Here is a 57,671-nt window from a genome sequence, read left to right as displayed (position 1 = left end):
CGGAGCGCAGAGACATTACCCGATTGATGGACATGGGTGCAGACGGCTTATTGCTGCCGATGACGAATGGCAAGAGCGATATCGCTGCCGTGGTCGAACATGCGAAATATGCTCCGATCGGCAGACGCGGCATCTCGACAACGAGAGGACATACCTCGTATAATCCTCCGGGCTTGCAGGAATATATGCGGCATGCTAACGAACATACGATGGTTTTTGCACAGATCGAAACGAAGGCAGGTCTGGACGGCATCGAAGACATTCTGCGGGTCGAAGGAGTGACAGGGGCCATCCTGGGACCGAACGATCTGTCCTGCGATCTGTCCTGCATTGGAGATCTCTATCCCATCCTGGAGGCTGTCTCCCACATTGCGCAGGCAGCCAAACGGCATAATAAAGTAAGCGGTGTCATAACGTCCGACCACACCATCCTAAGCCATGCCAAGACCCATGACATGGGGATATTCTGTTATGGAAGCGAGCTTCATATGCTGAAGTCTTCATGTAAAGATATACTCGAAAAAATAGAGGCGCTGTAAAAATGGACAAAATCCGATTAATCCACAGAGATCATTTGAGTTGCGAGCCGATCCTTCGCCGCTGCCCCAATGGCGAATTGATCTGCATCGGTCAGATCGGAGACCTCATGCTTCTTCGCGTCCATGAAAGCGGGCGGTTATGGCGTGCTGAGTCCGTAGACGACGGGCTCACGTGGAGCGAAGCGAACCGATATTCCGAATCCCTCCAATAAGCCTAAGCCTCTCGCCATGCCGGGCGGGAGAATTGCACTCATTCATACGCCGAACGAGAAGCAAGAGATGCCGAACTGAAATCCGCTCGAAATCTGGATTTCGGATGATGATATGAAAACTTGGGAATTCAGCCGATTCAATACTCTGTATATTGAGCATCAAGTGGATGGGTAAGTAAATGCGTCGATCTGGCCATCCAGATTGTTCAGCAAAGGGAGGTATATCATGTTCGCATCATTGTATAAAGCAAATCTATCTGCTCCAACAGCAAATAGTAATAAAAAGAACAAACTAGGAAAAAGTATTGTAAAGTATTGGCAGCTTTATGTATTGATATTGCCTGCAGTAACTACTGTTTTTATATTTCACTACATACCGATATATGGGGTTCAAATTGCCTTCAGAAATTATAGTCCTGTACAAGGTTTTTTTGGCAGCGAATGGGTTGGTCTCAACCACTTCATCAGGTTTTTTACATATACGGACTTCTGGAAAATAATGAGAAACACTCTTGTTATCAGTCTTTATTCACTTGCAACATTTCCACTTCCTGTAATACTGGCACTTATGATAAATGAGGTTTCTAATAAGAGCTACAAACGTTATGTGCAGATGATCTCGTATGCGCCCCACTTTGTGTCAACAGTTGTTATATGCTCTATGATCATACTTTTTACTCAATATGACGGAGGATTATTTAATAATATACGACTGGCGTTAGGCATGGAGAAAATAGATATTATAACCAATCCGAAGTACCTTCCCAGTATTTATGTATGGAGTGGGGTTTGGCAAAACATTGGTTGGGAAACTATCATCTATTTGGCAGCGCTTTCAAATTTGTCTCCTGAGTTAATCGAAGCTGCAAAAATCGACGGGGCAGGTAGAATGAGAACAATCATAAATATATCCTATCCCTCAATAAGGCCGATTATTCTCGTCATGCTAATACTTAGCACAGGGCGAGTGCTATCTGTAGGTTTCGAGAAAATATTTCTTCTTCAGAATTCTCTTAATCTCGATACGTCCAGAGTAATCTCGACATATGTGTACGAAGTAGGTATTCTCGGGGGGCAATTCAGTTATTCATCGGCTATTGGACTTTTTGATAATATTATCAACATTATCATCATTATTTTTGTGAATAAAATCTCTAAAAAATTAACCTCCACTAGTTTGTGGTAAGGGGATGGATGTTATGAAAATTAGCAGGTCTGATAGAACGTTTAATCTGATAAACGGGTCCATATTACTCATATTCACTTTACTCATGCTATATCCGTTGTACTTTATCATAATTGCCTCTATCTCAGAACCAATGGCTATAGTGAAAGGGGACGTAATTATAGCGCCGGTGGACTTTCAGTTAACGGCGTATAAAAACATATTACAAGAACCATCGATTTGGATCGGTTATCGAAATTCAATTTTTTATACATCCTTAGGTACTTTTTATAATCTTGCTTTAACGATACCGGCAGCATATGTAATTACGAAAACGGAATTGCCTGGACGCAATTTGCTGACATGGTTCTTTTTAATCACCATGTTTTTCAGTGGAGGAATGATACCAACCTATTTGAATATGAAGAATCTAGGTTTGTTGAATACACCTTGGGCTTTGATCATAGGAGCCGGTGTAAGTGGTTGGAATTTGATCATTACCAGAGAATTTTTTAAAAATACGATTCCTACAGAGATATATGAATCGGCCCATATGGATGGAGCAAGTGAATTCAGGGCCTTTTTTAATATAGCCCTTCCCCTATCAAAGCCAATAATAGCTGTCATGGCACTGTATTATGGAGTGGCACATTGGAACAGTTATTATTCGGCATTGCTATATGTACGGAAACCGGATTTGTTTCCATTGCAGCTTGTATTACGCAATATTCTCATTTCCAATGAAATGTCGTTAGCTCAAGCGCTGACTGAAGGTGATACGAGCGCAATAGCAGTCATGGTGAAAAAATCATATATGGTAGAGGCAATGAAATATTCCCTTATATTTATTGCAAGTTTCCCATTGCTTTGCGCCTATCCGTTTGTTCAAAAGTATTTTGTGAAAGGGATGATGATTGGCTCTGTAAAGGGATAGGAGTAATAACACACTTTTTATTTTATAATATCAGAATTTATAAGTTTTGAGCGAAGCTCAAGGATTCTGATATTTCAAGAATAAACTTCCGCTAAACCGCGGTCGCTCATCCTTGAAGGGGCTGCGATAGAAGTTTTTCTTATAAAGGGGGGGATGATTGATTCTGTTCCTGTTAAGACGAGCAGAATGCCATTAAGCGATTTGATGAAATAAAATTCAAGAGAAGAGAGGGATAAGAAGCATGAAAAACCGTGTATTAAAAACTTTCGTTTCGATGGTAAGTATCACACTTCTGGCTACATCATGCACGTCGCCATCAAATCCAGAGACTAAAAATGACTCTAATGTTCCTAATTACCTTAACCTTGAAACTAATGGCATCAGTGCTCCGATTGTAAAGGGGGATAAAATTAAAATTAATGTTGCTGTTTCTAAACAACCTACCCAGGGTGATGCTAGTCAGATTTGGATATGGGAATACTTCCGTAAATTTCATAATATTGACGCCAAAGTCGATCAGATCTCTAACCCTGCGGAATACCGCAATATTACCTTTGCATCGGGGGACCTGCCAGATTTAATTCTTAACATGGGAGTTACAAATGTTGATATTATGAATTATGGCGCAAAAAACGGGTTAATTCTTCAAGTGGACAAATACATTGATAAGTACATGCCCAATCTTTCTGCTATCTTTGCCAAGAATCCGGAGTATAGGAAGCAAATTACAGCGCCAGATGGGCATATTTATGGGTTTGGGCAAATTTCAGACCCTAACGACGAAACCCGAAATGCAGGTTATTTTATTAACAGCAAATGGCTGAAAGAGCTTGGGATGGAGAAGCCTAAGACTTTAGAAGAGTTTACTGATATGCTGCGCGCCTTTAAAAAGAAGTATCCTAATTCTATTCCTTTTAATGGTGGATACAACGCTTACAACCCCACCTTGCCAATACTGGGGGCATACGGCTGGATCACCTTGGATCCGAAGGGGCTTTCTCCATCACTTAGAAATGGTCAGGTAGTATTTCCTTATGGAGATCGTGAGGTTTATGGAGAATATCTCAAGACATTAAATACATTTTATAAAGAAGACTTAATGTCTCACGATTTCTTTACTCTGGATTCAAAAAAAGTGAGTGCTAATGTTGCAGGTGGAATTGCGGGAACATTTACAACAGCCGCTTGGCAAGCAAACCCGGCTGTCTTTATGGACTGGGATACACCAGAACCTTTAACTTCAAAATATAATAGCAAGAAATTATGGCCCGGACGTCAAGGATATGTAAATAACTCATTTTGGATTATTTCTGCCAAGACAAAGTATCCCGAGCTTTTATGTAAATGGGCAGATTTTTGGTTCAGTGAAAAAGGGATGGCGCTTGCCCATTATGGTCCACCGGCCGGCAGCAAGGAATTTGACACCTATGGGCTAACACAAGGTTGGGTGTGGAATAAGGAAAAGAACTGGTTAGAGTATCCTGAAGTTAATAACGATCCGGGTAATAAATATAATGGTCAGGAGAATGGGTATCGCCAGCAAAAAATAATGATGGGTACAGGTGTTAATTTCGGGGATATTCGTGACTTTTTTGGTGCAACGGCCTCACTTGCCGGAATCAATTACAAACGCGAATGGACTCCGAACAGTCTTGATTTCCGCCACTACTACACAATGGCCCAAAGCCAAAAGCCATATTACACTGAACCGTATCCCGGGAATGTATTTTTCTCAGTTGATGACAATCAAAAAATCGTTGATCTCCAGTCCGTCATTAATGCATATGTGGAATCAGAGAGCGCTAAATTTATAACGGGTGCAAGACCACTTAACGATGGAGAACTTAATAAATACTTTGACCAACTAGATAAATTAGGCTATCAAAAATATTTATCATTTTATGTTGATTATTACAAAAAGTTCAAATCAAGCTAAGCTTGAAACAGTCATCTATATATAGTTTAAAAAATAATTGAATTGGAAGGTGCATCCGATGAGTAATGCAACGCCCGAACAAACTCCCTTTCCCATTACGCGCGAACTTTTGGACCGTACCCTTGAAGTGCCGCAGTTAAATACATCTCCGCTGCCCGAATACAGCTACGAAAGGCTTGATTATGGAATGACCATCGGAATTGAGCGTACACCCGGCGGACGGTTGTGGGCTTGCTGGGTAGGGGGAGGCGATAACGACAAAGCTTTTTTTGTACTTGCCTGCAGCAACGATGATGGCGAAACCTGGTCTGACCCCAAGCTGGTCATCGACCCGCACGATTCCAGCCTACCTTACGAACGGCGAACTATCGTTGGGACTTTGTGGACGGATCCTCAAGGCCGTCTGTGGCTCTTCTTCGATCAGGCACTGGCGCACTATGACGGACGAGCGGGAGACTGGTATACGCGCTGCGACAATCCTGACGATGTGAATCCGGTTTGGACGACTCCACAAAGGATCTGGCACGGCATGACACTGAATAAGCCCGTGATTTTGAGTACTGGAGAATGGCTGTTGCCTATTTCACTATGGTCCCGTGACAAGATTAAATCGCCGTTCACAGATTGCTACCCGGAACTTGACGAGCTGCGGATGGCTAATGTCTTTTCTTCGACGGATCAAGGGCAGACATGGTCTCGCAAATCCGGTGTTGTATTTCCAAAAAGCGATTTTGACGAGCATATGATTGTTGAACGCAAGAACGGAACGCTTTGGATGATGGCTCGTACATGGGATAGCATTTGGGAGAGTTTTTCCAACGATTACGGCCTCACCTGGAGCGCTCCCCGGCCATCATCCATCCAACATATCAACTCCCGATTCCATATCCGCCGATTACTTTCCGGACGATTACTGCTTGTGAAGCACGGAGATCAGGTGGGAATCCGGACCGAGCAGAGGTCGCACTTAACCGCTTTTATTTCCAACGATGACGGAGATACGTGGTCGGACGGTTTATTGTTGGATGAACGATTTCAGGTCTCTTATCCGGACAGCACCCAAGCACCGGACGGAACCATCTATGTGTCATACGACCGAAATCGATCTATAGACGGAGAGATTTTGCTTGCGCGCATTACGGAAGAAGACTTATGGGCGGGTAAATGCATTTCTCCTCAATCCGCGCTTCGTAAATTGATCAGCCGGCCTCTGGGGAGAAAAAACGACAGGTGAGTTCAATGAAATATATCAAGATGTAGGCTTTCAGTTTCATTAATGTTACTATATTGGATTGCTGCTTAACGTAAAACGTCCAACTGCTAACGAAATTGCCTGTCCAGAAACTGCCGGATATAATGATCGTATCCCAGAAAAAGAAGGGGATGCCTCCCTTGTGCGTTCGACGCACTAACAGTCGGACTGGAAGCATCCACTCACCAACATGGTCATTGTATCAGAAGAAAACGAGTTAGTTGAGTGGCTGGCATCGTCACAAGTGACTCTGGTTTGGTGCAGTTGGCCCAGTGTTACTGGGAAACGAGAACGCAAAACAACCACGAGGCTGCCGAGGAAAAGTCGGCAGTCTCGTTAAGCTTATAGCCGGTAATCAAGGGGCAAGCCAGGTTTTGCCGCCGTCGGAAGTACGTAACTCATGCCCGCTCATCAATACGTGGCCCGAGCCATCACCGCGAAAATAGATGCCGCTTGCACGCTGCAGCTCCCGGCTAGGCCGGATAACTTGCTAGCCTTTATTAATGTCATTAATTGTGTACAGCGTGGATCCGTCTGTGGAAAGAGCCCAACCGTTCATTTCCAGAAAATTGATGCCGGCAATCGGCGGGCTTTTTACTTCTTCAGGCAGCGGAGATTTGGGGTATCCATGTTTCCCAGGGGAGCGGTTGCTCCGACCATGTGCGTCCTCCGTCCTTGGTACGGTAAAACTGGATTCGTTCTTCCCCGCGTACGGAACACGATATCCATCCAACGTCGCTGCTCCGGAATGAGATGCCTGTCGGATACCCTCTGATCATAGAGGTCAGGTTCCCCACCCGTTTCCAATCCACGCCATGATCATCGGAGATGTAAAGGGTCGGAACGAAGCAGCGTGCCATCGAAAATCACCCAATCGTTGACTCCATCTAAATAGAGCGGCTGCTCCAAATTTCCGGTGGAAGGCGCGTCGGATGAGGAATGATCGATTGCTGCGGAATTATTAATAGTATCCTTGGCCTGATCGTCTTTTGATCGATCCTGCAACTTATCCGGGGACATGGCACTTAGAGTTTGCGACAATGTAGTTTCCGAAGCCTCTTTCCCGCCTCCTTCCTGACAGCCTGCAAGCGAGATTGCCCCCATGCTAACTAAAAGAACATATACGACGACTTTTTTCACAGCCTGTTCACTCCGCTCCCGTTTTTTAATCTAACTTGTTAGACGTTTTTTTTCTTTAATAAGTTTCGCTTCAGCGCTTTCAGCAATTTTCAGCTCGTCCAATGCTTTCTTCAAGCTCTCTATAGCTCCTGGCATCGTCGGTTCGTACCGGTTGATTTCGCGTCGGACTTCGTTCCACTATGGCGCATAGGAGTTGAAGAAGAGCGTGAGCAATATACACCGGATTTTATGGTTCGACGAGCGGATCCGGGCAATACCCGAACGCCAAAGATTTGGCGGCCATTGCCAGCAGCGTCCGACTACAGCTGTAATGCGGATGGGGAAACTTGGAGAGCAGACTTATAATTTTGATTTCTGAAATGCTCATATATAATGTATGACACTGTATAAAATGTCTAATGACACAAACGTGCCAACAAATGTACTAACTATCTCAATCAGACTCAGGCTGCAATTTCTTCCGCTCAGGCCGTTCCCTTCCGGCATAGGAAGTTGCTTTCCTGCGTGCAGCCGCCAGCAGGATAACGGCCGCCGTCGCTGCGACGAAGAAGCAGCCTACCGCAGCGACGAGGAATGCTTCGTGCATTCCGGCGGTGAACCCGACCGCGGTATCGCCGCTCCTCAGCGATTGGATCGCCTCGGACGAAGCGTCGGGAAGGTGGGCGGAGACGAGTGTCCCGGAGAGAGCGACGCCCAACACGGCGCTGAGCTGCCGGAACGTATTGGTGACACCCGATGCAGTCCCGGCCATCTGCAAGGGAACGGACGACATCAGCGCGACGGTTGCAGAAGCGCCGGCGAACGAGATGCCGATCCCGATGCCGATCAGCGCCCAGGCGTAATTCGCGTATGGACTGCCGGGCTCGACGGCGGTCAGGGCCATAAGACTGCCTCCCATCGCTAGCATGCCAGCCGGAATTAGAAAGGCCGACGGAACGCGGCTTCCGAGCGAGCTTCCCGCATAGGCAGCGATCATGATACTCACGTTCAGGGACAGGAAGCGGGCGCCCGCCTCGGTCGGAGACCATCCGTTCACGTTCTGGAAGTAAAGGGTCATCAGAAAGACGACGGCGAACAGACCGAAAAAGCCAAAGAAGTTGACGCAGCAAGCGACATTGAACACGGAGTTTCTAAACAAGCTAAGCGGGAGCAGCGGCTCCTTGGCTCGCGCTTCCCGTAGCAAGAAGGCGGCCAGCAGAAGGACGAAAGCACCAAAGCAACCCAGGATGCTCGCGGAATGCCATCCGAGCGTCTGTCCCTCGATCAAAGCGTACGTTAGCGCGCCGATTGCCATAATAAACAGCAGTTGCCCCGGGAGGTCCAAGCTTCTGCTCAGGTTGCGGGCTGTCTCCCTCTTGAACGCGAATAGGATCGCAGAGACAATGACACCAATGGGCACGTTGATCCAGAAAATGCTTTGCCAGCCCGACGTCTCCGTCAGCCAGCCTCCGATCAGCGGCCCCGCCGCCAGAGCTAATCCACCCAGCCCTGCCCAAATGCCGATCGCTTTCGCTCGGGCGACCGGTTCTTCATAAAGGTTGCGAATGATGGCAAGGGAAGCGGGAATCAGAAAAGCCCCGAAGGTGCCTTGCAAGAAGCGGAACGCGACCAGTTCCCCGATCGATCCGGCCAGACCGCAGCAAGCCGAGAAGGCTGTAAATCCGAACATGCCGATCGTGAACAATCGCTTGTGTCCGAGAACGTCTCCAACGGTTCCGGCCATAAGCAGCAAGCAGGCGAACGTGAGGGTGTACCCATCGATGACCCACTGCAGGCTGTTCATGCCAACCTCCAGCTTTTTTTGCATTTCCGATAATGCCACGTTCACGATCGTTGAATCCAAATACACCACAAACACGCCTAAACAAATGAATACCATGAACCATCCGCGGCTGCGGGCGGTTCCGGTAGCTGTGCGCTCCATCCTCATCCAACCTTCCTGATCTTTTTCCGCCAATATTTCGGTTCGGTTACTATATTGTAAAATTTGACATTGCATGGCGTCTAATTTATTATTTTCATAAAAATCATTAATTTCGTGCATGTTAAAACCAAGGAGGAGAAAAGAGTGGAGTGGAACCAGCTAGAATATTTTCTGACCGTGGCCCGGATGCAGCACGTGACGCGGGCCGCGGAGGCACTGTCGATCACGCAGCCGGCACTGAGCCATTCGCTTGCCAAGCTGGAGGAAGAACTGGGTGTGCAGTTGTTCGAACGCAGCGGCCGGAACGTAAAGTTGAACCGCTACGGGCAGACCTTCGCCGCGCGAGTATCGAACGCCCTTCAGGAAATTATTCGAGGGAAGGAAGAAATCGCGGAATTGACCGATCCGGAATCAGGCGTTGTGTCGCTCGCATTCGGCAACATTCTGGGGACGCACTTTATACCTGAGCTCGTTCATCGATTCCAGGAGAAGTACCCGAATATCCGTTTCGAGCTTTTCCAAGGTTCATGTACACAAACGCAGCAACTTCTTGAAGAAGGCCAATGCGATCTGAACATTACGTCACCGAGAGGCGGCGCGGACGGCATCGTATGGGAGACGCTGTTCACAGCTGATCTATACGCGGTCGTACCCGCGTCCCATCGGTTGGCCGCGAAGGAGGCGATTGGTCTCAAGGAGTTGGCCGACGAACCGTTTATCGGCATACACCGGGATTGCGGCCTGAGAGGTACGGTCGATGCCATCAACCGTACGCACCAATTCTTGCGGCATGTGAAGTATTCGGCGGAGGATTTGGTGACGGTGGCAGGCTTTGTCGCGGCCGGGTTAGGCGTGTCTCTGCTGCCCAAATCGCGGGCGCTGATACTTGAGGGGATGCACTGGATCAAAATCGCCACGCCAGGATGCGTCTGTGAGGTAGGCGTCGAATGGAAGGAGAAGCGCTATTTGTCTCCGGCGGCGCGTCTCTTCCGGGATTTCGCCCTTAAGATCAGCCGTTTGCGGGAAGCAATCTGAGATGAGTCATAATCCGGATTTGGCATTTGGAAACAGTTTCTTCCTTCATTTTTGCTCGTAGTGCGTCAAATGAATTTCCATGCCCTCAACGATTGACGACACGTATCAGACTATTCAGAGATTCAATATACTCATTTGTGATGCGGTGGTCGAAGTAAGCGAATTCCAGTTCGCCGTTACCTTTGAAAGAGGCTCACGAATTTCCGATGGATGAATTGTATAATTGTACCAGACATCTTTAACCCAATTACAAATATGTTTAACTGTAAGTGAAAGTGCATATGTCACAGGCTGCCGCAGAGAATGAATAGCGGCAGCCTGTTTATTGGGCAGGAATGCTCAAAAATATTAGGAAACCGGTACAATTTTTGCTGTTTTTGCTGTGCTATAAGGAGATCTACGAAAAAAAGAACAACCGATTGCATAACCGCAATTTCCATTCTAACCACTACGGTATTACGGTTGCCGCATATGTCTTTACCCGAATTATTTCTGTCCAGGTTGGCCGAAAAATAGCATTCGGTCAAGGTTTATCTCGCAAGACGGATTATTTCGGGGTATCCCCTTATAAAGTATTTTTCATTTGGACGATTGACTTTCAAAAAAACTGGGTGCTATAATATCATCAAGCGGTTAATGCAAACGTTTGCCCTTATTTGCAAAGAAAATCCGCTAAATAAAACCCGCGGTAATCAACGCGAACAGATCAATGGAATATTAATAAGCGGCTGGAAGGTAGATGTTAATGTCAACAATAGAGGAAATTGCTAAAATAGCCGGTGTAAGCGCATCCACAGTGTCTCGTGCTTTGGCCAATAACAAAAAAATCAGCGAAAAGACAATCAAAAGAATTGAGAAAATTGCCAATGAATTAAATTACACGCCTAATTTATCGGCAAGGGCTCTTACAGGCAAAGGAACTAAGTTGATTGGCTTGATTGTTCCGGAAATCACGAGTAATTACTACGCGCAAATCATAAATCGTGTGGAGAGCGAGCTTTATGCCAAAGGATACGCCCTGATTATAGGCACAACAGGCTTTAATGCGGACAAAGGGATACGAAACCTGGAGGTTTTCATCGGGAGAGCAGTGGACGGAATCATATATGCTGATGAGATTAACTTTGATGAAGTGAATGTCGCAGAGGTCAAAGAAAAAATAAAAAGCCTGGTTGAGAAAAATAATGAAAAGAACAACTTACCTATCGTATTTCTTGGCTTCGCGGGCGAAAATACGGGACATGAATGTATAACGGTTGACGATGAGTATGGAATTTCTTTGCTGGTCAGCCATTTAGTTGGGCTTGGACATAAGTCCATCGGTTTCATCGGCGAGAAGTTATCCAAGAAGGCCAGGCTGCCGCCGTTCAAAAAGGCGCTTGCCGAATGGGGTCTTGAATACAATGAGAAATTTATTAAAACAGATGGGAACGAAAGGTTCGAGGCAGGCGGGTACATGAGGATGAAGGAGCTTTTGGCGGAGGGGGACCTTCCCACTGCTGTATTTGCTACCTATGACAATATCGCGATCGGTGCGATGAAAGCACTGCATGAAGCGGGATTGAAGGTTCCTGAAGACATCTCGATTATCGGATTCGATAATATTAAGGAGTCGGAATATTTGATTCCCGCTCTTACTACGGTGTTCCCTCCCATTATGGAAATGACCCAAAGGGCAGTGGATATACTAATAGAAAAAATTGAGAAGATCGACAAAAATGAGACGGTTAGGAAATATACTGCAGCCAAGACAACCCTATATCCGGAATTGGTGCTCAGGCAATCCACAAGTGCTCCAAGGCAATAAACTATAGATGGATGATCAAAAACAAAGGAGAGATGGACATGAGTAAAAAGTTGAAAATCGGCATTCTAGGCGGCGGAGGAATACTAGCCGCACATGCACCGGGATTTATGCGTCTTAAGGACATTTGTGAGGTGGTTGTTGCGGAGACGAACCCGGATCGTCATGCTCATATTCGCAGGCTGCTGGGCGATGATGTTGAAATTGCCGGCGATTACACGGAAATATTGGAGCGGGAAGACGTTGATGCCGTAGATATCATTCTTCCCCACCATCTGCATGCGCCAGCGACAATCGCTGCCGCCAAAGCAGGCAAGCCCGTACTGACAGAAAAGGTAATGGCAAGGAATGTGTATGAATGCGACCAGATGATAGAGGCTTGCTCCCGGGCAGGTGTATCGCTTACAGTCTGCCATGACAGGCGCTACAATAAAGATTGGCAGGCGCTTAAGAAAGTGGTTGATTCAGGCGAGCTTGGAGAGATCCTATTTTGGAAGCTGGAGCATAACCAGAATGTTGTATTTCCTGAGAAAAGTTGGGTTCGCTATAGGGAGTTCATCGGAGGCGGCGCCATTATGAGTTGTCTGACTCATCAGATCGATTCGCTACGATGGTATGGCGGAGAAATTGAAAGCGTTACCTCAATGTCCAAAGTTGAGAAAAGCCGCATGGAAGGAGAAAGCATAGGTGCCATTATTGCACGTATGCAATCAGGTGCGCTTGCTCTTCTTTCAATTAACTGGTATACGCAGTCCCATCAAGCTCCCGACGGATTATGGTATGAATTCAACCATGTCACAGGCACTAAGGGAGAAGCTTACTTTATGAGCGGAAAAGGCACGTATGTAAAAATTCATGACAATCAATCGAAGTTATTTGAATATGACATGAAGGGCGAAGGCAGTTTCGTGAAGTTGGAAACCGACAGTACTATTACAGGTCATCAACAATGTATCGAGGAGTGGGTCAAAAGTTTAAGAGGAGAAGATGCCGCCATTGTAACCGATGGTACGGACAGTCGGAAAACGGTTGAAGTGGCTGAGGCTGCCTATCGTTCCGAAGCAACAGGAATGGTTGTAAAAATACCTATCGAACCCCAACCCTGGACATAACGGCTCCGAATGACAGGTGGAAAGTGAGGAATCTTAATGGGCGATTATGCGGCAGAAACCGGAGCTCACAAGCAGAAGGTTAAAAAGTCCGGCATAAAATATACGCTTTACAAGCAACGCCAACTACTGCTCATGTTATTGCCGACACTTGCTGTACTCACAATATTTACATATAAACCGGTTCTAGGCTGGATTATTGCTTTTAAAGATTATCGTGTAGGCCAAAATCTTGCGGATGCCGAGTGGATAGGACTGGATACATTTAAAGAGTTTTTTATCGATTCCTCGGACGCTATGGATGTATTAAGAAATACGCTGGTGATGAATATCAGCGCTCTCATAATTAATTTGTTTTGTGCTCTGGTGTTTTCCATCCTGTTGAATGAAATCAGGCATAAGTTTTCAAAGTCGGTTGTGCAAACGCTTTCCCTATTTCCCTTTTTTATATCCTGGGTTATCGGATATTCGCTGTTAGTTATCTTTTTTTCTGTGAATTCCGGTCTTTTGAATATGTTGTTAGTCGAATACAAATTTCTAGAAAACGGCATTAATATACTGGGGGATGCAAAATATTCCTGGGTGTTGACGATGTTTGTGAACTTGTGGAAATCACTGGGGTACAATTCAATTATTTTTCTTGCCGCGATTGCCGGTATCGACACCCAGCAGTATGAAGCTGCAGAAATCGACGGAGCGGGGAGATTTGCTAAAATACGCCACATTACCGTACCGAGCATTATGCCGACATTGGTCGTACTGATCATTCTTAACAGCGGAATGCTGCTTAATTCCAATTTCGAACAATTTTATTTATTAACCAATCCAACAAACATTACTACCATGGAAGTCTTCGATATGTACATTTATAAATTCGGTTTGAAATTAGCTAAATTTCCTTATGCAACTGCGGTGAGTATTGTCAAAACTATTGTAAGCATTATTATGCTGATCATCGTAAATATGCTTTGCAAGAAGCTCGCCAATCGCTCATTGTTTTGAATCCTATGGATACGTGAGCAGGCGCGCGGAAAGGCGGGAATACATGTTTGTAAAAGGTAGAAGCTTACAAAAATCCGGCATGAGTGACGCGGTATTTAACCTCGTTAACTTCTTGATCATGTTAACAGTAGTTATTGCAACATTTTACCCGTTTGTGTATATGATTTTGCTTTCATTAAGCTCAGGGAATACGTACGCCAAAATTCTTCTGGTACCGCTGGGTTTTTCCTTCAAGGCTTACGAGAGTATATTCACGCAAGTCAATTATTTGGACGGGTTAAAAATATCCGTAGCACGCAGTATCATTGGGCCGGTCTGTACGATAGTTGTTATTTACATGGGCGCTTATGCCTTGTCGAGAACAGAACTTATTTTCAGAAAGTTTTTTTCCAGGTATGTCATTTTCGCAATGTATTTTTCAGCGGGAATTTTGCCTGTATATTTAAACATTTCGAGTCTTTATCTGACAGGCACTTTCTGGGTGTATATTTTGCCGAACCTTGTTAGCGTATTTGGATTAATTCTGATTCGCACTTTTATACAGGAGCTGCCGAGAAGCTTGGAGGAGTCTGCTTTTATTGACGGGGCCAGTGATTTCCAGGTAGCTTTCAGGATTGTATTTCCGCTCTGCTTCCCGGTTCTTGCGGCTGTCACGCTTTTCGAGTTTATCCATCAATGGAATTCCTTTGGTGACACACTTTTGTACAATTCGTCCAATAGTAAACTTTTTACGCTGCAGTATATTTTGTCGAATTACTTGAAGAATGGAACAGCCTCCAGCGCAACAGACATGATGAAGCTGAATGAGGGCGGCATGAATAACTTCACTCTGGAGTCGGTGAAAATGGCAATGACCGTGATCGTGTGCATTCCTATAGTCATCGTGTACCCGTTTTTGCAGAAATACTTTATCAAAGGGCTTTTGGTAGGCGCCATTAAAGAGTAAGCATTACATGATTTTGCGAAATTAGGGAGGGTTGATGAAATGAAAACAAAGTTAAACAGAATAGTTGCAATAACGTCTGTTATGCTGATAGCGCAAACGACTCTGGCCGGATGTTCGATCACGGGCAGTGGCGGTCCGCCTGCGGCTCCGGCTCCAGCAACAACTGCACCGGCGACTGGAACTGACGGCAAATCTCAAGACAAAGCCCTTGTAACATACAAGGTATTGGCAAGAGGCATTGATAAGCCGAGAAGCAGTACCGAGGACGAAGTCGGAAAGATGATTAAAGAGAAATTCAACGTAGTTTTTGATTACATTCCATTTAATGAAACGCCTTCTGATAAAGCGCTCTTGATGCTTGCGGCAAATGACTGGGGCGATTTGGATTTTGTGAATACAGGTATTGATTCTGTAACCAAGAAATACATTGAGGCCGGTGCTTTTCTTAAGTTAGACGACTACAAAAATATAATCCCTAATTTTTTTCAGTATGAGAAGGATCTTATTCCATATTGGAGAAATTTGGATGTGAAAAACGGCGACCTTTATGTGTGGCAAGCAGGACCTGATGAAATCCAGATGACCTCCGAACCATTGGATATGAACGTAAGAGTGGATGTGCTGGAGGCGTTAGGTTGGCCGAAGCTTGATACAACAGACGATTACATTAACTTTTTAAGGGAAGCTGTGAAGAAGTTTCCTACAAGCTTGGATCAGAAATCAATCGGCATGATTAATTTCTGGGGTGAAGCCTATGGTCCACTTCTTTCGACTTACCTCCCAAGGCATAGCGGATACCAGCATTTCTATAAAACGACGGGTTTTGTGGATGTTGATGCGGGTAAAATTATCCCTCTAGTAAGCCATCCTTATTTGAAAGAGACGCTTAAGTTCTGGAATATCTTGTCCCGTGAAGGCATTATGGATAAGGAAGCTTGGACGGATAAACAAGCGGAGTTCAGCAAGAAATGGGAGTCAGGTGTCGCGTTATCGGCGAATTTTGCCAAGTGGATGGTCCCTTCGGTAAATGCCAAGCTGGCTAAAAGCGGACATCCGGAAATGCAATACATTGTAACCCCGATTCGACTTTCCATCGCCAAGAATGAAGGCAAGAACGTCCGTTATGAGTTGTTTAACAGCGTAAGACCTGATGAAACGACGGGTATTCTTAAGAAGGCAAAAAATCCGGAAAGATTTTTGGAAGTGCTTAACTATATGTCCACGGAAGCAATGACCATCCGTTTAGGCTGGGGGGTCGAAGGCAGAGATTATACAATGAAAGACGGCCAGCGAATTCCGACACCGGAACTGTTGAAAATTATTAGCGACGGCGATCCGAACAAAGATATGCTGACACGGTTTGGTCTATATGGAAGTATATTCCCGACCCGCAATGTAGCAACAGGGCCTAACGGACAGGCGAATAATTTTAAGAATGATACTCAGTTCCTTATGTCCGTTGCTACTGAAACACAGAAAAAGGCGTACAAAGCATACGGTTGGAATACAATGCTGGATGCGTGGCAGAAAAATCCCAACTTCAAATTTGAAAAGTTTGACATCACTCCTTACGTATCTTCAACAAACCTTGATCCGAATACGGAAGAAGCAAAAATTGAGGAAAAAATAATGCAGTATATGGATAAGCAAATTCCGTTGATTGTCTCCGCGAAGGACAATGCCCAGTTCGAAAGTCTTTACAATGCAGCGGTAAGCAAGGTCGACGAACTTGGACAGAAAAAGGTAATTGATAAGTATAATGAACAGTTGGCCAACTTTAAGGGTCGTATTGCAGAACTGGCCAAAAAATAGGAACAATTCGCACTTGCATGTAAAAGAAATTTCAAGGAGGAATAAGGTATGAGAGTGGGAATTGACAGTTTTACCGTTAGAGAATTGAAGCTGGATGCATATCAGACCCTTGATTATGTAAAAAAGCTGGGATTAGAAGGAGTTCAATTCGGCGATATGAGGGAGCTCAGTATTGAAGCGGATGCGGGCAAGCTCAAGGATATAAACGATTACGCGGTTTCACAGGGGTTGTACGTTTATTCCGGCGTCGGAACTTGCAACCCGGTACTTGTTAAAGGATCGTTGGATGAACATAGGGAAACCGTTATTTCTCATATTAAAGCGTATGCGCAGGCCGGTTGGCATGAACTCCGGAGTGTCATCTGCTTTTCAGATGAAAACTATAACCATCCCGTTCCTTGGAAGAGCCACGTGAGCCAGAGTATCGATTTCATCAAAACCTTGAGGCCTGTATTGGAGACCTATGGGAGCAGGATAAACTTGGAGAACCATGGTGATAACACATTTGATCTCTTGAGAGTAATCGAAGCTGTCGGAGCTGATATTTGCGGGATTTGTCTGGATACAGCCAACACGCTTGTTAATGCAGAAGACCCTGTTCTTGCAGCCAGGAGGGTCGCGCCCTATACCAATTTGACTCATACGAAGGATGGAATCATTTATTTTAATGAAAACGGCGTACAAAGACAAGGTAAAGCTCCGGGGCAGGGCTCCGTGGATTTCGCGCAAATCATCCCTATTCTTGCTGAATACAATCCTAATTTACCTTTATCGATTGAAGACCACAAATGGTTATTTGAAATTAAAATATTTAATAAAGACTGGATAGATAAAAATCCGGACTTGACTCCATTTGAACTTGGGCAATTTGTTAAACTGGCGTGGAATACGGAAAAGAAGCTTGCCAACGGAGAGATTCCTCCGGTAGACGAATATGAAGCAATTCCTTATCTTGATCAGATGGAAGAAAGGCTGCTCTTCGGTCTTCAGCATCTAAAGGGAATCATTAACAGACAATAAAGAGCAAGTATAGCAAAGGAGTTGAATCAGCTTGAGACTTAAAGGGAAGGTAGCAATCGTTACCGGAGCGTCCCGTTCTATCGGGGCGGCGATAGCCAAACATTACGCGAGGGAAGGCGCAAGAGTAGTTGTCAATTACCGGTCTAATCCCGAACTGGCGCAATTGGTCGTAAATGATATTCAGGAGAAGGGCGGCGAGGCTTTCGCTTTCTATGCGGATGTGTCACAAGAAAAGGACGTACGGTCGATGGTGGAAGAAACCGTTAGCCGGTACGGGACCGTTGATATTCTGGTTAACAATGCCGCCATGGATCCGCGCAGGACATGGTATGAAATTACGGCAGAGGATTGGGATTATATTATGGGCGTTAACGTCCGTTCGCAATTTCTCTGTGCAAAGGCCGTATTTCCTTATATGCAAGCACAAAAATACGGAAAAATTATTAACGTCTCTTCCGTTACCTTCTTTACCGGACAAAAGGGTTTTCTCCATTATGTTGCTTCCAAAGGGGCGATTGTTGGATTTACCCGTGCGTTGGCGCGAGAGGTAGGCGAAAACAACATTACGGTAAACTGTATCACACCCGGGGCGGTTTTGACGGAGACGGAAGCGGAAAAAGTGGGTGCTGCAGGATCGGAGGAGGCAACTGTCGTGTTGGCGGAGTTGCAGTGTTTCTCGCGCCGTGAAGTGGCAGCTGATCTTGAAGGAGCTTTCCTGTTCTTTGCTTCGGAGGAAAGTGATTTTATTACCGGGCAAACAATGAACGTAGACGGCGGTTGGATCATGCACTAAGGGTACTTTGGTCACTGACTGATGCTCAAGTAAACTTTGGGAGGTATACGATGATTCGTACAGAACAATCACATGCCAAATATGAACTTGCGAGAAAATATCTTGCCGGCGGGGTGGCGAGTTCTTTACGGGCTTCTATGAAACCGGTGCCTATATATGTTCAATCAGCAGAAGGCGCTCGAATCCGGGATGTTGACGGCAATGAATATATCGATTACATGTTAGCCTATGGGCCGCTGATCTTAGGTCATGCTCATGACGAATTGACTACTGCTATCCACCAAGCGATGCGTAAAGGATATACATATGGTTTACAGCATGAAGGAGAAATCGGGCTGGCCCGTTTACTGACCGAGCTTCTTCCATGCGCCGAGAAGGTTGCCTTGAGCGGATCCGGAACGGAGGCCGTTATGCTTGCTCTCCGACTTGCACGCGCTTATACAGGAAAACGTAAAATCGTTCGGTTTCACGGTCATTATCATGGCTGGTCCGACTCCATCTTCACTTCGTTTCCCGGCGCGGGTCTTCAAGGTAATGACGAGAGAGCCGCAACCAGCGTCCTACCGGGTACATCCGGGCAAAGCGCAGGTAGCTTAGAAGATGTTATTCTGCTGCCTTGGAATGATCCAATAGCGTTGGAGTCCGCTCTCAGAGCCTATTCCGGCGAAATTGCGGCGCTCATATCGGAACCTGTTATGTGCAATTCCGGTTGTATTCTGCCTAAACCGGGTTACATGGAGCTGATGCAGAGGTTAACCAAAGAACTGGGTATTGTATGGATTCTAGATGAAGTTATTACCGGTTTCCGTCTGTCTATAGGAGGGGCGCACCAACGTTTCGGCCTGGATCCGGATTTGGTCACCATAGGGAAGGCAATGGGGGGAGGTATCGCGATTAGCGCCGTAGCGGGCAAAGCGACAATTATGAATCTCATCGATGAAGGAACGGTCAGTCACTTGGGAACCTTGAACGGCAATTGCGTGTCTACCGCAGCGGCAATAGCGACCATTGGCGAACTGGTCAAAGACCACGGTTCGGCCTATACACGGATGGAGCGACTATTTACAGTGTTGGCTTCGGGGATACGCGAGCTATTGAATAAGCATGGTCTGCCAGGTCTTATCAATCAAACCGGTCCTGTTTTTCATATGATGTTTACTGATGAACAAGAAGTAACTGATTTTGCTGCGTTTAATAATAGAGACGGTGCTAAATATACACGGTTTGCTGAAGTTATGCTTAGTGAAGGTGTACTTATTCGTCCCAACGGCCTATGGTACATATCGACGGTCCACGATGACAAGGATGTCCAGGAAACATTGCATGCCGTCGATAGATCATTGGCCAAGTTGGTCGATTAACCTGAATCCGGAAATCCTTCACTTAATGGCGACGTGTTATTTACAACCCTGAAGTTTATTACTTAATCTCATTAATAATTCTCAAGGGGGAGTTTTACGGTGGATACGCTGCAAAGCCAAAAGGTGAGAAAAATGAGTTTTGAAGGTGACGCTTTGCGGATGTCGATGGATTGGACGGTTACCGATCTTGATAAAGTTCAGGTACTTGTAGGCAGTACACAAGGATCAAGTCATCCGAGCTCTTACCATTTAGGAGAATTGGTTGCGGAAATGGAGAAAGGGGTGCTGCAGCAAGGCGGCAAGCCAGCAATCTATACAACTACCGACATTTGCGATGGCATTGCACAGGCTCACGGCGGCATGCATTATTCGCTGGCATCCCGCGATTTTATTGCTTCCATGGTGGAAATTCAAGCATTGGCGACACCATTCGATGCGATGGTGCTCAGTTCTGCAGGTGATAAAGCGGTGCCGGCTCACTTAATGTCCATTGCCCGGCTCGACATCCCCGCGATTCATGTCCCCGGCGGGGCGATGGGGGCGGGGCCGTGCCTCAAGTCGAATGAAGAACTGTGGCACATGAGTGTGGAAGTGAAGGAACAAAAGATGTCCAAAGAAGAGTTTCTGGCATTTCAACGCGCTTGTTGTCCGACATGCGGAGCCTGCCAATATATGGGCACAGCGGCAACGATGCAGGTGATGGCCGAAGCTCTTGGGCTTGCGCTGCCTTGGTCGGCACTGATTCCCGCGACCAATGCGGAAATACGCCGGATGGCCAGAGCTGCGGGACAACAGGTCATGAGCTTGCGGCAGCAGGATCTGATTCCGTCGCGCATATTAACGAAGGAAGCTTTTGAGAACGCAATTAAGATTCATTCGGCCATAGGCGGCTCACTTAATGCGGTAATGCATCTGATTGCGATTGCGAGGGAAGTCGGCATTTCACTCCAACCCGAGCTGTTTGACGCGATTCACCGGGAAATACCGGTGCTTGTCGATACGAAAACAGCCGGTAAATATCCGACAGAGCTATTCTGGTACGCGGGTGGTGTTCCGATGGTAATGAAGGAACTGAAGGAGCATCTTCATCTTGATTGCGTAACCGTTACTGGCCATACAGTGAGAGAAAATTTGGAGCATTTGGAGCAAAGTGAAATGCCTCGGTTTGCCGAGATGTTTTTGGCCAATTACAAGCTGAACAAACGCGATGTTATTTATCCGATATCCAAGCCGCTGAAGCCGGAAGGCTCAACGGCGCTGCTGAAAGGAAATTTGGCGCCTCAAGGAGCGACTGTGAAAAAATCGGCAGTTGTTGAGGAAATGTTGATTCATCAAGGTCCGGCAAAAGTATTTGATGATGAGAAGTCCGCTGTGGACGCACTGCTTAATCGTATACTGCAGCCCGGCGATGTTATCGTAATTCGTTATCAGGGTCCGAAAGCCGTCGGTATGCCGGAAATGTTTTATATGTCTGAACTGATCGCATCGGACCCTATTCTGTCGAAAACAACGGCGCTCGTCACGGACGGTCGTTTCTCTGGAGCAACCCGCGGGCCGTGTATCGGCTATTTATGTCCGGAGGCGGTTGATGGCGGGCCGATTGCGCTTGTGGAGAATGATGATATTGTGCTCATCGATATTCCGTCGCGAAATTTAGCTGTCATTGGTTCGGAGGGGACTGTTCGCACGGAAGAGGAAATGAGGCGGATTCTCGATGAGCGGGGAAAACAATGGACTGCGCCGGTTATCCGCCACAGGGGCGCGCTCGGTCAGTACACACGGTTGGCAAGACCGGCCTTGGAAGGCGGTTCGATTCAGATATAGGACATATCCAAATAACAGGAAAGCAGGTGCGTTATGAATATTATCGTAGGGGGTTTGATTCAAGAAAGCAATACGTTCAGCACAAGAATTAGTACAATAGAAGACTTCAAACGCTATTATTATATGACAGGGGAAGAGATGAGCCGTCCGCAGAAATCGGAAAGTGAACTGAGCGGCTTTTACAAGGCGGCTGCCGAAGAAGGAGTTGCCTTAATTCCTACGCTGTATGCCGGAGCGGTATCCGCCGGAGTCATTGAGCGGCGTTCATTGAATCAATTAAAACTAGAGTTGCTGGAAAAGATCGGCGCTAACCCGGCATGCGACGGGGTGCTGTTGGCGCTGCACGGCGCATGGGTGGCTGAAGATAGCGACGATGCGGATGGGGAGATCTTGGAGGCGGTTCAGGAGTTGATCGGAAAGCATATTCCAATCGTAGTTACACTGGATTCCCACTCCAATATTACCCGCAAAATGATTGACAATTGTGCCGCTCTGATCGGTTATCGTACATTCCCGCACGCGGATTTTGCGGAGACAGGTTATCGGGCGGCCAAGCTGCTGTTTTCGATTATTCGCGGGGAGGTTAAGTTATATACCGGGGTGAAGAAACTTCCGATGATCGTACCCGCGGAAAATCAACAAACATACCGCGGTCCTATGGCGGAGCTGTGGCAGGAAGCGCTGGAGGGTGAACGCAAAGGAGCTTCCGTTGCAACTTCATTGTTCGCCGTACAGCCTTGGCTTGATGTGGAGGAAATGGGATTCGCCGCTGTCGTCATTGGAACAGATGGGGCTCAAGCTTCGGCTGAAGCGGAGAGACTTGCTTCAATCGCTTGGGACAAACGTAAGGAATTTGACGTCACCCTATACACCGTACGCCAAATCATAGCCCATATAACCGCTGAATCATCTGCAGGGGTGCCTTTTATTATATCCGATTCAGCGGACAGTCCAGGCGCCGGTTCACCGGGGGATAGCAATTTTGTGCTTTGCCGTCTGCTTGAGGAGGGGGCGGATAAGCATTTACATTGCTTGTTGTCGATTGTGGATGGACCGGCTGCCCGAAAGGCAGCGGAAGCAGGGGCAGGTGCGGTGGTTAAGCTGCAGGTTGGGCATACCGTTAGTCCGTCGGTCGGCTCACCTATTCAAATTGAAGGTGTAGTGGAAAGGGTTGGAGACGGCAAATTTTATTTCGGCGGCGGCACCATCGCCAAGATGGAAGCTAATATGGGCTACTGCGCGGTAGTTAAGATTGGCACGATCTCGCTCCTGATAATGGAACATCCGACATTTACCGGAGACCCGGCAATGTACCGCAGTGTCGGTTTGGAGCCGGCGGATGCGGATTTGGTGTTGGTTAAATCCGCCAACCAATTCCGCGCCGAATACGAGCAAATATCCGACCGGATTTTTATTCTGGATACACCAGGCGCAAGCACGGCCAATCTGGTTAGCCTGCCGTTCCGGAAAGTGCAAAGACCGATGTATCCGTTTGATGACAACTTTATGTAAAGAACAAGCGGCCTCATGGCAGACTTGATTTGCTGCATTATATGTCCAATGACACAAACAGCTTTTCTACCATTTCTCGATTTCTTCTTGCAAGATCCAGCCCCCTTTTCGAAGACATTCTTCGCGAACTTCGTGAAGTATCCTTTATTGGGAATAACTCAAGAAGCATATTCCATCTTCATTTTTTCTCCTATTGATGCTTTAACATTGGAGACAAATGCTGCTTCAGTTCTCCGTATTCTTGCCGTTGATCGTAAAGTATGGCTATTCAAATGAATAGTATGGCGCATAGGGAAATCGTTTGAATCTGACATTTGCATTCACTTTGGATTTGTTGACAAAGCCTTTTAGACTCCTGCTTAGCGGAAACCCTTAATTCACCGCCAACAGGTGTATATGTTTTACTATTTTCGGCCAGATTTTTACTGAAGAAGGACTCAAGTTTGTTGAACGGATATACTCCATTTGTCATACAGATCCACATGTCCTGCATCTGGAACTATATAGAGTTCCTTTAGAGTAGTCATTCAGTCCGGATTGACACGGAGCAAATGAGACAGATACTGGAAAATCTCGTGGGGAATGCATTGAGATATGCAATAACAGAGTTAAAACTGTCTCTGAAAATTTTGCAGGAAAACGAAAATGAAGCGCTTTACTTTGCGGATAACGGAAACGGCGTTTCGCTGGAGAAAATCCCGCACCTTTTCAAACAGGTTGACCCTAGCTCAGTACATAAAACAGAAACAAAAAAACATGCACCATGTTCATAACCTTGTCAATTAGACACTATCGAAAACCATCTTTATGCTGCGACCGATTCTCGGAATTCTACCGGGGAACGGTCGTTTAGTTTTCTCTAGTCGTTGTGAAAAGAACCTTTGGATACAAGTATAGTCAAGTAGTTTCAATATGTAACAACAAGTGCAATTTCGTTACAACGAATAGGATATCGGTTTCTTTTTCATTCGTTGCATAATTCGTTGTTTAGAGTTTGTTTAGATTTTTTCATCTAGCAGTTTATAATCAGCTGTTATGATCAATTTAGATCAAACAGGATGACATTGCGTTATGGCTTGGTAAGCTGAATGCGTCATGGACCGTATACGCGATTTTACCGGCTGTCTGCGAGAAAAGGGGGTGATTCACGGCGATGGCGTCTCCCAAAAAGGTGAGGTAAAAACCAAAATGATGGAAATGGCCTATGAAGCTGGAAAACAAATTTAGACAGAAGGACTTTCCGTGGAATATTTAATTTTACACATTGGAGGAAACAAAATGAAAAAATTACTAGCATTACTTTTAACAATTGGAATGGCGACTTCTTCTGGAGCGGTGGCTTCAGCAGCGGCTTGCAGCGACCCGGATACATCTAAAGTTGATGCAGCTAATGCGCAATCAGGCAAAAACGCCATACTTACAATCGAAAAACAAGGAAGCTTCTCGGTTGGAGGCACTGTAATCGAAGTTCCTGGTACCTATGAAAGTCAGAATTTTGATAACTGGAAGCCGTATCCCGAAGGTCAGACCTATCATGGGGACCATGCATCGGTTTTTTATCAGATTCCCCAAAACGCTCGTGATTTATCGATGGTTTTTCTGCATGGTGCTGGTCAGTCGGCACGTACTTGGCAAACCACACCTGATGGTAGAGATGGATTCCAGAACATTTTTCTGAAACGTGGATTTGGTACATATCTAATCGATCAGCCAAGACGAGGACAAGCAGGGCGAAGCACTGTTGAAGCACAAATTACACCTGTTGCAGATGAGCAGATGTGGTTTGAAGTCTGGCGTATGGGACATTGGCCGAAATACTCCGAAAATGTGCAATTTCCTCAAGATGAAGCAAGTTTGGAGCAATTTTTTCAATGGATGACACCAAACACGGGAAATTTTGACGCCAACCTTGTAGCGGGTGCAACAGCAAAGGTTTTTGATAAATCAGGGGCAGGAATACTGGTAACTCACTCACAAGGCGGTCTGCCCGGATGGATGGCGGCAACACAAACCGATAAAATAGCCGCGGTTGCTGCTTATGAGCCGGGCAATTATCTTTTTCCCGAAAATGAGGTTCCTGAAGCATTGCCGAGCAGGACAGGAGCTTTACAGGGAATCGGTGTGCCGATGGATGAGTTCAAGAAGTTAACTGGAATTCCGATTGTAATCTATTTTGGCGATTACATTCCGGAAGTAAATGAAGTATCGGACGATTTAGGTGCCGAGAACTGGCGTGTCAGACAAGAGCTTGGGCGTAAATTCGTTGAAACTGTGAATAAATATGGTGGCGATGCAACCTTAGTGGAGCTTCCGAAAATCGGAGTTCATGGCAATACGCATTTTCTGTTTGCTGAACTGAATAATGTTGAGTTGGCTAACCTTTTATCCGATTGGATGAAGGAAAAAGGGCTTGATAAGAGTAAGTAACGTTCTAGTAATGTATATCGTCGATTGATGAACAATAAAATCCGTAGTGGCGGGCAGAGCCCGCCCGTTTTCATTGACATGAACCATTTCGTAGGGGAGGCAGCACTCCCTTCACTCTCCATTTCCCGTTCGTGCACAAAACTATCATCCTCTCTGCACTCATAACAGCACGGTGTGCATGGCAACGTCAAGCGGATGTGAAGGTGCAGCCAAATCCTCTTCGGTATGCTGATTGTGCACCAAATGCTCATGATCCGCAACTGCTAGGATACTCGAGGCGGGGACGGCATACGTTGAGTTTGGGGCTTTTTCCGATAAATTGATTTCAACACGGTCAACAGGACCGAATGAATGTTTCAAATGAATCAAAAAATAGGAGTGACTTAGAGTGATGGACAAACATAATCCTGTAAAGGAATTTTATACACCATGACTAGACGCAACTTTATCAAATGGCTGATCGCTGCTGTTTGGGCAAGTATTTTAGCTATGTCTGCGCTTTTTATGTTCCGCCGCTTTCTGGGGGCTGCGGGCCACGAAGCTGTAGCCGAGCCTGTGACGGCAACGCCACAGGTCGAAGCGGCAGAAGTAAAACAGCTAACGGAAGATGCTGGACCGTTGCTTTCTTTTTTCATTATCAGCGACCTGCATATAAACTCGGGAATCTCCGCTCAATCAAGCCACCTGCGAAAAGCCCTTGAAGATATTAAGACTTTTGGAGATCAAACACAAGCAATCATGATTACCGGAGATATTACCGATTCGGGAGCGCCTGCCGATTACAGAGAATTCAAAACTATTATGTCCCAATACGAGCTTCCGCCGGTATATGCCAATATGGGGAACCACGACTATTACAATGTCTGGATCGGAAGAAATGGAGCATGGAGTCAAGATACGTTTCCGAACGGCAAAACCGATGCAATGGCTCGGCAGGCGTTTACCTCCATGTTTAATCTGGAGAAGCCCTACCATGACGTTTGGCTGAACGGGTTCCATGTTATTCTCCTGTCGCAGGAAACGTATGTACAGGAAAGACCGCAAGTGGGCGAAGGGGCATGGTACTCGGACGAGCAAATGAACTGGCTGCGGAGCAAGCTGGCCGAAAACAAAGGCGGCAAGCCGGTGTTTGTTATGATCCATCAAGAACTGCCCCCGATCGGTCAGGACGGAGGTAATCATATGTTGATCAAAGCCAAGGAGTTCCGGGAAATTTTGCAACCTTACCGGAACGTATTTGTTTTTTCCGTGCATACACACCAGGATTTTACCGTGGCCACGGAGCACTATATCAAGGAAACGTTCCATTGGTTTAAAAACTCGTCAATCGGTCTTGTGATGAACACCAGATACGAGAATGTAAGGAAAGATGCTGCGCAAGGTTTGTTCGTAGAGGTATATACCAACAAGGTTGTGTTGCGCGGCCGCGAATTCAGCGACCGGACATGGATCAAAGAAGCGGATTGGACTGTGCCGCTTTCAAGTTGAATCAAGTGTCTGTAAGGAGACACAGGTGGACTTTCCGTGCTGTCTGATTTGTATTTTTGTAGGCATGGAGTCCTCATGAATAGCTTATTTTTCTTTTCATTTATAAAGAAATACGCTAGGGATCGAGAGGATTAGGCAAATATTTAAGATGAATGTGATATCGGTTTTTTATTCAATTAATACATAATAAGAGTATATCATAAGTCAAAACGGGATTGTTGTACAACAACCTTGCCCGCGCTAAGTTTAGGTACGAAAGCAAAAGAGGACAGATAACCCCTAAAATACTCCAGGCGTTTCGGATATCCTCACAAAGATAGAGAAAGGGAGAAAGAGCGTGAAAAATGTTAAACAGATGGTATCCATTTTATTGAGTCTCCATGTTGCTGTTGCGATGTGCTCTGCGGCATTTGCTGCCGAAACAAAAGCGGAATTTTCAGATGTGAGTCCTGACGCATGGTATGCGGACGCGATAACGTATTCTACAAGCAATAACCTGATGAGCGGCACGTCTGAAACAACGTTCTCCCCGAATCTTTCTATGAGCAGGGCGATGCTGGCCACTGTTCTTTGGCGTGTGGATGGCAGCCGACCGGTCAGCAATACAATCTCATTTGAAGACGTTGCCCCCGGTGCGTGGTATACGGAAGCCATTCGATGGGCTAATTCCACCGGGATCATGGAAGGATATCATTCCCGAACCTTCGGTTCGAATGACCCTGTGACGCGTGAACAAATCGCAACTCTGATGTTCCGCTATGAGAAGTATAAAAACGGCGACATTGAAGTAGATAAGAAGCTTGATTTTGCCGATTCCGATCAGGTGGGGGATTGGGCGACAGAGGCAGTTGTATGGGCGAAGCAAAACCAAGTTATGAATGGTAAACCGGGAAATCTGTTTGATCCGAAAGGTGCGGCATCGAGAGCCGAAGTTGCGACGATACTGATGGGGTATCGTTCAAGATGGGCTATGAGCAACGACGCCATCTACGCCGATGGCGAATACACAGCGACAGGCCAATATGGGGGTCTCCCCTCTTCCATCACGGTAAGCGTCACTTTGGTCAACGATGTCATCACTGCCACAAAAGTCACGCCACATGCAACGAACCCGACCTCCCTCGACTTGCAGCAGCGCTTCGCCGAAGCGGTCCCGGCGGTTGTTGTCGGGAAGCGCATCGATGAGGTGAAAGTGGACCGCCTGGCAGGGTCCAGCGATACCCCTGACGGGTTCAACGCTGCGATCGAACAAATTAAGGAACAGTCCCGGAAATGATGCGTTCCAATCATCGGAAACCGCTCAGCCATCAATTGCAGCAGCGCATTCTTGATAGGATCGAACAATTGACATCACGTACTCACGATTTCGTCTGGACTCATTCTTATCTCGGATTGTTGCTTCCCTTGGTGATACTAATAACGGGTTGTTCAGGGAATGATCCAGAAAGTCAAGCTGCACTTGGTAGTTCAGCACGATTGTCAAGCGAAGTTGAACGATGCAAGGATGATAATATGGACGATACTAGAAATGGAAATAACGGAAGCTACCGTTATGTGTCGGAAGAAAGCCCTGCGCTTTCCGTTATCAACCATCCGGCTTTTGAAGGCTTTGGACAGTTTATGCTTCCCAATAGAAATTTCCAGTCTTATGATGATATGCGCTTGGATCGCATCAATTCGCTCTTGCCGTATCATAGCTATATAGACACCAATACTACTGTGGACGTTATCAATCATATGATTGATGAGGTAAGTGAGGGCAAAAAAATATTTTACGATTTCTATACAGAAGACCAAAAGAGGCATGATCCTTCCAAGGTATTAACAGGTCTGTTCTTCTTCAGGGGTGAACCGGGAGCTCCATTTGCCGTAATCAGTCCGGGCGGCGGCTTTTCCTATGTCGGTTCCATTCATGAAGGCTTTCCCTATGCCAGTGAGATAGCCAAGAAAGGATACAATGCTTTCGTGATTCAGTACCGTGTGGGCGGTGAGCAGCGGGCAACCGAAGATTTAGCAGCGGCTATCTCTTATATTTTTAACCATGCGCAAATGTTGGAGGTTGGAACAGAAGATTATTCGCTGTGGGGGAGTTCCGCAGGCGCCAGAATGGCAGCCAATATCGGCTCCAATGGAAGTGCCGGCTATAACGCCGACGATCTTCCGTTACCAAGCGCTGTTGTGATGGCGTATACCGCTCACCAGGGCTATTCGGAGCATGATCCTCCAACTTTTGTTATTGTAAGCGCAGATGACCCAATTGTGAATGCGGCAACGGTTGAAAGACGCAATGAGGCCATGAGAAGCGTCGGGGTTGAAGTGGAATACCATAAGTATCAAAATGCCAGGCACGGGTTTGGGCTAGGAATGGGCACTGATGCAGAAGGGTGGATCGAGTTAGCCATTCAATTTTGGAAGGATCATATGGCAAAAAAATGATTCGGGAGAAACGAAAGGACGCAAGCCTATTGTTTGTTCAGAAAAAGAAAAAGAAGAAGTTTACCGCAATTTACAGAGCTAACGGAGTAGGATTCGAAGATTAGCCGCTAAAACTGGGGAGGGAAACAATATGAAACCATCTTATTTATTATATTGCGCATTTGTAGTGATCTTCCTGTTAACTGGATGTGGAAAAAAAGACAACACCAGTGAAATGAACGATAAAATGAGTGCCACTGGTCAGCCGACGCAAGAAACGGTTGAGAAGGAAGGAAGGGGGCTCGTTAAACTGCCTGATAACTATAGGAACGGGGTTATTTATACGACTGTGGACCGCGGAAATGCTCATGAGAAGCTCTACGCAAGTTCGGAAACGCTTAGAGCCGTACAGAAAGGCGGGCCGATCCCCAATGGCGCTGTATTCACTTTGGAAATTTATAGGGATAGTGTGTTAGATGATATTTTTGTAATGGAAAAGCGCTCAGACTGGAATGACCAGCCTAAAGAGAAGCAAAATGGAGATTGGCGGTTCGAAGCCTACAAGGCAGACCAATCATTAAATATGAAAAGAGATATTGGCAGTTGCATCTCTTGTCATGCCTCACAGCAACGGGATGACTTTGTCTACACGCTCGACAGGATGAAGAGTTTCCGGCTGGAGGATGTTGTAGGAGTTGTTGAGGACCATATCACTCCTGTTCTGAAGGATTGGGAAGTTGCTGCGATGGCGGATTATCTTGCTGGAATATCTAATGTTAAAGAAAATAGTTAGGTTTTGCATCCCTTTCTGAAATTATTGCTACCAATGAATATGGTAGAGGTGTGAAATCAGATGGGCAAGATACCAATAAAGTTGAAAAACCATCGAGAATTTTAACAGAGAGTGCCGATGCGATTATCATCGAAAATTACGAGGAATCCGTCGAGCGTGCCAATCGAGAAAGAGAAGCTGGAGACTTTCCGGCAATCACGACAGAGTTCCCTTACTCGCTGCCAAAACGATTTATCCTTTGTCGTCAAATGCAGGATATGGTGAAGGAAATTCAATTGAACGAATTCAAGAATTATTACCAACCAGCACCTTTGAGAAAAGTTTTTCTGTTGAAGATGTGGATGTCATTTCTTCTCAAGAGAAGTTAAAAAACTGGTTAGCGAATTAAATTTATATACGAGGAGATTAGGCAAAGAAGTTTTTGATTTGGGAAATGAAAATACAACATCGGTCCGATATTTTAGTGGCAAAAGCTATGTTCATTCGTTAACAACTGAACCAGTCAGAGTGACAAATGTAACTTTTGAACCGAGCTGTCGAAATAACTGGCATATTCACCATAAGGGGGGACAGATCCTGCTTGTTACGGGCGGTCGCGGCTGGTATCAAATGTGGGGTGAACCGGCTCAGATGCTAAAAACAGGAGATGTCGTCAATATTCCGGTTGAAGTAAAGCATTGGCATGGCGCAGCCGCCGATAGTTGGTTTGCTCATGTTGCCATTTCAGTACCTGCGGAAGATGCTTCAACTGAATGGTTGGAAGAAGTGACAAAAGAATACTATGCTAAACTATCAACTGAATAGATTGAAAGGAGCCTAGTATGAATAACGAAACTAAGAAACCATTGATCATAATTGATCAAGGCAGTTTTGCCGCAGGAGGAAGCGTTTTACAAACACCAGGAACCTACTATGGAGGAGATCATGATGTCAAAGATGCGATATGAAGATGTGCCTGTTGAAAGTTTGCCAAGCGTTAATGATAATCCGTGGGGCTTGGTATACCAAGGTGCTATTACACAGAATGAACCAGGTAAGGTTAACATTTACTCCATAAATTATGTACTAAATGGTTTAAAAATCGCTTCTAATGTGTATACACCGGCTGATTATGATCCGTCCAAGAAGCACCCTGCAGTTGCGGTTGCACACCCGAATGGTGGGGTTAAAGAGCAGGTCGGAGGGTTATATGGTCAGCATTTAGCAGAAAATGGCTATGGCGCTATCGTTTCCGATGCTTCTTACCAAGGCGGAAGTGAAGGGCTGCCGCGTAACGTAGATAAGCCTCGGTTTCGTATCGAAGATATTCATGGTATGGCAGATATGCTTTCCATCTATCCTGGCGTTGACTCGGAACGTATTGGAATATTGGGTATTTGTGGCGGAGGCGGCTATACGTTAAGAGCTGCTCAAACGGACAAGCGCTTCAAAGTAGTGGTTACTTTGAGTGCGTTTAACAGTGGGCTTGTCCGCCGCAATGGATTCATGGATTCTCAAACAAATACGATCCAAGAACGCTTGCAACAAGCTACAAAAGCTCGTGCACTGGAAGTTGCCGGCGGCGAAGTTTTATACTCATCTGACCTATTGGAACTCACGGATAAAGAAGCAGAAGCGTTGCCTTATGATCTTTATCGTGACGGTTACGAATATTATGGCAAAACGCATAGACATCCCAAATCTACATTCAAATACACGTTAAGCAGCCTTCTTGATTTGTTTACCTTCGATGCTTCAGAGAATATGGATCTTATTAACCAACCCTTGCTGATGATGGCTGGAAGCGTGGCCGATACGTTCTATTTAACTGAAAAAGCATTTGCTGCTGCGACAGGTACGAACGATAAGGAGTTGTTCTTGATCAAGGGAGCTACTCATATCCAAACCTACTGGAAACCGGAATATGTGGCTCAAGCAGTAGAGAAAGCAGTAGATTTCTTCGATAAACGTCTTTAAGTAGCGGGTTGTAGTTGTATAAAAGTATTTGCAATGTCGAGAAAACAGCGTATGATCCAATCGCGTTTAATGCCGATCCGCGCACGAGGGGAGAGCAATTACCGCGCAGCAAAAACCCGCTCCTTGGCTGCATAGGAGCGGGCACTTTTTCTTTTGCCGGTATTTCAATAAGGCCAGTTGTTTGCCAAGAGGAACGGATACTTCGCTTTTCAGGGTAGGAATGACCTTTGCGATGGCGAAAATGCCAAACAGGATGAAGATTCCTATAACCCAGAAGATCACTTTCCAATCATACACGGCGGTGACAATACGGCCAATGGGAACTCCGAAAACAAGGAAGGCGCTAAAGCCCAGTAAGATATTGGCCATTGCTCCAGCCCTGTCGTCTAGCAGGTGCCATTTTCGCAGCGATCGCATAAGAGGTGACAACGAAAACGCCTGATCCGATCCTAAGTACAATACTAGAAAGCAGACCAAGTCATGGAGTTTACAGGGCTTCCTTGTATATGGTGGTGCAAGGCTCAATGAGAACTTGATCCCGTATTCCCTCTAGTGCTCATACGTTTCCTTCAGTTGCTTGATGTCGGCCTTAGGAGGAAAACCAAACATACGAGAATATTCACGACTAAACTGGGAAGCACTTTCATATCCGACCCTATATGCAACCTCAGTAGCGTCTGCCGACTCCATTAACAATAGGCTCCGAGCTTCTTGTAACCGAAGCTGTTTTTGAAATTGCAGCGGGCTCATGGCAGTGATTTCTTTAAAGTGTCTATGAAACGTAGAAATGCTCATACTAGCGGTACCGGCAAGTTCTTCGATACTTAATGGCTGATCGTAGTGTTGGAAAATTTGGTCGATTGCGGCTCTGATGCGATAGGTGTTGCTTCCTTCTATTGCAATTTGTGCAAGCGTTGCGCCAAATTGCCCTTGAAGGAGTCTGTAGATGATCTCTTTCTTATGAATAGGAGCAAGGAATGGAATGTCTTTAGGAGAGTCGAGCAGTTGAACCAATCGGAACACAGCATCCAATAAAGATAACTCAATCTGGCCGACAAACATGCCTCGCGAAGTATTATCCTTTGAATTGGCATGAATTTTGACGTCTTTCAAAACCTCTAAAATCTCATTTTGGCTAAGTTCAAGTTTTAAGCTCAAATATGGAGCTTCGGGTGAAGCTTTGACTACATGCCCGATGACCGGAAGGTTCACAGATGTGATCAGGTAATTGGAAGGGCCATATTCTAAGCGTTCTCCGGCTAGAAGGAGCTCCTTCATTCCTTGAGCAACAAAACAAAAGGAAGGATTATATACTTTGTGAGCTGGTTCATCCACCTGATTCAAACGAATAAGAAACAAGGAAGGAATCGTTGTTTGTAATACTCCTGCTTGCTTACAATGGCGGTTAATTAGACTTGTGAGGCTTTCCTGTCGGCTCCTTATTTCTTCAAACATAGGCTCCTCCTTGATGCTTTTTTTGTATTATACGCCAGTAGTTTGCCAATAAGAAATAGCCTTGAGAGGATTAGGCAATGATTCGAGAGGAATTAGCTTTCAGTTCCATGTTCAGAAAGGCATAATAAAGTTATGCCCCGGAGGTAATACTGTTATATCATCAACGAGGCTGGCATTAGAGAAATGCAGTGATAAAGTCAAGCCGATTTTCAATTAATAAAAAAATGGAGGATGTATAATGCAAAACGTTATTTTGAACAATGGCGTTGAGATGCCTATACTCGGTTTTGGCGTTTTCCAAATTGCAGATCCAATTGAATGTGAACAAAGCGTTTATGATGCTATTATGGCGGGCTATCGTTTAATTGATACCGCAGCATCTTATTTAAATGAGGAAGCAGTCGGCAGAGCCATCAGACGAAGTGGCGTTCCAAGAAATGAACTGTTCATCACAACGAAGCTCTGGGTTCAGGATACCGGCTATGATCGCACAAAGAAAGCATTTGAAAAATCGCTGGGAAGATTACAATTGGATTATTTGGATCTGTATTTAATTCATCAGCCATTTGGCGATGTGTATGGCTCCTGGCGCGCTATGGAGGAGCTGTACGCGCAAGGAAAGGTCCGGGCCATTGGCGTTAGCAACTTCCATGAGGATCGTTTGATCGATTTGATTATTCATAATGAAGTCGTTCCTGCCGTAAACCAGGTGGAAACGCACCCTTTCAACCAACAAGTCGAAAATGCAAAATTCATGAAAGAGAATAAGGTGCAGATCGAATCCTGGGGTCCTTTCGCTGAAGGTAAAAATAACTTGTTCCACAATGAGGTATTGGTATCCATAGCTGAAAAACATCATAAATCCGTTGCTCAGGTGGTTTTACGTTGGTTGACACAAAGAGAAGTCGTTGTGATTCCAAAGTCTGTTCGCAAGGAAAGAATGATCGAAAACTTCAATGTTTTTAATTTTGAATTAAGCCGGGAAGATATGGAGTCGATTGCTGCGTTAGATACGAAACAGAGCTTGTTCTTTTCACATCGCGATCCTGAAAAGGTGAAGTGGCTCGGTACCCGTAAACTTGATATCTGATTCAGTATCGTGTTTTCTTGCTTTTGTAATGAGCGGCTGGTTTTCCAGCCGCCTATTCGTTCATTACCCACCATCGCGAACACTGACGAGAGGACGACGAGATGAGTAAAAGCAAACGGAATCCTAATGCTATTCTGGCTATCATTCTGGCAAGTACGATGATGGTGGTCATGGACGTATCCATTGTCACCACCTCTTTGCCAGTTATTCACAAACAGTTTGGTTTTTCACCCGTTGGTTTGTCGTGGGTTGTTAATGTGTATTCATTAGTATTCGGCGGTTTGTTACTTCTCAGCTCCCGAGCTGGCGACTTATTCGGTAGACGCCGTATGTTCATGGTCGGCCTCTCTATCTTTACCTTTGCGTCGCTGGCAATCGGCTTGGCGCAATCAGCGGAGATGCTGATCATATTCCGAGCCATTCAAGGACTTGGCGCGTCGATCTTGTCACCAGCAACGTTGGCACTTCTGACCGAAAACTTCAAAGAAGGACATGAGCGTACTCGCGTCCTAGCGCTCTATGGCACGATTGTCGGCATTGCAACCAGCGTTGGACTGGTACTCGGTGGTATCGTTACAAGCCTGATTTCGTGGAGAGTGGCGTTTTTCCTGAATGTCCCGATTGGACTCATCACGCTCTGGGCAACGCCACGTTTTATTGCCAAAACACAGTCGTACAAAGGCAAACTCGATGTTATCGGGGCGATACTCTCCGTTTTCGGTATGTCATCGCTGGTATATGGCATCGTCCATGCAGCGGATACAAGCTGGTCTAACTCTGTGACAGTGATGATGCTGGCCGTCGGCGTTGTCTTACTGGCCGTCTTTGTCGTGAACGAATGGCGAGCACGACAACCCATTATGCCGCTCAGACTCTTTCAGCATCGCGGTCGTGCGGCGTCATATGCAGCGCGAACACTGTACCTGGGCGTCATGATTAGTTTCTGGTTCTTTATCACCCAGTACCTACAGGTCGTAAAAGGTTTTAGTCCTATCTTGACCGGTGTGGCATTTCTGCCGATGACACTGGCAAACTTCTTTGCAGCGCTCTACATTCCCAGGCTCACGCGGCGCATTGGTAATCCGCTTATTATCACTTTGGGTGTTGGTGTGACGGTAGTTGGTATGTTCTGGATTAGTCAGATTACGCCAAGCAGCTCGTACTTATTGATGTTTGCATTGCCACTGATTTTGCTTGGTATTGGCCAAGGTCTATCGCAAGGTCCACTGACAGCCGAGGGGCTTGCAGGTGTTTATGACCGTGATGCTGGTGCAGCCTCCGGTATTACCTATGTGGCAAGCCAACTTGGTGCGGCGTTCGGCTTGGCGATTCTTGTGGCGATATTTGCCGCCGCTAGTACTTCTACACTTTCGGGTAACGCACTGCTTACACACCAAATATCTGCGGCGCTATTCGGTGCGGGTATCATTCTGGTAGCATCACTGTTTATCGTTGTGGTCTGGATTGTCTTTCGCCGTGAGCGACTCAATAATACCGAGATAGACGAGGAATACACGAAATGAAAAAAACAGTTCTCCTTATTTTCGCCATCGTACTGCTGGCTGCTATCACCGCAGCCGTCATATGGTATGTGAATAATAACCGGCAAAATCCGGAAAGGAACTCGATGTCAAACCATACTCCCAGCATTCCAGTCGAGACTCCGCCCGTAACACCGAAAAACATCCTGGTCGTCTATCTCACACGCACCGGTAACACAGAAGCAGTGGCAAAGATGATACACGATGAAGTTGGAGGCAAGCTCGTCGAGCTAGAACTGGAAACGCCATACCCAGAAAATTACCAGGCACATGTGGATCAGGTATCTGATGAAAACACTCGTAACTACTTGCCGCCGTTGAAAACCGAGATTGATGACATCGGTGATTATGATAACGTTTTTATCGGTTCGCCAACATGGGGCATGCAACTACCACCGCCGACCAAGAGCTTCCTTGACAAGTATGATTTAAGCGGAAAAACCGTCATACCATTTAATACCAACGGCGGTTACGGTGTTGGCAGCAGTTTTGATGACGTAAATGAACGCTGTGCTGGTTGCAATGTACTCGAGGGTTTCTCTGTCCAGGGTGGACGAGAGCGAGATGGTATTCTTTTCGTCATGGAGGGCAATAAAGAAACCGAGGTGAGATCACAAGTACATGCTTGGCTTGAACGTATACTCAAGTAAACTTAAGAGGCGAGGTGCAAGGGATTATGAAAATTTTGATTTTAGGCGCAGTTGGTCAAATAGCCCGAATGCTGACCAATGAATTGCTCCATAAAACAGACCATTCTATCGTTCTTTTTGCAAGAAACGGTCGCAAGCGTTTGAATATCGTCGATGATCGTCGGGTACTTATTGTTGATGGTGATTTTAAAGACAAAGATAAACTGGTCCATGCTATGGAAGATGTCGACCTTGTATATATAAACGACATGGGTAATGAAAATTCAACGAAAACCATCATTGATGCCATGAAGGATGCCGGAGTAAAGAGGGTCATTGCTGCATCTGTATTGGGAATTTATGATGAAGTGCCCGGAGCTTTCGGAGAATGGAATAAACGTATGATTGGTGAAACCCCCAGAATGCGTTCCCAGGTTGAATCTGCACGGATGCTTGAAAATTCTGATCTGAATTATACGTTATTGAGATTAACATGGCTTTACAACCAAGCAGGTAACACTAAGTATATGATAACTCAAAAAGATGAACCGTTTAAAGGCGCACAAGTCACGCGTCAAGCAGTAACTCAATGTGTCATGGATATTATTGGAGAACAAAGCGATAAATATCACAGGGTCAGTCTTGGTATAAGCGAACCGGATACCGATTGGGCGAAGCCATCGTTTTATTGATTTCATAGAAGAGATGAAGAAAATAAATCAGGCAAAAGCGAAACGGGAGGTGGAGTACCCATTTTCACAAAGATAGAGAAGGGGAGAAAGAGCGTGAGAAATTTCAAACAGAAAGTATCCATTTTATTGAGTCTCCATGTTGCTGTTGCGATGTGCTCCGCGGCATTTGCTGCCGAAACAAAAGCGGAATTTTCAGATGTGAGTCCTGACGCATGGTATGCGGACGCGGTAACGTATTCTACAAGCAATAACCTGATGAGCGGCACGTCTGAAACAACGTTCTCCCCGAATCTTTCTATGAGCAGGGCGATGCTGGCCACTGTTCTTTGGCGTGTGGATGGCAGCCGCTTGGTCAGCGACGCAATCTCATTTGAAGACGTTGCCTCCGGTGCATGGTATACGGAAGCCATTCGATGGGCTAATTCCACCGGGATCATGGAAGGATATCATTCCCGAACCTTCGGTTCGAATGACCCTGTGACACGTGAACAAATCGCGGCCCTGATGTTTCGTTATGAGAAGTATAGAAATAGCGGCGTTGGGGTTGAGGGGAAGCTTGATTTTGCCGATTCCGATCAGGTGGGGGATTGGGCGGCAGAGGCAGTTGTATGGGTGAAGCAAAACCAGGTTATGAATGGTAAGCCGGGCAATTTGTTTGATCCGAAAGGTGCGGCATCGAGAGCCGAAGTTGCGACGATACTGATGGGGTATCGTTCAAGAGAGGCGATGAGCAAGGACGCCATCTATGCCGATGGCGAATACACAGCGACAGGTCAATATGGGGGCCTCCCCTCTTCCATCACAGTGAGCGTCACTTTGGTCAACGATGTTATCACTGCCACAAAAGTCACGCCACATGCAACGAACCCGACCTCCCTCGACTTGCAGCAGCGCTTCGCCGAAGCGGTCCCGGCGATTGTTGTCGGGAAGCGCATCGATGAGGTGAAGGTGGACCGCCTGGCAGGGTCCAGCGGCACCCCTGACGGGTTCAACGCTGCGATCGAACAAATTAAGGAACAGTCCCGGAAATGATACGTTACCATCATCGGCCTGATGCGGTGAACGAAGCATAAGAACGGAAATACAAAAATGCGGCTGAGGCAGGTGTCAGCGGATTTATGTTCACATTCAAGGCAATCGGGACGCAATGGGAGATCGAGACCCGCGAACCGCTCAGCCATCAATTGCAGCAGAGGATTCTCGAACGGATCGAACAATTCGACCTCACGTACTCGAGGTTTAGCCCGGATTCCCTTGTGTCACGGGTTGCTGCCGCTGCTGATGGCGGCTCCTTTACCTTCCCGGAAGACTCGCTCCCCCTCTTCGAACTTTATGACCGGCTTTACACGGCTACCATGGGCGCTATGGACCCGCTTGTGGGCCGTGACCTGGAGCTTCTTGGTTATGACCGGACATACTCACTTATGCCTGCATCCGACGTGATCAGGTCCGCGGCATACGCTCAGGGGAAGGCGATCTGGTCGAAGCATATTATCCGGAACGGTACGACACTCGTTACGCAGCGCCCATTGGTGATCGACGTTGGAGCGGCGGGAAAGGGATACCTTGTTGACATCGTCTCTGAAATGTTATGCGAAGCCGGGATTGCGGAGTTTGTTGTCGACGGCAGCGGGGACCTTCGCCATTCGGGCGGTTCAAGCATTCAAGTTGGGCTTGAGCATCCATTTGACTCCAGTCTAGTGATCGGTGTGGCTAAGCTGAAAAACCGTGCTTTATGCGCATCTGCGGTCAACAGACGATCCTGGGGCGATGGATTGCACCATGTACTTGATGCCCGGACAGGCATCCCGGTGCGCGAAGTGGTGGCTACGTGGGTTATAGCTGACAAAGCTGTAACTGCTGACGGATTAGCGACGGCGCTCTTTTTCACAGATGGGGAGCATCTGGCGAAAAACTTCCGGTTTTCATACGTAAGAATGTTTGCTGATGGTCGCGCTGAGATCTCACGGAATTTCGACGGTGAACTTTTTTCATAAAGGGTACAGACAAATTGGAGCAAACGTCTTGAGTTATCAACCCGCTAAGGAATAGTATCTCAATAAAACGGGTTAGGGCAGTTAGCCCTCAACCCGTTTTATTTCATCGGGAAAGGAATAAACGGACTGCCTTCAACAAATTTCGTTGTTTAGAATTTGTTTATATTATTTCATCTGGCAGTTTATGATCTGCTGCTATGATCAATTCAGATCAAACAGAGGGTGCTGTGATGAAGCTTAGCAAGAGAATATTTATTTCGAATACATCGATGATGTTTCTGTCATTAGTGCTATTGCTTGCCATTGGTAGCGGTATGATTAATATGTACGATCAAGTCACTAAGAAGAATAATCGACTTGATTCTAACATTTTTACGGTTGCTTCTATTTTTAAGCAGGCTCAAGAAACCGACCGGGATTGGTCCGCGCTCAGTCTTGAACTGGGGAAGTACAACTACAGACTTTGTGTCGAACAGGGAAGCTCATTGGTTTACTGCAATATAAGGCATCAGGAAAAGGATATAAGAGCTTATCTGAAAACGCTCAAATTGAGCGCAGATCACCCGAGCATGTTTTTTGAAGATGGGGTTACATCGTTAGGGCAAATCATTTCTGTCGGTGATGAAACCTATGCAGTGGTATCGGTAAACTACGGAAACTACAACCAATTGTTGGGTGTAGACCAGAGCGACTTCGACAAATTTTTGATCACGTTTCTGGCCGTTGGACTTTCCTTTATTGCTGTCCTTCTGCTTATTAGTCAGCTACTTACGAAACGTCTTGTCAAGCATATCATGACACCGATTCATCAATTGACTGAAAGTGCAAGGCGGATTGAAGAAGGCGATTTATCAACGCCAATTTGGTATTCAGGCAAGGATGAATTTGAAATCGTATGTGCTTCCTTCAACCAAATGCAAGTTCATCTTAAAGAAGAACAGGATAAAAACGCTGCCTATGAGAAAGCCCGTACCGACATGATCTCCGGTATTTCCCACGACTTGAGAACACCGCTCACCTCTGTAAAAGGATATATCAAGGGATTGCAGGATCGAATCGCCAGCACTCCGGAAAAACAAGCGCAATATCTCTCTATCGCTTACAAAAAAGCCACTGATATGGATGTGTTGCTGCAAAGATTATTTTATTTTTCCAAGCTGGAGACCGGTAATCTGCCGTTTTTTCCGATAGAAACAGATCTTGGCAAGTTTTCCCGGAAATTTGCTTACGATATTCAGGATGATTTGAAGCTGAAGAACGCTTCGATTCACATAGAAATATCGGATGGTACACATTGGGTCAGAGTGGATACGGAACAAATGAGGCAGGTACTGGCCAATCTCGTGGAGAACGCGCTGAAATATGCAGGAGTAGAACCGTTAAAGCTTGTTCTGAGCGTCACGCAAGAAGGCGAAAACGAAGTGCTCTGTTTTGCGGATAATGGAAAAGGCGTGTCGCCGGACAAACTTCCGCATATCTTCGAACAGTTTTACCGCGGCGACGAATCAAGAAACAGTAATAACAGCGATGGAAGCGGTCTTGGATTATATATCGTGAAATACATCATTGAGGCACATGAGGGCACGGTTGTCGCCGAAAATGATCAAGGATTGAAATATACGATGACTTTGCCCTCGGCCAAAGGAGGTAGTGCATAGTGAAAATACTGATTGCCGAAGACAATGCGGAAATCGCTATGCTGGAAAAAGATTATTTAGAGATTAGCGGCTTTGAAACGGAAATTGTAGCCGATGGCAGCAAGGTAGTGAATATGATTTTGGAGGGCGGCTACGATCTGTTGATCCTTGATCTTATGCTTCCTGGATGCAGCGGTTATGATATTTGCCGTGAAATTCGCGATCAGACTGAAATCCCGATCTTGATGGTGACCGCCAAAACGCAATCCATTGATAAGATCCGCGGTCTTGGCTTGGGGGCGGATGATTATATTGCCAAACCGTTCGACCCTGCAGAACTGGTAGCCAGAGTCAAGTCTCATTTGAACCGGTATCATCGTCTTACCAATGCCTACTCTCGAACTGCGGAAGAAAGCGCAATCCAGATCGGCAATTTGAAGATCATGACCCGCAGTTGGAAAGTATATCGTGACGGACAAGAAATAAAATTTCCTAACCGGGAGTTTGAGTTATTAAAGTTTCTTGCCATGAATCCGAATATCGTTTTCTCCAAAGACCAGCTTTTTGAAAAGATTTGGGGGCATGAGTATGTCGGTGACAGCGCCACCGTTACGGTTCACATCAATCGCATCAGAGAGAAAATCGAAGATGATCCCTCCAAACCGAGAATGATTGAAACCGTCTGGGGAGCCGGCTATCGAATAAATCTGTAGCTGCAAGAAAGCCACTAAGAAAGAGGGAAGCTGATTGAATCGGAATATGCTGATCAAGCTAATCATTGATGTTACAATGACAGTTCTCATGTTAGTCGCCATGGCATACCAGATTACCGGAAATCTAGTCCATGAAGTGGTTGGAGTCGTCCTGCTTGCATTATTTATTGTCCACAACATGTTAAATCGACATTGGTACAAGGCCATTCTAAAGAGAAAGTACAATATACGACGTATGCTGGGCATAACGGTCAATCTGTTATTTCTTGTATCCATGGCTACGGTGATCATCAGTTCCGTTCCAATTTCCCGTGACATTCTCGCCTTCATACCCATACCCATCAAAAATGACATGTTTTTCATGCAAATCCATGTTATGACGTCCTATTGGGGATTTATTTTCATGGCTATTCATATAGGGATGTCCTGGGGAACGATTATCAATGCAATCCGCAGGATGACGGGAATTGCCGGTACAAGCCGCATCCGAACCCTATCATTGCGTCTTTTGGCGGTATTGATTGTGGTTTACGGAGTACAGAGTTCCTTCGAGCGGAATTTGGGTACCAAATTGACTATTTATGATCCATTCGGGCTTTGGGCTACTGACGTAACCATGATAAGATTTTTAATCGATTATTTATCCATAATGGGAATCTATATTTGCGGGACTCATTATGTGTTGAAATTTGTTAGGCTGCAGGAAAAAAATGAAGGTTTACAAAACTGATACGATATTTAAAGGAAAATAACATGAAAAAGATACTATTTCCGGTACTGTGTTGGTAATAGCTCTCGCTCTCGGTGCATGCGGGAGCAACTACGAAGCCAATCATGGTAATACTCAGATGTCCGGTGGAAGTACACCGACAGAGACGGAAAGGAACACCGTTCCAATGCCAACACGTTAGACAGATGTTGAGCGCTAAGCTGGAGTAAGACTCGGAGTAACGGAGGTCGAGCGATGAAGAAAAATACGAAGGTTCTTGTGGGAGGAGCTTGATTATGATAAGGGATGATATCCATAGTTATCACAGAAAGAGGGCGGGTTCTCTTCCCACCCTCTCATAAATTTATTCGGGTTTGTTCCCTGCAGTCGGATCTGCGACAAAATTGGTTTTATAGTCTGTATATTTCAGTTCCGTTACCATGCCAGCAGAGGCATGGTGCAGATCATGACAATGGAACATCCAATCTCCGGGGTTATTGGCTATAAAGGCAATTTCATATACTTCACCCGGCTTTACGTTTAATGTATCCTTAAATATAGCAGAACCAGCTACTTGCTTTCCGTTTTTACTTAAGATCTGAAAAAAGTGACCGTGTAAGTGCATCGGATGATCTTCGCTCTTGGAATTATTCACTAAACGGACTTTTACCGTATCGCCGGTTTTGACATTCAGAGAATCCGTATCGGGAAAGGTCTTGCCGTTTATTGTATAGACCATGCCTCCATCTTTCATTTCCGTATTGAGGTTCATTGTATATTCCAACGTAAATTTTTGATCCAGCGAAAAGGTTGTTTTTCCGGCCTGACCGTACTGAACCAAATCAGCCGCGGGAAGCTTTTTCGATGCATTTGATTTATCGGATGTCGCTGTCGCTCCTTCATACGCGATCGTTGCGCGCATTCCCGAAGCGCCTTTATTATCGCTGTGGTCTTCAATGAACCATTGACCGGGATTGTTCGCGATAAATTCAATATCATATCGTTCACCGGGTGCAATGCTGACTACATTATCCTTCAAGATGCCGGGATTATTAATCGGTTGCCCATCCGTCGAAACAATTTGGAATTCATGTCCGTGCAAATGAATTTGATGAGACAAATAACCCGCATTAATCAAACGTATTCGAACTTTATCTCCTTCTTTGACTTGAAGCTGATCCACCAGTGAACCAGACTTTCCGTTGATGGTATACAGATCGTACATGCTCATATCTTCTCCCATAGACTTGCCCTGCATCATATTGTCATTGGAAGAAGAATTGCTGCTATTCATGTTCATTTTGCTATGATCCATTCCGGACATATCCATGTCTGACATGCCTTCGCCAGAACTGATCCATTCGTCAAGCATCAGCGTGTAGTCGCGGTCCACTTTTTTTTCATTTTTTCCTTCAACGATAAAGGAACCGTATAGTCCCCGATCCAATTGATTTACGCTGTCTTGGTGTGAATGATACCAGTACGTTCCGGGCACATCCGCCTTAAACTCATACGTAAACGACTGGCCTGGTTGAACCGCATTTTGTGTCACACCGGGAATGCCATCCATTGTATTGGGTACCGGTACGCCGTGCCAATGAATGGTGACCGGCTCAGGCAATTGATTTTTTAAGTTGACCTTTACCGTATCCCCTTGTTTAACTCGTATTTGAGGACCAGGAACGGAATTATTAAACGTCCAAACAGGCAAGGATAAGCCTGGGGCGGTTTCCTGATTGCTTGCGGAAGCGGTCAAATTAATTTCTTTACCGGTTAGAATAGTTTGCTTCACCGTTGTCTGCATATTCGTTGATGCTGGCGTTTTTGTTGTACCACCCATATTCATTTTCGAGTGCTCCATGCCCCCCATGGAGCCGGTGCAGCCAGCTAATATCACGGATAGTCCCCCGACGATGATTATGCTTTTGTACTTCCAATTCACTTTCATGGCATCATTCAATCCTCTCCTAAATAGTTAAAACCCTGTAGACTAATCATAACCGGTACATATGTAGAACCTTTGAAGAACGGAAGGAGTTCGTAGAAACAGGTTGAATTCGAAATGCTTTCGTACACGGAGCTTTTGTGAAGGGGCAACTCCTACGGTAGGGGCTGTCTTTTTTCACTGTGCGTGAACAAAAATCGCTGACAAAATATTCTTGACAAATAGGGTAGGGGGCTATACTATTTATCGGAGATGGCGGTTAGTGCACTAGTCAAGCCAATTCAAAATTTCAGCAAGGAGGAAATCAAAATGTCAACGCAAGCAAATGTAATTGCAGCGCCGGATGCACGAAGATGGAGAGCCTTATTTTTGCTATGTCTCGCACAATTCATGGTGATTATGGATACATCCATCATCGGGGTGGCGCTTCCGGCTATAAAGGAAGCGCTCGGCTATTCTCAAGATAGCCTGCAGTGGATATTCAACGCATATGTCATATTCCTGGGTGGCCTCATGCTCCTTGGGGGACGGTTATCTGATCTGTTTGGCCAGCGAAGAATGTTTATGCTGGGCTTTCTCATTCTTTCCTTGGCTTCCTTACTGGCCGGTCTTGCCTGGTCGGAGGCAGCAATGAATACCGGTAGAGCCCTGCAGGGGCTGGGTTCGGCGTTCATTCTGCCGGCCGCGCTGACGATTGTGATGATTTTATTCAGTCATAATCCGAAAGAACTAAATAAGGCACTCGGTTTTTGGGGAGCTTCAGCGGCAGCCGGTGGTACTGCGGGCGTGTTTCTAGGGGGTGTCATTACCGAGTGGCTCAGTTGGAACTGGACATTCCTTATCAATATCCCGGTAGGGATATTCGCATTGATCTACAGCATGAGGGTCCTTCCAGCCGGAGTTCGTCAGAAGGGGAGCGTTGATGTTGTCGGCGCGCTGGCCATCACAGCTGCGCTTGTCCTTGCCGTTTACGCTATTGTTACGGCGGAGCAAGCTGGCTGGGGATCAGTTCAGACGATTATCTTGCTTCTCATTGCCGCACTGCTGCTGCTCGTATTCTTTGTGATCCAAAAGTTGAAGAGAGAACCTCTTGTTCGACTTGGCATTTTTGCAGCACCGAATTTACTGGTCGGCAACATTGCTTTTGGTCTGCTGGCGGGTGCATGGATTCCGCTATGGTTTTTCTTGAATTTGTATTTGCAGCAAGTATTGCGGTTCTCAGCATTTTCTGGCGGCGTTGCTCTTGTCCCGATGACGGTTCTCGTCATGGTTGTCATGATCGGATTAACGGGGCGTTTAGTCGGACGATTTGGTTTTAAAAGCATTCTGGTTATTGGGCTTCTTGTTCTGGCAGGCTCTCTGTTCCTCTTAGCCGGTTATACGCCAATCAACGGGAACTTTGTGGCCAATGTGCTTCCGGCATCTTTGCTGGGCGCACTGGGAATGGCGCTTGCCTTCATCCCTGGCACCATTGCTTCGATGTCAGGGGCGAAGCCAGAAGAAACGGGCCTCGCATCAGGGATCGCCAATACAAGCTATCAGATCGGTTCTGCGATTGGTCTTGCCATCATGTCTGCGGTGGCAGCCTCCTGGACAGGCGGGAAGCTTGAGCAAGGGGCAGAACAAATCGCCGCACTGAACACCGGCTTCCATATGGCGTTCATCGGCGCGGCGATCGCCGCAATCGCAGGTGCGCTCATTGCGCTGCTTTTCTTGCGGAAACCGAAGCAATAAGAATTTGACGGTGACGATTCAGCCTCGGCTGGGTCGTTTTTTGTTTTCTTTGTATAGGGTAGGGGGACTATGGTAAAATAGACATTGAGAGAAAGGAGTGATTTGGATGGAGGAACTTACGCAGGATGCTTCCCAGACGCCTACCCAAGATCTATGTTGCACGAACGGGCGGCGAAGTCACCATTCTGAAAAGACGAAAAACAATTTGATTAACCGCCTCAACCGAATCGAAGGTCAGGTTCGGGGGCTTAAGGGTTTGATTGAGAAGGATACTTACTGCGACGATGTGCTAAATCAAATTTCATCGGTCCAGTCCGCATTGAACGGTGTAGGAAAACTTCTTTTGGAGCACCATATGAAGAGCTGTGTGATCGAGCGTATTCAAGATGGAGAGAAAGAAGTGATTGACGAGCTCCTAGTCACCATTAATAAGCTTATGAAATAAGAAATGTCCTGGGATTCGTGAGAATCCCTTTTGTTCAGTTTAATATATAGGGTTGGGGGGTAAGGTAAAATAAATATTGACACATATAGTATAGGGGGGTATTCTAAAATCAAGGTGGTGCTGACGATGGACGCTATGGAAGGGAAAGTTGAAGAACCATGTTCTTCGTCCGATGATGGCCGAAGAAGTCACCATTCGCTTGCCGTAAAATCGGACCTGACCAGTATTCCGCTTGCCGCAATTGGACTGTTGGCTCCTTGGATAGCGGGCGCGGCGATGGCGCTCGGTTCGGTGTCCGTCGTCCTTAACGCCTTGCGGCTGCAACGTGTAAAGGTGCAGCATTAACATCTGGCAAGGAGTGAATGATTCATGGGAGAAACCGTTAAAATCGCTGTTAATCCACCGATTCATGTTGGCGGAAGCCTCTTTACCCCTGCGCAATTGGCGAAAATTGGCGTTTTGGCGGGTGAAGAGGCCAAAATCGAAATGACGCCGTTCAAGCAGTTGTATATAGAAGTGCCGCTTGAACGGTCCGGCCGCATCACGGAAGAATTAAGGCAAGCCGGACTTGAAGTCAATCCGTCAGGCTTCGTGGTAAAAAGCTTAATCGCTTGTAATTTTTGCAAGGGGGCGGAGGAAGCGGGGTTAGAAACGGCACGTAAGGTAAACGAGGCTATTGCGGGAATCGAAACACCGGCCCCCCTGAAAATTGGCTTTGCAGGCTGCGCACTCGGAACCAGTGAACCATTGCTGAAAGATATCGGTATCGTCAAGATGAAGGATGTATTCGATATTTATGTTGGGGGTGAACCGAAGGGCCTCAAAGCTTCGGTCGCCAAACGGCTCCTGTTCGGAGTAACGAACGACCGGCTCGTTTCGGCAATTATCGCCATTATTGATTACTACAAGGCAAATGCTAAAGGCAAAGAGAAGTTCAGCAAATTCGTCGATCGTGTCACGCTAGAGGAACTGCAACAAAAGTTGACCAAACGATTTATACAAATTTACACGCTACCGACTTGCAGTGATTGTAACCATGCTAAACGGTACTTCAAAGAGCAGCAAATATCCTATACGGAATATAACTGCGAGGAAGATGCTTCGTATGCGGAAGAAGTCCGGAAGTTAACGGGAAAGCAGATTGTCCCGACGATCGTAATGGATGGCAAAGTATTTATCGGATTTGCCGATAATTTTACTGAAATAAACGAATTGTTACAAGGATAAGTTTTTGTCCGAGATTAGGTTGGATTCTCAACTAAAGAAAAAAGGTGCTGGGGTTTGCTTGAAACGCTAGCGATCGTTTATGGATGCTTCCGATGCTGGAATTACAGTATGGTGTCCTCTCAAAAAAAGGACTCAATTGACGAATAATGGAATGATGGTCTGTCGTTTCACCCTTACATGAATTTTACACAAGTTAAAGTTACATTATAGCGGTATGGCAAGGGGGGCAGTTATGAAGACTATTTTGGTTGTTGATGACGAAGCCAAGATTCGAGATGTCGTTGTCTCTTACCTCAAAAATGATGGATTTTCTACCCTGGAAGCAGAAACAGGCGGCGACGCGATCCGATTCGTACAAAATCAGACGGTGGATTTTGTCATACTCGATCTCATGCTTCCGGACATGGAAGGTGAACAGGTTTGTCAAGCCATTCGTCAAATTCATTCCGTTCCCATTCTGATGCTGACGGCGAAAGTATCGGAGAATAATCGAATCAAAGGGTTATCTGTTGGAGCCGACGATTATGTTACTAAGCCTTTCGATCCGAGGGAAGTGGTGGCTCGGGTTCGTGCCATTTTGCGACGATCCGATGATCAACTTTTGCTTGCCGATCGGTTGGCGTTTAATGAGAATCATCTTATTGTCGATTCGTTGAAACAACAAGTATTCTGTGATGGGCATCTGATGAATTTGACACCAAACGAATACAAACTCCTGTTAGCCTTGGCGAAATATCCGCAGCGGCATTTTACGCGTGAAGAATTAATCGAACGCGTGCTCGGTTATGATTTCGAAGGCGATATTCGCACCATCGATCAACATGTGAAAAACATACGGCACAAAATCGAACGCGATCCTAAAGCACCTGTATATATTGTAACAGTCTACGGCGCAGGTTACCGGTTCGCTGGAGGGACACCATGAACCGACGTTTGCATACGAGGCTCGCACTTATTATTATCGGGATCGCCGTTGGTATTATTCTGATTTCAACCGTCAGTATCATTTTGACAACACATTATCACTTTTCAATGTACAAGTCTCAAGTTCCCGGAATGAATCATGATTTGCCGCAACTTGACTATCATCTGGAGCAGGCGTTGGTACAAACCATTATCTGGACATGTATAGTATCCATTATGCTTGCCGCCTTGATTGGTATCTATGTGGCTAAGCGGATTTCGGCTCCCCTAGTCCATATGAAACGTATAGCGGAAAGTATGGCCGAGGGGAAGTGGAGTTCGAGAGTAGCCCTTCAAGGAAGGGATGAGCTTGCAGATTTGGGTGCTTCGTTGAATTCGCTGGCCGAGCAGTTGCAGCGGCAAGAGCAGTTGCGGGTAACGATGACCGAAGACATCGCTCATGAGCTTCGAACACCGTTAACTACGCTGAAAAGTCATATGCGTGCACTAAAAGACGGTATTTGGAAGCCAACTCCTGAGCGGATTCATTCCTGTTATGAAGAAATTGAACGGTTGACTCAGTTGGTAGCCGAATTAGAAGAACTGACCCATATGGAATCGCCGGGGTTTCAATTAGTACGAAAGGAAGAATCCCTTTTTGGAGTTATTGATCGTGGGGTGGAACTTGTTTCGGCAGCTTGTCGGGAAAAAAATGTGCATCTGAAGCGTTTGGTTCCTCCCGGAATTACGGTCCGTGTCGACCGTGATCGCATGATCCAAATCCTCGTGAATCTGCTTACCAATGCGCTGGAATATACACCTGCGCATGGAGAAATACGGATTGTGGTAACGAAAGAGCGTGATTCGGTGCTTATAATGGTTCAAGATACTGGGAAGGGTATCACGTCTGAGAATCTGCCCTATATATTCGAACGGTTTTATCGTGTGGATAAATCGAGGAATCGGAAGACCGGCGGCAGCGGGCTCGGATTAACCATTGTCAAACAACTTGTGACGGCCCATGAAGGACAAATTTGGGCAGAAAGTCAGCAAGGAACCACGTTTTTTATCCGGCTTCCCTCTGAAATTTAAACATCTACACAGGATCTTCAAAAGTATGATTTACACTTATCACAGTCAAGGCAGACACATGGCTTGGGGATAAGTGGAAATACTTGAGAAGATTTTTTTGTGAATGTTCAGGGGGAACGTTTTTGCAGACTCAGATGGCAAGCGAGTCTTGGTTCCTGTCCATAACGGATTAAGAATGATTAAACTGCCGAGCAAGGATGTAATTTCATTTATAGCTCAAAACCCAATGAGTTAGCAGGAACTGGCCATGGAAAGGAATTGCTAATTAAGGGACTAAAAGCAGTTAAGGTAAAGTATCGAAAATAAACTGATTTGTAAAGGAGTAGTTCTAAACATGAAAAAGAAATGGATTATCTTGAGTCTCTCTCTTTTGGTGGTTCTTGCTTTAAGTGGATGTGGAAAAAGTACAAACAATGGGGATTCGGCGAATAGGGGTCCCAATAACGGAAATGCCATGTCTGGGTCGGATATGAAAGGTATGGATCACTCTGGTTCCGGTAAAGTTCCTGCAGGTCTGAAAGCGGCACCAAAGCCAACCTTTAAGGTGGGCAGTCAGGCAACGATAAAAGCCGATCACATGGCAGGAATGAATGGAGCGAAAGCAACGATTGTTGGTGCATACAGTACAATCGTTTATGCAGTATCTTATACGCCGACTATCGGTGGAGAAAGAGTAACAAATCACAAATGGGTCATTCAAGAGGAATTAAAGGATGCTGGGAATAAGACGTTCAAACTTGGTGATGAAGTTGTATTACAAGCCGATCATATGAAGGGGATGGACGGCGCAAAGGCTACGATTGATTCGGCGGAACAAACAACGGTATATATGGTTGATTATATGCCAACTACAGGTGGGCAAATGGTTAAAAACCATCAATGGGTAACTGAAAGCGAGCTTACGAATTCGGGAACTGCAAGCAGCGACAACATGGGTGGCATGAAGCATTAGAAATGGCCCGGAAAAAGCACATGTCGCTATGTCAATGATTGGAGCGATTGTACTAAAATTGCAATTTCAGTTGACAGGCAACTGAATATGGAAAAAGGCAAAACTGTCGAAAGGCAGTGAAGCAAAACCACGGGTCTTCTCACTATTCAAGTGATGACCGCCGGGCTAGCCAATTTGTCAAACACGGCCTATATGGACTCGTGTTTTTTTATTCGTTCATATAAAACAGAGGAGAGTCAGATCACATTGGGAGCAGGAAGCCCCAGGCACCTGGGATACCTGCATATGGCTGGCGATTATGAGAGGATTAGGCAATCATTTAGGACGATTAGGATAGCGCTCTCATTTTATTTGTTGCATAATAAAATTATGTTCAGGGCGAGCCCCAGGGTCAAGTTATCCCCAATCCACCCACGCAGTGAAAGCAGTTAAACAGGTTCTTCTTACGTTTGAGGGCATCGTAACTCATTATGCTCAGAAAATTAGGAATCTGAGGTGTTCAACTAAATGGAACGTTTGTGGACTAAGGCGTTTATTCTTATAAGCATAGGAATGTTTTTCCTGTTCAGCGGATTTTATTCGCTGTACCCGACGCTTCCGCTGTTCATTAAGCAAATGGGAGGCACGGAAGCACAGGTTGGTCTGGCCGCGGGTGCGTTTATGCTGTCTGCCGTTATTTTTCGACCGATCGTCGGCGTGCTGCTGGACCGATTCGGTAGACGCCCGTTTATCGTCTTCGGGTTACTTTTTTTCACCTTGACGATGTATATGTATACGTGGATAGGCGGAATAATCGTATTGATAGTGCTCAGAATATTGCATGGAATGGGCTGGGCTGTTTCCACAACCGCTGTTCAAACGGCGATTTCGGATATAATCCCGTCAGCCCGACGCGGTGAAGGCTTGGGTTGGTTTGGCATAGCTACGACCATGGCCATGGCGGTTGGCCCGATGTTCGGCATTTGGGTTTCACAGAACTACTCGTATCACACTCTGTTTCTTTCTGCCGTCGGCCTCTCGGCTGCAGCATTATTTTTAACGTTTGGGGCAAAAATGCCTTTCCAGGCGCAATCGGGTACAAGGAAAGTTAAGTTTTTCGAAAAATCGGTGTTCCCTGTCACAGTTTCAGCCTTTTTTCACGCCATCGCTTATGGCGGTATTACCACCTTCGTCCCGCTATTCGCTAACGGAATCAATGTTAATCCCGGCTCGTTCTTTATGGCTTATGCTGCAACACTCCTCCTGATTCGTCCCTTTGCGGGAAAACTTGTAGACCGGCATGGTGAGATGGTAGTCATTATACCAGCCTTCGTTATTACGATTTTGGCCTTGATCAACCTGAGTTTCTCGACCGGACTGTTCGGTGTGCTTGTTTCGGCGATTCTGTATGGTATCGGCTATGGCTCCGCGCATCCAACTCTTCAATCAGCAACGATCCGGCTTGCTGATCCGGACCGTAAAGGGGGCGCCAACGCTTCACTATTGACTGCTGTCGACCTCGGTATTGGGTTAGGCGCCATGATGCTTGGTTGGGTTTCCCTGTTCACGAGTTACCAAGTATTATTTACGATCAGTGCTGTGTCGGTTACTTTCTCTATGTTGTTGTACATTTTCTTGGTGAAACGGTTATCGAATAACAATAGGAAGGGAGAAGTGTCAAGGGTTAATGTTTGAATTTTCAGAATACAAAGGAACTATTCTCAACAGATATATAAATTAACGAAACTGTCTGATGTAGCTAAAATAAAAAAATATTAGGAGAGGTGAATGATTATGAAAAATCGTTCTTTAGGACATACCGGATTAAAAGTAACGTATTTGTGTCTGGGCACGATGACTTTTGGCAATCAAGCTGACAAAAAAACCTCCTTCGAGATTCTTGATAAGTCGTTCGATGCCGGTGTAAATTTTATCGACACGGCAGACGTGTATCCCATCGGGAGGGCTTCCTATGCCGTCGCGGGCGCAACCGAGTCGATTATAGGAGAATGGCTAGAAGGTAAACGAGACAAAGTGGTGCTGGCATCCAAGTGTTTCGGCGCGATGGGACCTGGAGCAAATGATCGGGGGCTAAGTAGGAAGCATATCATAACCGCCGTTGAGGATAGCCTTCGCCGCCTAAAGACGGATTATCTCGACCTCTATCAAGCTCATCAATTTGACCCAAGCACACCCATAGATGAAACATTACGTGCGTTTGATGATCTCGTTGAGCAAGGTAAGGTCCGTTACATAGGAGTATCCAATTGGCGTGCTTGGCAAGTGGCAAAAGCCAACGGAATTGCGGACAGAAAAAATTATGCCCGCATCGTGAGCGTTCAGCCGCGCTACAATCTGTTGTTTCGTATGATTGAGGACGACTTGGTTCCGATGGCACTTGATGAAGGACTTGGCATTATCAGTTACAACCCACTTGCTGGAGGCATGCTCACAGGCCGTTATACTAAAAATGCAAGTGTCGAAGAGGGGACTCGTTTCGGACTCGGAAACAATGCTGGTTCGTTGTATCAGGAACGTTATTGGCAAGAGGCGCAATTCGACGCTGTTGAACGATACCAATCTTGGTGCCGAGAGAATAGCTTTGATCCAGTCACGACGGCTTTACGTTGGGTTACACAACAACCGGGAATCACATCCGCAATCATTGGTGCAAGTCGTCCAGAGCAATTGGACGCGAGTCTTCGCGCTGCTGACATGGATGAATTAACATTAACAGAACAGCAATTGGCATGGCTCGATGGACTGTGGTTCTCATTGCCTCGTCGTCGCGAGTTTAGTTAAGAGCACTTGGGATATCCGAAATACCACCTTCTTTCACAATAGTGAGGGCGATGAATTTCACAACAAGCGGGTTTAACAGCTTAGAAAAATTGATGTTTAATGTTTGAATGAACAAATATTATTTGAGAGCGAGGAACTATCAAATGGAGTATGTGAAACTCGGAAATACAGGCTTAGAAGTGTCCCGAATTTGTCTCGGTTGTATGGGCTTTGGTGTAGCGGAACGGTGGACACACCAATGGGTAATTGATGAAGAGAATAGCCGCCCGGTTATTAAAAAAGCACTTGAACTAGGTATCAATTTTTTTGATACTGCGAACATATATTCAGATGGAACAAGCGAGGAATTTGTTGGACGAGCGCTAAAGGATTATGCCAATCGGGATGAAATTGTCCTCGCTACGAAGGTTTGGGGGCGTATGCACCAAGGTCCAAATGGTGCAGGGCTATCCCGAAAGGCAATCATGAGTGAAATTGATAAAAGCCTCAAGAGATTGGGAACCGACTACGTTGATTTGTATCAAATCCATCGTTGGGACTACAATACGCCTATCGAAGAGACCATGGAAGCAATGCACGATGTGGTCAAAGCTGGCAAAGCAAGATACATCGGTGCTTCAGCGATGTATGCGTGGCAGTTCCAAAAGGCACTTCATGTGGCAGAAAAAAACGGATGGACACGGTTTGTATCCATGCAGAACCATTTAAATCTCATATATCGTGAAGAGGAGCGAGAGATGTTGCCTCTTTGTAAGGAAGAAAAAATCGGTGTGATTCCATATAGTCCGCTTGCATCAGGAAGATTGACGCGTGATCGTGGGGAAACAACTCATCGTTCCGAAACCGATCAAATTCAAAAAAGAAAATACGATGCGATGGCAGATGCTGATCAATCTATTGTGGATCGCGCGGCGGAACTGGCAAATATACATGAAGTTCCCCGATCACAAATCGCACTTGCTTGGTTGTTGCAAAAACAACCGGTAACAGCACCTATTGTTGGGGCAACGAAGTTGACTCACCTTGAAGATGCGGTAGGTTCACTTTCGGTGAAGTTAACACCTGAAGAAGTTGCTTATATGGAAGAACCGTATGTTCCTCATCCAGTAGTTGGAGCAAACTGAAAAATGACAAGAATTTGTTCCGATTGTTGAGACGTCTCATCTGAGACAGGAGTCAGGAAAAATGGCATCACTAAACTAGACCCAGCCTAAAAACCAGCGTATTACCATAATTTTACTGGGAATTGATTGAAGGACTATAACAAAGGAGGCTATCTTCGGGCATGGAGTGCCGGAGGGAACAGCCAGCGGGTAAGAAGTGCCGCGCGAGTGCCAGGGAAACAGACTTTAAGAGTAGTCGAACTACAGGAGAAGAAAGAATTTCCCCGAATGTCTGGAAGCATCACGAAAAGTCCAGTCCCTATTTAGAATTTTCATATATTTTTCGTTTTTCAAAGATCTGAATTGGAAATTTTGAAGGCGGCCGCCAGTACCCTAGGGTACTGGAAATTGGTTCAACAACAACCTTCAAGAAATACTATACGAGGAGAAATCGGTATGAAGTACGTAGAATTAAACAATGGTGTGAAAATGCCAATTTTGGGATATGGGGTGTTCCAAATTCCAGATCATGGACAATGTGAAAAGTGTGTGTTGGACGCAATTGAGGTAGGTTACCGCTTAATCGACACTGCTCAGGGCTACGGCAATGAAGTGGCTGTTGGAAATGCTATTGGAAAATGCGGGGTTCCAAGAGAGGAATTATTCATTACTACAAAGATCTGGATTTCCACTTATGGATATGAAAATGCAAAAAAATCTATCGAAGGATCATTAGAAAGACTTCAGCTTGATTATGTAGATTTATTATTAATCCATCAGCCCTTTAATGATTACTATGGAACGTATCGTGCCATGGAAGAACTATATAAGGAAGGAAAATTGAGAGCAATAGGTGTAAGTAATTTCTATCCTGACAGATTAATCGACCTGATAAAATACAATCAAGTTATTCCGGCAGTAAATCAGGTTGAAACACATGTATTTAATCAACAAGTAAAGGCTCGAGAAATCATGAAGAAATATGGAGTGCAAATCCAGGCCTGGGCACCTTTTGCAGAAGGAAAAAACAACTTATTTAGTAATGAAACATTAAACGCAATTGGAGATAAATACAATAAATCCAGTGCTCAAGTAGCTTTGAGATACTTGATTCAAATTGGTGTATCGGTGATTCCTAAAACAGTGAATAAGGAAAGAATGAAACAGAATATTGATGTATTTGATTTTGAATTAACAAATGAAGATATGGATGTTATTGCTGCTTTAGATAGAAGAGAAACTTTGTTCTTTTCACATTATGATCCTGAACAAGTTGAACGTTTAACCAGCATGGTAAGAAAGTTTTAATGTGTAACCTTTTTGGTTTGCGCGAAAATAAAAAATTTCCGCATTTTGCGGATTCGTTGACAAAAGCCCTGATTTTTTGGGGCTTTTGTTTTTTGGAGCCCGGATAGGCCCGGACAGGAACTTTGCTGGTAAACATATTCACAAAACCCGTATTTTATACATATGTCTAAAAATCGCCTATAAACCTTACTGCTTACTGCATATAAATTTTGTCGGATGACACCTTATCCCATTCCCGACAGACGAAAACCCATCGCGCGATGGATGGGTTTTCAATTTCTTGATTCTTTTTTTGTGACTATCTGGACAAATTGTGGCTCATATACATTGGATTTGAGTTTAAAGATCATCTTAGGGATACTGTTTTCTATCATCCATGAAACTTTATTCCAATCAGGAACACGGATTTGTTCGGATCCTTTTTTTGCAATTTCAAGCCATTGATAGAAATAATTTAAACACAAATCGGATGTGAATCGGTTTACGATCCAATCAAACAATCTTCTGTTATCAAATTCATAAAGATTGGTATGGTTAAACAGCTTCTCTTTAAAGTCAATGATATGTTTTTGGATGAGTTGAGTCGCATATTCAAACCCTTCGTATGTTTTACGATTGGTTTCATCCGCTCTTATCAAGGTATAAAAATGATCGGTCCGTAGCAAAGTGTGTTTCCAAAATACATAGGCATAAGCATATGGACAAATTTGAGGAAACTCCCCTTCCTCTTGCTTCCGGAGTTCTTTTAGAGTATGTAAACAAATGTGGTGATTAGCCAAGTTTCAATACCTCTAACATCTTTTTAGAAAATGGACTAATATCAAGCACGGCGTGGTCTCCCTAGTTAAATAGTTGACTTACTTACTAATTCGACATTTTCCAGAAACATCCTCCAATAGTCGCATAAATTAAAGTGGAGAAAGCCGAATTTTTGTGCCATTCGTAAAACACGCCATGTGGTGGCCGAATGCCATCGCAGAATCTCTCCTCTCATCAAACCAAGCATCACTACGAACGAAATTGAGCGCATATTCGGGGACATTATTTTGAAGCATAGCGACAAGCTGTAGATCAAAAGCTACAAGGGTTACCAAAATGCGACTTGTTCCTCCGTCAGCGACATTATCGCGCATGGCTTCGCTAGCAATAAGCCACTTGAGGAAGGCGATAACGATCGACACGGTTGCGCAGCTCGACAGTTTGTATATTGCATACTAAAAGTGCCGAACATTGCAGCATAAAAATGCTTAACTAATTGCAAAGAAAAGAGACACTTGCCAGCATCCCATTATCCTCCTATCGTTAAGTTTGCGACAACT

Annotated in this window: 54 protein-coding genes and 1 riboswitch (1 of these 55 running past the window's edge); of the genes, 47 read left to right on the top strand and 7 right to left on the bottom strand. The window is 45.6% G+C overall.

The window, feature by feature from the left end; all coding sequences use genetic code 11:
* From EYB31_RS37165 to EYB31_RS37145, 5 genes are all read left to right on the top strand, one after another.
* On the top strand, positions 1–539 hold the 3' portion of the coding sequence (locus tag EYB31_RS37165; protein ID WP_131018616.1) for an HpcH/HpaI aldolase family protein. Its footprint begins 199 nt before the window's first position; the window shows 539 of its 738 coding nt (coding positions 200–738); its start codon lies beyond the left edge, outside the window; it ends in the stop codon at positions 537–539.
* Between the two features lie 438 nt (positions 540–977).
* The gene (locus EYB31_RS37160) at positions 978–1,937 is read left to right on the top strand and encodes an ABC transporter permease (protein WP_131018615.1); all 960 of its coding nucleotides are present in this window, start codon (positions 978–980) and stop codon (positions 1,935–1,937) included.
* 133 nt (positions 1,938–2,070) lie between these two features.
* Positions 2,071–2,850: a carbohydrate ABC transporter permease gene (locus EYB31_RS37155; RefSeq protein WP_206105534.1), complete on the top strand. Its 780-nt coding sequence runs from the start codon at positions 2,071–2,073 to the stop codon at positions 2,848–2,850.
* Positions 2,851–3,091: 241 nt separating this feature from the next.
* Positions 3,092–4,786, top strand: a complete 1,695-nt coding sequence (locus tag EYB31_RS37150) for a type 2 periplasmic-binding domain-containing protein (protein ID WP_131018613.1) — start codon at positions 3,092–3,094, stop codon at positions 4,784–4,786.
* A 58-nt stretch (positions 4,787–4,844) separates the two neighbouring features.
* Positions 4,845–6,020: a sialidase family protein gene (locus tag EYB31_RS37145; RefSeq protein ID WP_131018612.1), complete on the top strand. Its 1,176-nt coding sequence runs from the start codon at positions 4,845–4,847 to the stop codon at positions 6,018–6,020.
* Positions 6,021–6,857: 837 nt separating this feature from the next.
* Here EYB31_RS37145 and EYB31_RS37140 read toward each other — a convergent pair.
* Both EYB31_RS37140 and EYB31_RS37135 read right to left on the bottom strand, forming a co-directional pair.
* A complete protein-coding gene (locus EYB31_RS37140) occupies positions 6,858–7,178 on the bottom strand; it encodes a hypothetical protein (protein WP_131018611.1) in 321 nt (106 codons plus the stop codon).
* Between the two features lie 433 nt (positions 7,179–7,611).
* A complete protein-coding gene (locus EYB31_RS37135; protein ID WP_165452813.1) occupies positions 7,612–9,102 on the bottom strand; it encodes an MFS transporter in 1,491 nt (496 codons plus the stop codon).
* A gap of 144 nt (positions 9,103–9,246) precedes the next feature.
* Here EYB31_RS37135 and EYB31_RS37130 point away from each other — a divergent pair, with 144 nt between their 5' ends.
* The 22 genes from EYB31_RS37130 to EYB31_RS37030 all read left to right on the top strand — a co-directional run bounded on the left by EYB31_RS37130 (position 9,247) and on the right by EYB31_RS37030 (position 32,399).
* Complete coding sequence (locus EYB31_RS37130) at positions 9,247–10,137, top strand: LysR family transcriptional regulator (protein WP_131018609.1); 891 nt, start codon at positions 9,247–9,249, stop codon at positions 10,135–10,137.
* Positions 10,138–10,882: 745 nt separating this feature from the next.
* Positions 10,883–11,944, top strand: coding sequence for a LacI family DNA-binding transcriptional regulator (locus EYB31_RS37125; protein WP_165452812.1), 1,062 nt, complete (start codon positions 10,883–10,885; stop codon positions 11,942–11,944).
* Positions 11,945–11,982: 38 nt separating this feature from the next.
* On the top strand, positions 11,983–13,053 hold the full coding sequence (locus EYB31_RS37120; RefSeq protein ID WP_165452811.1) for a Gfo/Idh/MocA family protein: 1,071 nt from the start codon (positions 11,983–11,985) through the stop codon (positions 13,051–13,053).
* Between the two features lie 36 nt (positions 13,054–13,089).
* Positions 13,090–14,052: an ABC transporter permease gene (locus EYB31_RS37115; RefSeq protein WP_131018606.1), complete on the top strand. Its 963-nt coding sequence runs from the start codon at positions 13,090–13,092 to the stop codon at positions 14,050–14,052.
* 118 nt (positions 14,053–14,170) lie between these two features.
* A complete protein-coding gene (locus EYB31_RS37110; protein WP_165452810.1) occupies positions 14,171–14,998 on the top strand; it encodes a carbohydrate ABC transporter permease in 828 nt (275 codons plus the stop codon).
* A 39-nt stretch (positions 14,999–15,037) separates the two neighbouring features.
* Positions 15,038–16,810 carry a type 2 periplasmic-binding domain-containing protein gene (locus EYB31_RS37105; protein ID WP_131018604.1) on the top strand — a complete coding sequence of 591 codons (1,773 nt, stop codon included), beginning with the start codon at positions 15,038–15,040 and terminating at the stop codon, positions 16,808–16,810.
* Between the two features lie 48 nt (positions 16,811–16,858).
* Entirely contained in the window at positions 16,859–17,830 is a 972-nt protein-coding gene (locus EYB31_RS37100; protein ID WP_131018603.1) for a sugar phosphate isomerase/epimerase family protein, read from the top strand.
* Between the two features lie 31 nt (positions 17,831–17,861).
* A complete protein-coding gene (locus EYB31_RS37095; protein ID WP_165452809.1) occupies positions 17,862–18,623 on the top strand; it encodes an SDR family NAD(P)-dependent oxidoreductase in 762 nt (253 codons plus the stop codon).
* 50 nt (positions 18,624–18,673) lie between these two features.
* The gene (locus EYB31_RS37090; protein ID WP_131018601.1) at positions 18,674–19,984 is read left to right on the top strand and encodes an aspartate aminotransferase family protein; all 1,311 of its coding nucleotides are present in this window, start codon (positions 18,674–18,676) and stop codon (positions 19,982–19,984) included.
* A gap of 99 nt (positions 19,985–20,083) precedes the next feature.
* Complete coding sequence (gene ilvD, locus EYB31_RS37085; protein WP_206105533.1) at positions 20,084–21,808, top strand: dihydroxy-acid dehydratase; 1,725 nt, start codon at positions 20,084–20,086, stop codon at positions 21,806–21,808.
* A 33-nt stretch (positions 21,809–21,841) separates the two neighbouring features.
* Positions 21,842–23,320, top strand: coding sequence for a M81 family metallopeptidase (locus tag EYB31_RS37080; RefSeq protein ID WP_131018600.1), 1,479 nt, complete (start codon positions 21,842–21,844; stop codon positions 23,318–23,320).
* A 551-nt stretch (positions 23,321–23,871) separates the two neighbouring features.
* Entirely contained in the window at positions 23,872–24,093 is a 222-nt protein-coding gene (locus EYB31_RS41645) for an ATP-binding protein (RefSeq protein WP_131018599.1), read from the top strand.
* Between the two features lie 322 nt (positions 24,094–24,415).
* Positions 24,416–24,547 carry a hypothetical protein gene (locus EYB31_RS41370; protein WP_276322137.1) on the top strand — a complete coding sequence of 44 codons (132 nt, stop codon included), beginning with the start codon at positions 24,416–24,418 and terminating at the stop codon, positions 24,545–24,547.
* Between the two features lie 15 nt (positions 24,548–24,562).
* Positions 24,563–25,747 (top strand): alpha/beta hydrolase, encoded by a 1,185-nt coding sequence (locus tag EYB31_RS37065; RefSeq protein ID WP_206105532.1) that lies wholly within the window; start codon positions 24,563–24,565, stop codon positions 25,745–25,747.
* A gap of 429 nt (positions 25,748–26,176) precedes the next feature.
* Positions 26,177–27,235 (top strand): metallophosphoesterase family protein, encoded by a 1,059-nt coding sequence (locus tag EYB31_RS37060; protein ID WP_131018598.1) that lies wholly within the window; start codon positions 26,177–26,179, stop codon positions 27,233–27,235.
* A gap of 337 nt (positions 27,236–27,572) precedes the next feature.
* Entirely contained in the window at positions 27,573–28,511 is a 939-nt protein-coding gene (locus tag EYB31_RS37055) for an S-layer homology domain-containing protein (protein ID WP_131018597.1), read from the top strand.
* Positions 28,508–29,671 carry an alpha/beta hydrolase gene (locus tag EYB31_RS37050; protein ID WP_206105531.1) on the top strand — a complete coding sequence of 388 codons (1,164 nt, stop codon included), beginning with the start codon at positions 28,508–28,510 and terminating at the stop codon, positions 29,669–29,671. The genes EYB31_RS37055 and EYB31_RS37050 overlap by 4 nt, the downstream gene beginning before the upstream one ends.
* A 130-nt stretch (positions 29,672–29,801) precedes the next feature.
* Entirely contained in the window at positions 29,802–30,443 is a 642-nt protein-coding gene (locus tag EYB31_RS37045) for a cytochrome P460 family protein (RefSeq protein ID WP_131018596.1), read from the top strand.
* Between the two features lie 50 nt (positions 30,444–30,493).
* Positions 30,494–30,811, top strand: a complete 318-nt coding sequence (locus EYB31_RS37040; RefSeq protein WP_131018595.1) for a hypothetical protein — start codon at positions 30,494–30,496, stop codon at positions 30,809–30,811.
* A gap of 4 nt (positions 30,812–30,815) precedes the next feature.
* On the top strand, positions 30,816–31,247 hold the full coding sequence (locus EYB31_RS37035; RefSeq protein ID WP_131018594.1) for a cupin domain-containing protein: 432 nt from the start codon (positions 30,816–30,818) through the stop codon (positions 31,245–31,247).
* A gap of 17 nt (positions 31,248–31,264) precedes the next feature.
* Entirely contained in the window at positions 31,265–31,390 is a 126-nt protein-coding gene (locus tag EYB31_RS41365) for a hypothetical protein (protein ID WP_276322136.1), read from the top strand.
* The gene (locus EYB31_RS37030; protein ID WP_206105530.1) at positions 31,368–32,399 is read left to right on the top strand and encodes an alpha/beta hydrolase; all 1,032 of its coding nucleotides are present in this window, start codon (positions 31,368–31,370) and stop codon (positions 32,397–32,399) included. The genes EYB31_RS41365 and EYB31_RS37030 overlap by 23 nt, the downstream gene beginning before the upstream one ends.
* A 66-nt stretch (positions 32,400–32,465) precedes the next feature.
* On the opposite strand, the gene EYB31_RS37025 is transcribed toward EYB31_RS37030, so the two are convergent.
* Together EYB31_RS37025 and EYB31_RS37020 are read right to left on the bottom strand one after the other, a co-directional pair.
* Positions 32,466–32,816 carry an MFS transporter gene (locus EYB31_RS37025; RefSeq protein ID WP_131018593.1) on the bottom strand — a complete coding sequence of 117 codons (351 nt, stop codon included), beginning with the start codon at positions 32,814–32,816 and terminating at the stop codon, positions 32,466–32,468.
* Between the two features lie 132 nt (positions 32,817–32,948).
* A complete protein-coding gene (locus EYB31_RS37020) occupies positions 32,949–33,854 on the bottom strand; it encodes an AraC family transcriptional regulator (protein WP_131018592.1) in 906 nt (301 codons plus the stop codon).
* Between the two features lie 238 nt (positions 33,855–34,092).
* Here EYB31_RS37020 and EYB31_RS37015 point away from each other — a divergent pair, with 238 nt between their 5' ends.
* The 9 genes from EYB31_RS37015 to EYB31_RS36975 all read left to right on the top strand — a co-directional run bounded on the left by EYB31_RS37015 (position 34,093) and on the right by EYB31_RS36975 (position 42,883).
* Entirely contained in the window at positions 34,093–34,944 is an 852-nt protein-coding gene (locus EYB31_RS37015; protein WP_131018591.1) for an aldo/keto reductase, read from the top strand.
* Positions 34,945–35,045: 101 nt separating this feature from the next.
* A complete protein-coding gene (locus tag EYB31_RS37010; protein ID WP_131018590.1) occupies positions 35,046–36,467 on the top strand; it encodes an MFS transporter in 1,422 nt (473 codons plus the stop codon).
* Positions 36,464–37,135 carry a flavodoxin family protein gene (locus EYB31_RS37005; RefSeq protein ID WP_206105529.1) on the top strand — a complete coding sequence of 224 codons (672 nt, stop codon included), beginning with the start codon at positions 36,464–36,466 and terminating at the stop codon, positions 37,133–37,135. Before EYB31_RS37010 ends, EYB31_RS37005 begins: the two co-directional genes overlap by 4 nt.
* A 26-nt stretch (positions 37,136–37,161) precedes the next feature.
* Positions 37,162–37,806 carry an NAD(P)H-binding protein gene (locus tag EYB31_RS37000; RefSeq protein WP_170318305.1) on the top strand — a complete coding sequence of 215 codons (645 nt, stop codon included), beginning with the start codon at positions 37,162–37,164 and terminating at the stop codon, positions 37,804–37,806.
* A gap of 93 nt (positions 37,807–37,899) precedes the next feature.
* On the top strand, positions 37,900–38,838 hold the full coding sequence (locus EYB31_RS36995; protein ID WP_131018589.1) for an S-layer homology domain-containing protein: 939 nt from the start codon (positions 37,900–37,902) through the stop codon (positions 38,836–38,838).
* 86 nt (positions 38,839–38,924) lie between these two features.
* Positions 38,925–39,803, top strand: a complete 879-nt coding sequence (locus EYB31_RS36990) for an FAD:protein FMN transferase (protein WP_131018588.1) — start codon at positions 38,925–38,927, stop codon at positions 39,801–39,803.
* A gap of 230 nt (positions 39,804–40,033) precedes the next feature.
* A complete protein-coding gene (locus EYB31_RS36985; RefSeq protein ID WP_165452808.1) occupies positions 40,034–41,461 on the top strand; it encodes a HAMP domain-containing sensor histidine kinase in 1,428 nt (475 codons plus the stop codon).
* Entirely contained in the window at positions 41,458–42,153 is a 696-nt protein-coding gene (locus EYB31_RS36980) for a response regulator transcription factor (RefSeq protein ID WP_131018586.1), read from the top strand. The genes EYB31_RS36985 and EYB31_RS36980 overlap by 4 nt, the downstream gene beginning before the upstream one ends.
* Positions 42,154–42,199: 46 nt before the next feature.
* Positions 42,200–42,883, top strand: coding sequence for a DUF4405 domain-containing protein (locus tag EYB31_RS36975; protein ID WP_240763194.1), 684 nt, complete (start codon positions 42,200–42,202; stop codon positions 42,881–42,883).
* A gap of 343 nt (positions 42,884–43,226) precedes the next feature.
* Here EYB31_RS36975 and EYB31_RS36970 read toward each other — a convergent pair whose 3' ends face one another.
* Positions 43,227–44,810, bottom strand: coding sequence for a multicopper oxidase family protein (locus tag EYB31_RS36970; protein ID WP_131018584.1), 1,584 nt, complete (start codon positions 44,808–44,810; stop codon positions 43,227–43,229).
* Positions 44,811–45,116: 306 nt separating this feature from the next.
* On the opposite strand from EYB31_RS36970, the gene EYB31_RS36965 reads away from it, so the two are divergent.
* The 11 genes from EYB31_RS36965 to EYB31_RS36915 all read left to right on the top strand — a co-directional run bounded on the left by EYB31_RS36965 (position 45,117) and on the right by EYB31_RS36915 (position 56,352).
* Complete coding sequence (locus EYB31_RS36965) at positions 45,117–46,541, top strand: DHA2 family efflux MFS transporter permease subunit (protein ID WP_131018583.1); 1,425 nt, start codon at positions 45,117–45,119, stop codon at positions 46,539–46,541.
* Between the two features lie 106 nt (positions 46,542–46,647).
* A complete protein-coding gene (locus EYB31_RS36960; RefSeq protein WP_131018582.1) occupies positions 46,648–46,986 on the top strand; it encodes a metal-sensitive transcriptional regulator in 339 nt (112 codons plus the stop codon).
* A gap of 126 nt (positions 46,987–47,112) precedes the next feature.
* Entirely contained in the window at positions 47,113–47,331 is a 219-nt protein-coding gene (locus EYB31_RS36955; protein ID WP_131018581.1) for a hypothetical protein, read from the top strand.
* Between the two features lie 24 nt (positions 47,332–47,355).
* Positions 47,356–48,213 carry a glutaredoxin domain-containing protein gene (locus EYB31_RS36950; protein ID WP_131018580.1) on the top strand — a complete coding sequence of 286 codons (858 nt, stop codon included), beginning with the start codon at positions 47,356–47,358 and terminating at the stop codon, positions 48,211–48,213.
* A 232-nt stretch (positions 48,214–48,445) separates the two neighbouring features.
* Positions 48,446–49,138, top strand: coding sequence for a response regulator transcription factor (locus EYB31_RS36945; protein WP_131018579.1), 693 nt, complete (start codon positions 48,446–48,448; stop codon positions 49,136–49,138).
* Entirely contained in the window at positions 49,135–50,208 is a 1,074-nt protein-coding gene (locus EYB31_RS36940; protein WP_131018578.1) for a sensor histidine kinase, read from the top strand. Before EYB31_RS36945 ends, EYB31_RS36940 begins: the two co-directional genes overlap by 4 nt.
* Positions 50,209–50,542: 334 nt before the next feature.
* Positions 50,543–51,160, top strand: coding sequence for a YdhK family protein (locus EYB31_RS36935; protein WP_131018577.1), 618 nt, complete (start codon positions 50,543–50,545; stop codon positions 51,158–51,160).
* 86 nt (positions 51,161–51,246) lie between these two features.
* Positions 51,247–51,333: riboswitch (cyclic di-GMP riboswitch) on the top strand.
* Between the two features lie 334 nt (positions 51,334–51,667).
* On the top strand, positions 51,668–52,834 hold the full coding sequence (locus tag EYB31_RS36930; RefSeq protein ID WP_131018576.1) for an MFS transporter: 1,167 nt from the start codon (positions 51,668–51,670) through the stop codon (positions 52,832–52,834).
* 99 nt (positions 52,835–52,933) lie between these two features.
* Positions 52,934–53,941, top strand: a complete 1,008-nt coding sequence (locus tag EYB31_RS36925; protein ID WP_131018575.1) for an aldo/keto reductase — start codon at positions 52,934–52,936, stop codon at positions 53,939–53,941.
* A 143-nt stretch (positions 53,942–54,084) separates the two neighbouring features.
* Positions 54,085–55,065: an aldo/keto reductase gene (locus EYB31_RS36920; protein ID WP_131018574.1), complete on the top strand. Its 981-nt coding sequence runs from the start codon at positions 54,085–54,087 to the stop codon at positions 55,063–55,065.
* A 435-nt stretch (positions 55,066–55,500) separates the two neighbouring features.
* Positions 55,501–56,352, top strand: coding sequence for an aldo/keto reductase (locus tag EYB31_RS36915; RefSeq protein ID WP_131018573.1), 852 nt, complete (start codon positions 55,501–55,503; stop codon positions 56,350–56,352).
* Between the two features lie 272 nt (positions 56,353–56,624).
* Here the strand turns inward: EYB31_RS36915 and EYB31_RS36910 are convergent, their stop codons facing one another.
* Positions 56,625–57,131, bottom strand: a complete 507-nt coding sequence (locus tag EYB31_RS36910) for a hypothetical protein (RefSeq protein WP_131018572.1) — start codon at positions 57,129–57,131, stop codon at positions 56,625–56,627.
* Between the two features lie 129 nt (positions 57,132–57,260).
* Positions 57,261–57,533, bottom strand: a complete 273-nt coding sequence (locus EYB31_RS40620) for a hypothetical protein (protein WP_170318304.1) — start codon at positions 57,531–57,533, stop codon at positions 57,261–57,263.
* Between the last annotated feature and the right edge of the window lie 138 nt (positions 57,534–57,671).

This window comes from Paenibacillus thalictri, from assembly GCF_004307995.1.
Taxonomy (GTDB): domain Bacteria; phylum Bacillota; class Bacilli; order Paenibacillales; family NBRC-103111; genus Paenibacillus_AF; species Paenibacillus_AF thalictri.
This window is presented reverse-complemented; position numbering and strand designations above follow the sequence as displayed.

Coding starts and splice junctions, on each gene's coding strand:
- EYB31_RS37145 (WP_131018612.1), top strand. CDS start 4,845: ATGAGTAATGCAACGCCCGAACAAACTCCCTTTCCCATTACGCGCGAA.
- EYB31_RS41645 (WP_131018599.1), top strand. CDS start 23,872: ATGAGACAGATACTGGAAAATCTCGTGGGGAATGCATTGAGATATGCA.
- EYB31_RS37150 (WP_131018613.1), top strand. CDS start 3,092: ATGAAAAACCGTGTATTAAAAACTTTCGTTTCGATGGTAAGTATCACA.
- EYB31_RS37100 (WP_131018603.1), top strand. CDS start 16,859: ATGAGAGTGGGAATTGACAGTTTTACCGTTAGAGAATTGAAGCTGGAT.
- EYB31_RS37105 (WP_131018604.1), top strand. CDS start 15,038: ATGAAAACAAAGTTAAACAGAATAGTTGCAATAACGTCTGTTATGCTG.
- EYB31_RS36950 (WP_131018580.1), top strand. CDS start 47,356: ATGGGAGAAACCGTTAAAATCGCTGTTAATCCACCGATTCATGTTGGC.
- EYB31_RS36920 (WP_131018574.1), top strand. CDS start 54,085: ATGGAGTATGTGAAACTCGGAAATACAGGCTTAGAAGTGTCCCGAATT.
- EYB31_RS41365 (WP_276322136.1), top strand. CDS start 31,265: ATGAATAACGAAACTAAGAAACCATTGATCATAATTGATCAAGGCAGT.
- EYB31_RS37045 (WP_131018596.1), top strand. CDS start 29,802: ATGAAACCATCTTATTTATTATATTGCGCATTTGTAGTGATCTTCCTG.
- EYB31_RS37020 (WP_131018592.1), bottom strand. CDS start 33,854: ATGTTTGAAGAAATAAGGAGCCGACAGGAAAGCCTCACAAGTCTAATT.
- EYB31_RS36960 (WP_131018582.1), top strand. CDS start 46,648: ATGGAGGAACTTACGCAGGATGCTTCCCAGACGCCTACCCAAGATCTA.
- EYB31_RS36925 (WP_131018575.1), top strand. CDS start 52,934: ATGAAAAATCGTTCTTTAGGACATACCGGATTAAAAGTAACGTATTTG.
- EYB31_RS37120 (WP_165452811.1), top strand. CDS start 11,983: ATGAGTAAAAAGTTGAAAATCGGCATTCTAGGCGGCGGAGGAATACTA.
- EYB31_RS36940 (WP_131018578.1), top strand. CDS start 49,135: ATGAACCGACGTTTGCATACGAGGCTCGCACTTATTATTATCGGGATC.
- EYB31_RS37160 (WP_131018615.1), top strand. CDS start 978: ATGTTCGCATCATTGTATAAAGCAAATCTATCTGCTCCAACAGCAAAT.
- EYB31_RS37090 (WP_131018601.1), top strand. CDS start 18,674: ATGATTCGTACAGAACAATCACATGCCAAATATGAACTTGCGAGAAAA.
- EYB31_RS37110 (WP_165452810.1), top strand. CDS start 14,171: ATGTTAACAGTAGTTATTGCAACATTTTACCCGTTTGTGTATATGATT.
- EYB31_RS36945 (WP_131018579.1), top strand. CDS start 48,446: ATGAAGACTATTTTGGTTGTTGATGACGAAGCCAAGATTCGAGATGTC.
- EYB31_RS37010 (WP_131018590.1), top strand. CDS start 35,046: ATGAGTAAAAGCAAACGGAATCCTAATGCTATTCTGGCTATCATTCTG.
- EYB31_RS37155 (WP_206105534.1), top strand. CDS start 2,071: ATGGCTATAGTGAAAGGGGACGTAATTATAGCGCCGGTGGACTTTCAG.
- EYB31_RS36970 (WP_131018584.1), bottom strand. CDS start 44,810: ATGAAAGTGAATTGGAAGTACAAAAGCATAATCATCGTCGGGGGACTA.
- EYB31_RS36985 (WP_165452808.1), top strand. CDS start 40,034: ATGAAGCTTAGCAAGAGAATATTTATTTCGAATACATCGATGATGTTT.
- EYB31_RS37005 (WP_206105529.1), top strand. CDS start 36,464: ATGAAAAAAACAGTTCTCCTTATTTTCGCCATCGTACTGCTGGCTGCT.
- EYB31_RS37125 (WP_165452812.1), top strand. CDS start 10,883: ATGTCAACAATAGAGGAAATTGCTAAAATAGCCGGTGTAAGCGCATCC.
- EYB31_RS41370 (WP_276322137.1), top strand. CDS start 24,416: ATGGACCGTATACGCGATTTTACCGGCTGTCTGCGAGAAAAGGGGGTG.
- EYB31_RS36965 (WP_131018583.1), top strand. CDS start 45,117: ATGTCAACGCAAGCAAATGTAATTGCAGCGCCGGATGCACGAAGATGG.
- EYB31_RS37115 (WP_131018606.1), top strand. CDS start 13,090: ATGGGCGATTATGCGGCAGAAACCGGAGCTCACAAGCAGAAGGTTAAA.
- EYB31_RS37025 (WP_131018593.1), bottom strand. CDS start 32,816: ATGCGATCGCTGCGAAAATGGCACCTGCTAGACGACAGGGCTGGAGCA.
- EYB31_RS37060 (WP_131018598.1), top strand. CDS start 26,177: ATGACTAGACGCAACTTTATCAAATGGCTGATCGCTGCTGTTTGGGCA.
- EYB31_RS36915 (WP_131018573.1), top strand. CDS start 55,501: ATGAAGTACGTAGAATTAAACAATGGTGTGAAAATGCCAATTTTGGGA.
- EYB31_RS36955 (WP_131018581.1), top strand. CDS start 47,113: ATGGACGCTATGGAAGGGAAAGTTGAAGAACCATGTTCTTCGTCCGAT.
- EYB31_RS36975 (WP_240763194.1), top strand. CDS start 42,200: ATGCTGATCAAGCTAATCATTGATGTTACAATGACAGTTCTCATGTTA.
- EYB31_RS36930 (WP_131018576.1), top strand. CDS start 51,668: ATGGAACGTTTGTGGACTAAGGCGTTTATTCTTATAAGCATAGGAATG.
- EYB31_RS37000 (WP_170318305.1), top strand. CDS start 37,162: ATGAAAATTTTGATTTTAGGCGCAGTTGGTCAAATAGCCCGAATGCTG.
- EYB31_RS37050 (WP_206105531.1), top strand. CDS start 28,508: ATGATGCGTTCCAATCATCGGAAACCGCTCAGCCATCAATTGCAGCAG.
- EYB31_RS36990 (WP_131018588.1), top strand. CDS start 38,925: ATGTTCACATTCAAGGCAATCGGGACGCAATGGGAGATCGAGACCCGC.
- EYB31_RS37030 (WP_206105530.1), top strand. CDS start 31,368: ATGATGTCAAAGATGCGATATGAAGATGTGCCTGTTGAAAGTTTGCCA.
- EYB31_RS36935 (WP_131018577.1), top strand. CDS start 50,543: ATGAAAAAGAAATGGATTATCTTGAGTCTCTCTCTTTTGGTGGTTCTT.
- EYB31_RS37015 (WP_131018591.1), top strand. CDS start 34,093: ATGCAAAACGTTATTTTGAACAATGGCGTTGAGATGCCTATACTCGGT.
- EYB31_RS37135 (WP_165452813.1), bottom strand. CDS start 9,102: ATGGAGCGCACAGCTACCGGAACCGCCCGCAGCCGCGGATGGTTCATG.
- EYB31_RS37080 (WP_131018600.1), top strand. CDS start 21,842: ATGAATATTATCGTAGGGGGTTTGATTCAAGAAAGCAATACGTTCAGC.